Raw genomic sequence first — 56870 nt, forward strand, 5'->3', positions numbered from 1 at the left:
TACGCGACCATGACGGCGATCCGTAAGCACTACGACCGCGTCGCCGAGGAGATCGCGGCCCCCGAGGGCCCGAGCGACGACAGCGTCCGGCCCTCCCGGGTGCACTCCGTCGTGCTGATCTCCAAGATCCACCGCCCCACCCTGCGCGCCATGGCCTACGCCAAGCTGATGCGCTCGGACACCCTGGAGGCGCTCACCGTCAACGTCGACCCGGCGGAGACCAAGGCGCTGCGCGAGGAGTGGGAGCGGCGCGGCATCGACGTACCGCTGAAGGTCCTCGACTCGCCGTACCGCGAGATCACGCGGCCGATCATCGAGTACGTCAAGGGCCTGCGCAAGGAGTCCCCGCGCGACGCCGTCTCCGTGATCATCCCCGAGTACGTGGTCGGCCACTGGTACGAGCACCTGCTGCACAACCAGAGCGCCCTGCGGCTCAAGGGACGCCTGCTGTTCACGCCGGGCGTCATGGTGACCTCGGTGCCCTACCAGCTCCAGTCCTCCGAGGCGGCCAAGCTGCGCGCCCGCAGGCGCCAGGAGTGGAACGCGCCCGGCGCGGTCCGGCGCGGCCCGGCGGTGGAACGGCCGAAGGAGTCCGCGGCCAAGGACTGAGGCACGGGTCCCGGGCCCCGGACGCGAGCGCGGGACCGGGGCGCGTGAGCGAGGCCGTAGACTGGTGGGCTGTTGTCAGGCCCGCCGGTCCGCGGCCTCTTCCGTTGCCGCGGTCCCTCCCGATCTGGAGTCACCCCACCATGCAGGCAGAACCGACCAAGTCTCTGGTGGGCGAGGAGTACGAGGTCGAGATCGGCCCCGTCGCCCACGGCGGCCACTGCATCGCCCGCACCGCCGAGGGCCAGGTGCTCTTCGTCCGGCACACCCTGCCCGGCGAACGGGTGGTGGCCCGGGTGACCGAGGGCGAGGAGGGTGCACGCTTCCTGCGCGCCGACGCCGTACAGATCCTCGAGGCGTCCAAGGACCGCATCGAGGCCCCCTGCCCCTACGCCGGCCCTGGCCGCTGCGGCGGCTGCGACTGGCAGCACGCCAAGCCCGGCGCCCAGCGCCGCCTCAAGGGCGAGGTGATCGCCGAGCAGCTCAAGCGGCTCGCGGGCCTCACCCCCGAGGAAGCGGGCTGGGACGGCACGGTGCTGCCCGCCGAGGGGGACAAGCTGCCCGCCGGCGAGGTGCCGCAGTGGCGCACCCGCGTGCAGTACGCCGTGGACGCCGACGGCAACGCCGGACTGCGCCGCCACCGCTCGCACGAGGTCGAGCCGATCGACCACTGCATGATCGCCGCGCCCGGCGTCAGCGAGCTGGGCATCGAGGACCGGGACTGGGCCGGCATGGCCGCCGTCGACGCGATCGCCGCCACCGGCTCCCAGGACCGCATGGTCATCCTGGAGCCCCGCCCCGGCGCGCGGCTGCCGCTCGTCGAGCTCGACCGGCCCGTCTCCGTGATGCGGGTCGACGAGAAGGACGGCGGCATCCACCGCGTCCACGGCCGCGCGTTCGTCCGCGAGCGCGCCGACGACCGCACCTACCGCGTCGGCAGCGGCGGCTTCTGGCAGGTCCACCCGAAGGCGGCCGACACCCTGGTCAAGGCCGTGATGCAGGGCCTGCTGCCGCGCAAGGGCGAGATGGCCCTCGACCTCTACTGCGGCGTCGGCCTCTTCGCCGGCGCCCTGGCCGACCGCCTCGGCGAGAAGGGCGCGGTCCTCGGCATCGAGTCCGGCAAGCGCGCGGTGGAGGACGCCCGGCACAACCTGGCCGACTTCCCCCGGGTCCGGATCGAGCAGGGCAAGGTCGAGTCGGTCCTCCCGCGCACCGGCATCACCGAGGTCGACCTGATCGTCCTGGACCCGCCTCGCGCCGGAGCCGGCCGCAAGACGGTGGAACACCTGGCGTCCCTGGGCGCCCGCCGCATCGCCTACGTCGCCTGCGACCCGGCCGCCCTCGCCCGCGACCTGGGGTACTTCCGCGACGGCGGCTACCGGGTGCGGACGCTGCGGGCGTTCGACCTGTTCCCGATGACGCATCACGTGGAGTGCGTGGCGATTCTGGAGCCGGTCGCGAAGGGCTCCTGACCTGGGGCTTGGTGCGTGCGCATTATGTGCAGTGTGGGCGTTACGGGCGATATCTTGACGCTGAAATGACGCTTGTGACGCTCATTTGACGCTCGTTCTGATGGAGTGTCAGGTGATGAGTAGTGCGTCGGTCCATCAGGATGCCGAAGGGCGGAGGGCTCCTTCTGCCAGAGCCCGCGGCTCTCAGGTGTGCCCCCGGCCCAAGCTCACTTCTCGGTGTTTCGAAAGTGCTCGCTCAGGAACTGAGGCTCTTGCGGCGGGCACGGAACGTGTACGTGGTGCCGTTCGCGTCCGTGTGGTAACCCCAGCCGCCAGTGACCGCCAGGTCCCAACCGTGTTGCTCTCTCATTTGCGCGGCGAAGGTGCGACGGTCCTTGACGGAACATCCGCAGGCGAGGCGTAGGTCAATGCTCACGTACTGGCTGCGGGGATTCTGCTCACCGTCCGCCAGGCTCCAGTGGACGTCGTGGACGTGGTCGGCAAGGCCGGTTCGCTCCTCGTCGTGGACGATGCCGTGTGCCCGCGCGAACTCGTCCAGGTCATCGATGGCGAAGAGGTCGCTTCGCCACTGTCCGGGCCAGACCGCGAAGAGGCGGGATGCTCCAGCGACTGCGCGTTGATGGGCGTCGGGTCCCGCGCCCTGGGTGACTCGGCCGTCCTCGTGGACTTCGATGTAGCACGTGGTGTCCAGCGTGTACGGGAAGTCCTTCCCAGCGGCGGCAGCGCTTCTCGGTTCCATGGCCCCCATCCCGCGGTGATCGTGAGGCCACGTTACGGCAGGGCGCGGGGCGGCGCTGCGGCCTTCCGGAGTTTTGCCAGCGGGCCGCCGTACGCCGCGGCGGCCTGGCGCGAATTAGGGCACGCGAAGGGCGCAGAGGTCCGAAAAGGTTTAGATGAGCAACGAACTCCAGGCTGCTGACGTCGAGTTCCACGCTGTGACGGGTGACGAGAATCGAACCCGTGCTCTCAGCTTTGGAAGCGACGGCGGTTGGGCGGGGGCTATGTCTCTGACCTGGGCAGACGTCATCTCTCCGGGGTGGTCGGGCGGTCTGTTCGCGCCGCTGTTGACCGTGGTTTTCCGCTCTTAAGGGCACGCTGAGGGCACGGCGTCCTGGATCGGCGGAACATTCCGTGAGCGCGATGGCCGAAGTGCCGGGATTGGCTCGCTCCGCTGCCTGGACCAGAAGCCCCGTCGCGAGTGCACACGCCGTCTTGGCGGGGAGCCCTTCAGCGGCTGGACGATAACCTTCACCGACCCCAACTCTGCGCTGCCATCGTCGACAGCCTGACCTTCAACGGCGCGATCATCCAGACCGGCACCAAGTCCTACCGCTTCGCCCGTTGAGGAGCCGCCTGGCTGTAGCTGCCGTGGCTGCTGCGGCCGATTGCTGACCTCTTGACCAAGGGTGCACCGAAGACCGTCTGCCCAAGTCCGTGGGCGTTCGCACCGCGCAACAGCTCCGGCATCATTACCGCGCTTATCCCAACAGCCATGCTTAGCCAGGAAATTACTAGGTACCTCACCCGATTGGGTGAATGCTGTCGAGGTGAATGGGCGCAGCTGGACACTCCGGTGGCAGAGTCCACCACGCACGTCGGTGGTCTATCGCTGGCGTCCGCCTCATGCCGCCGTCGGCGGAGCAGGAAACCAGTCGAGAGATCCCCAGGCCCACGGTGCCGTTCGGGTTGATCCTTCTGCGGGCGTCGGCAACTGGACCGTACGAAGCGGAACACGCCGAACAACCAGGGTTGTCGGTTTGCGTCCCGCTGCCGCGAGGCTTCGCCTCGGGTGCGTGTCACGCGCCCGGCGGACGGATGCGTGCTGTCACCCAGCTGCGGCTGTGAGAAGGACTACTCCATGGCAACCAAGCGGCCTGACGGCATCTACCCCTACATCGGCACCGATACATGGGGAGAGCGACTCGCGGACGCCGTCGAGAACACCTGTGAGCAGGCGGGCGTGATCCCGCCCCCGCGTTCCGCGATCACCGAGGGCATCGCTACTGCCCTCGGCGACACCGAGATCAAGAAGATCGTTGTCACCTCTCGTGGCAAGAAGGTCCTCACCCCCTCCGCTTGGCGCGAGGTCAACTCGGGTGACGACAAGGTCCTGTTGCTCATCTGCGACGTCCACGGTGCAGCCGTGGTCCCCTGGGACCTCAACGACCGCACTGTCAGTTCCTGGGCTCCGCCCAGCCCGGAAGCCACCCAGCGCGTCGTTGAACTCGTGGCGGCTGAAGCCGACTTGGAGAACGCGGAGAAGGCCAAGAAGCTCGCCGAGAAGGAGTGTGACGCCCGGCGACGCGCACCCGGTGATGATCCGCACGCCGCTGCGGCCCTCGCCGCGGCGCAGGAGAAGTACGTGCATGCCAGCAAGCGGGTGCGGGAGGCTGAGCGCACGAAAGCCGCCTTGCTTTCCGCACTTGGCCAGCGCCGGCCGCGTCCGGTAGTTCACGCGGCAGAGGAAGACGGCGAGCCCAAGACCGCCCTCGTCCTGGCCGAGCAGCAGTACGAGGTGGCAGTTCATGTTCACCGCTACGCCGTGGAGAACCTGCGGCGCTCCGGCAAGACCCGCGGCTACGACCTCGCCGAGTCCCTGGTCACCGCCGGTCAGCTGACGCGTGGCATGAGCGTTCTCCAGCAGTGGCAAGTTACCAACCCTGATGGCAGTACCTCCCGGCTGTGGCGGATGGTCGCAGTGACTGCCAATAACCGCGCCCTGGCCCGACTCGATGTATTCGGTCTGCGCTCAGAGCACCTGGTGACCGGGATGCCCCAGTCCGCTGTGCCGCTTTCCAAGGGGCCGAACGACCCCACCGTGCTGCTGCTCAGCCAGCGGGAGATCCTTAACCGCGTCTCGCATGGCTTCAACGAGGACAGTGCCGCAGATGCGACGGAGCCGGACCACAAGGCGCTGCGCGCAATGAAGATCGCCACCGTGCCGGCCGAGATTGTCATCGGCTGCAGCAAGCCTGCCGCGCTGGAGCACGTGCTGCGGGCGTTGAACGTCAACGACCACCTGCGCGGTATCCAGCCGTACGACGAGGATGCGCGCCTGATCGCCTTGTTTGCCACGCTCGTGGACACCTATGCCAAGGAGGGCAAGCTGGGACCGATCCTTGCGGACGCCTTCCCCACCGCCCAGGGGGCTGATCTGCTGGACCTGGGCGGCGTGCGCGACGCCCTCACCGCAAACGGTTCCCTCGACCCGCTGGCTCCCCTGCTGCCTGCCGACGAGAAGGTCTCGCCGGTCACCTTGCGGGACATCGCCATCCGTGCCATCACCACCCTCGTCTTCCCGGACGTACCCCCCGCCGGTCCGGAGACCGGCAAACGTCAGGTTCGGGACACCGGACCCTACTGGCCCATCGTGAAGGCCGCCCTGCAGGAAGCCCCGTGGAGCCAGATCCGGGCCAAGACCGCAGAGGCCCGTACCAGGCTCTGGTCCGCTGCTATCGCACAGATGTTTCTGCATCGCGCCAACATTCTCTCCGCGCTCGGCCTGTTCGGCGTGCCCGAAGTCAAGGACGGCTCCGGGCAGGATCCGAGGCCGCTAAAGGAACTGCTTCTCGGCGCCGAGGCTGGAGATGCCACCGCGTGGGCGGCACTGGTGCGGCGGATGGCACCCGCACTGATCCACACTCCCGAACCGCTGATCACCCCCGGTCAGGGCAGTGAGGCGGGAGCGGGGCGCAAGGGCGTCCGTCGTACCCCGACGAATGCCCTTGCGGCCCTGACGCTCGCTTACACCGAGAATGCGCCAGGCGTCAGCAGGGAGCTTCTGCTCGCGTTCGCCCGGTCCGTGCTGCAGCACCCAGACGCGACCCAGGCGCCCGAAGCGCCCGGCGGCGGACGGCTTGTCTGCTACGGCGAGAGCCTCTGGAGTGAGGAGGACCAGACCCCGATCGTGCCCGGGATGGTGCTCGCTCCTGACATCAATGGTGAAGCCACCTCTTTCGTCGCCGACAAGGCGTGGTTCGATCACCTCTTCCCGGCGGAACTGGGCCGTGCCTCACGGACTGGTGCCTCTGGTAGCAACGCCGGCGACGGGGGGAGCGACTCTGAGAGCACCAACCAGTCGGATGGCGCCACGACCATCCATGGGCAGGTACCACCATCCGACCCGCGAGACCGGCTGGCCGAACTCCGACGGGAGCTGCCGGCCCGGATCGAGCTGGCCGAAGGCATCTACCAGCGTGCCGTCGAGGCGGCCAACGCTCTCCTGGTCGACTTCGATGAAGCGAGCCGCCTGCGCTCCCAGTTGGGCGAGGAGCCATTGCCTGCCGACCAAAGGATCCAGTGGATGGAACGCCTGGCGTCCGCCCGTAAGACGGCTCAGGACAGTGCGACGGTGCTGAGCCAGGTGGAGGCCCTCATCCTGCAGGTGTAGGGGCTGCTCGATCCTGGAACAGACCGACTTGAAGTGGTGCTCGACTGACGGCCGTGCACCAACCACTGGGGTTGGTGCACGGAACCCAAGGCGTCACCGTCCATCGTGGTCCGCCCAGATCCAGCCAGGGCAACTGAGACCCAAACAGAGACCACGGCACGACGATGGCCCCGCCCGAAATCCGGTTGGGGCCTTCGTTTGCCCAGGTGGGCTGCGGCGGAGGATACGAGATTCGAACTCGTGAGGGGTTGCCCCTACACGCTTTCCAAAGGTTCGTACGGGGGTCCGGCGGCGGCCGTAGGGGTTCTGACCTGCGGCGGAGCGTTCAGGATGGCCCCGCCCGGACAGGGCCGAACGAGGCCGAATGAGACCAGAACTGAGACCAGCCGCTGGCTGGCTCTGCGGTTCGAACTCGCCGAGCCGTCTCGTTGGCTCGCCCTTCGGCGCGCTGAGGTAGAAGCCGCCTGCTACTCCACAGTCTCTTCGAGCGGCCTTGCCTTATTGCCAGGCCGGCATGCTTCGGGCCGCCTCGAACGCCCTTTGTACGTAAGGTAGATGGTGTTTACTGCCTGTCAGGTGGGCTGGTCACGGGCGTGAGGATGAGCGGATGGCAGCAGCGGAGCAAGTCGGGAGCGGAGAGGCCGCCTTCTCGAAAGCGTCTGATGTCAAAAACGACCTCTCCGGGCAGGTGGCTGGCCCGGCCATCCAAGCCGGGGCGATCCATGGCGATGTGAACATCACCATGACGGGCCTACCTTCGGTGGCCGAGGCTCCCGACCAGGCTCTTGCCGAGGAACTGCGCAAGTCGTCACAGATCTGGCGAGCCCGGTTCTCCAGTGTCGACTTGGTCAACTTGCCACGGATGGCGATGCTCGCGCAGAGCAACGCGGTGGCAGCCGCGGCAAGAAAAGCCGGACTCGACAGTACGAGGCCGTTTCGTGGCCAGGGGATGGCACCAGGGGAGTTTGTCCGGATCGTTCGCCCCTTATTCGAGACATGGGACGCGGAGGCGGTGGCGCTCTGTGAACACACGGCAGACAAGGTGCATCGTGGCCTTCTGGTCTCTTTCGAAAGCGCCATGCGCTGCAGCAATCCGCCCGAGGTTCCGCTGAGAGAGCCGACTGGAGTCCTGACCAAAGATCCCCACCTCGTCTTCTCCGTCGGGGCAAGGAAGGTGGTCATCACCTTTGACCCGCGTTGGCTGACGACGTCGACCGCTACTACAACGCTCCATGACGCTGCTCAGGAGGCGCTGGTCTTCTCGGGTATCGGAACGGTCGCGTCGGTATCGGAAGGAGGTCAGATTCGCATCTCCGCGCTTGTTTTCGGGCAGCCGGAGACCATGCTGCAGGCTCAGTTTGAGTATGTAAAGAAATCCGTTATTCCGGAGCCGCCCGGTTTGGCGGCGGCGGACTTTCGTAACGAACTGTCTAGTTTGGAAATATCGGAGCCCTCCAGGAGGCAATTTCGGGAAAGAGGAACTGTGGGCCGAAAGAACATCGCTCTGCTATTTGATGAAGACAAGGTGCTGCCCGGGCAGATCGACCAGGATGTGCTGACCCAGGTTTCTCGGGTTGTCCCCGAGTATCGACGCGATCTGGGTGTAGCCATCGCGAGTCTGTTCTTCAACGATAGAGGTGTCGCGGTTGTTGATCTCGCTGCCCATTTCCTTGCTCGGGAGCCCGCACTCTGGAAGTCCCTCACGGTGCCCGGACTTACTGCTCTGATCAAGACCTGCAACCTCGCGGTGGCTACCGTTTCTGGGGTCAGTGACGAGCAGGCGGAGGATCTGCATGCAGCGATGCATGAAACGGTTGACAGTTATCTCGGATGCGTCGAGGTGGATAGGAGCTTGCCCCTGCATGAGCGGCTTCTTCCGGCACATGATGACTACCATGTCGCCGGTGCTGAATTGCGGCTTGTTTATAGCGCTGCAAGGCGGGCTCTCGACGAGGCTAACGGTGAAGACCTCGAAGCGCCGTTGGATGAATGGCGGCAGAGAGGGCTGTTTCGCACTGTGAAATGGGAAAAAGACTTGGAGCAGTCTGCGGTCGAGGAAAAGGAAGCGGCGATGATTATCGAAGCCTGGCTGAACTCGCAGACTGAATGATCCCACCGAGCTGATCGAGTAGAAACACCCTGTGGTGGCGACGACGTGCCGCTGCGACCTTGGTGAACCCCTATCGATCAGTCCTGGTGCGCGTCATGTTGAAGGTGAGGTTTGAGAAATCCCGGCCTTGGAGCACGGGGCCGTTCTGGGTACCGCCGCTGATGCTGTTTTGTACGTCGCCTCTCAAGGAGATGGCCTGTGCCTGCTGCCACCACTCATTGAGTAGCCCACGGAACTCTCCATCCAGGGCCGCTCGCACGCCGAGACACGTGGCCAGCGCCTGCGCGTGCATGGGGTTGGCAGGATCTCTCTCCAGTGCGGCGGCTTCCAGTTCGCCGGAGCTGACCTGGAGTGTCCCGTCGTCTTGTGTTCCCTGTGCCGAGGCTCCCCCAAACGGGCGTCGCACCAGCGCGGTGAGTCCTTGCCACACCTGGCGCCCGGCTTCGCTGCCGAGACTGCCGGCGAGCGCAGCGAGGGCCGCTGCGGTGATCGGGTCCATGCTGGAACTCCCTTCGGTGATGGATCCCACCTTAGGCGTGCCTTACAGCCTCCCGAAGGTGTTCTCAGCGAATCGCTGATCGTGGAGATCACGCCGCCCACGATGAGCCGGCCCCGTGCCCTTACCTCTACGACGTTCCGCTGCTCACATTCGGCTGACCGGCAAGAGCCGACGGAGCCAGGGGTGGGCGGGCGCGATCGCTATGATCGCGTCCGGCAGCCAGGCGAGTGCCGCAGCGTCGAGGACCAAGACTCCTACCGTGAGCGCTTTGGCGGTGCCAAGACCACCTGACCGAGCTTGCCGCCCCCGTGCCGGATGCTACGGAGGACCTACGACCTTGCCGACTGCCCGGCCGATGCGTTCACGGATTTCGTTTGCCGGCACGTACGCGAGGGCCTGATCCAAGCACTCGGCAGTGGCAGCGAACTGGATCGCCTGCTGGCGCAGGTGGGCGTCGAGGAAGGGTACGACGCCGCCTGTGGCGCTGCGCCGTGCTTTCCGTACGTACATCACGGTGAGGGAGAAGGCCCAGCAGGCATGAAGGAAGCCGTATACGGGACGAGGAGTTCCCCGCCAGGGGGAGAAGAAGGTGACGTCGGCGGGGAGGCTCACGTCGTACGCGGCCAGTGCGTCGTTGAGCCAGTTGTGGGCGGCCTCGTGGATCAGGTCACGGGCCAGGACCTCGGGGTGGGCGGTGTAGTCGGTGAAGACGGTGCCCGGGAGACGGGTGAGGGCCCAACTGTGGAGGGTCTCGTCGAGTCGTCGACGGTTGAGCAGGCAGATGACGGGGGCGTGCTGGGTGAGCAGGGTCCCGAAGCCGTGCTCGGTCGCGGAGGCGATCGCGGCACGAACGAGGCCAAGGGCCTCGGGTGGGGCAGGGTTGGTGTCGGGACCGATGAGGTAGTACGCGGTTTCGGAGATCTCCGAGCGGAGCAGGTCCGCGGAACACGGGCTGAGCACGATGTGCGGGCCGGCCGACAGGTGGGTCAGGTCTCGCACCGTCGTACGGCGGTACCAGGCGAGGCGGTCCGCGTCCCGGGCGCGCGCCGCGTGTTCGGCGCCTTCGAGCAGGTGGTGGGCCACGGCGTAGTCGAGGGGGGAAGAGTCGAGGTGGTTGCCGAGAACGGAGGCGATGCGGCTGGTCTGTAGGCGCTGGTGGTCGGCGATGCCACCGAGGGCGACCGGGGCTTCCGGGGAGAGAGCGCTCATCTGGGCTCCGGGGGTGGAACGGGGCCGGACCGGGACGGGCCCGGCCCCGTGGCGGGTCAGGACTCGGTGGTGGGCTCAGCGGCGTCGGGCTGCACCGTGGTGGCCAGCCAGGTTTCGGTGGCCGCGTTGGAGGTGTGCGCTGTGGTGCGCACGGAGTCGCTGTCGCGCAGGGAGGCGACTGCCTCCAGGAACTCGTCGAACGTCTTGTCTTCTGCCACTGTTCGCTCTCTCCTCTGGTCGGGACCGTGGGTCGGGGGGAGGGACGCTGCGGGGCGGGCCGCGGGGGCCGGTCATGGCGGCGAAGCCTCCTACTCGGAGACGAAGAGCGTGAGGAACTTGCGAACGCGGCCGGCGCGGACAGGTTCGGTGCCGTGGACGAGCTGGCTGCCGAAGACCACGAGCGTGCCGGGAGCGGGTGCGACGCTCCATCGGGTGCGGGGCATGGCGTGGAACCAGGGGGAGGACATATCCGTGCCGTCGCGTGCGAAGCGCATTCCCTGGGCGTAACCCGATCCAATCGGCGCCTCGGCGGCGGTCCAGACGGCGTCGCTGCCCGTGGTTTCCACGTAGAACGCGCCGCCGGTGTCGTGGATGTCCGTGAGCGTGACCGTCGCGGCGGCGATCTGGCGGGGACGGGCGAGGGGATCGGGGGCGATGCCGTCGGCATGTGCGGTGATGTACTGGTCGGCGCCGTATTCGAGGTAGATCCACGGTCGGTGGCCGGTGACCGACGGCAGCGTGCGCGTGATCGTGGCCATGTGGAGCTTCAGGGCCTGGTCGAGGAGGGCGGTCGCCTCGTACGGGATCTCGGTCATCTCGATCCGGCCGGCCGGCTCGTAGACGTCCTGCGCCTCGGCGGGGGAGTGACCGGGGATCTCGTGAATGGTGGTGCGGCGGGCCGTGCCGTACCGGTCGCGCACGAGGGAGCCGAGTGTGTCGTCCATGACGAGGCTGAGTCGCTCGATCTCGTCCGGCTTGAGGAAGCCCTCCACAGTACGGATGGACAGAGTCTCGGCGATGTGGATCATTGCCCGCCTCCGCACGCGCAGAAGGTGGAGGGCGGGGCAGAGGCGGCTTCGGCCAGGGCCACCGTGAGTACGTGCACCGCTTGGGCGAGGTCCTCGAAGTACTCGGCCAACGTGGTGCCGGCAGCGGGCACGAGATAGAGGTCGAGCGTCGGATACACCCGGCCGGTGGTGCGGCACGTGAGTTCGCTGCGACCGAGGACCAGCGAACACGCCCCTGGCAGGGAGGACTCGGCTCGGCTGGCGGCATGGCACAGGCGCGCCGCTGTACGCGCGTACTCGGCGCGGTCGCGCGGCAGGATGCCGACCGAAAGGAACCGGGGCTCGGCTCCGTGGAGGTCGGCGTAGGCGTGGCCCTGGCAGCTGTCATAGGTGACGGTGTTCCAGCCTGAGGTGAGCGCGTCGACGACTGGGCGGATGCCGGGCTCGATGCCCTCGTACCACTGGGGATGGTGAGGGTCGAGATCGTCTGCCTCGTGCACGCCAGGGAGGCCGACCGTGTTGATGTTCCCGTTGGCACTGACCTGGAGACGCGCGGGCGAGCGGGGAGCGGTGGGGTCGTCCCAGCGAGCCAGGAAGGCAGAGACGTGGTGCATGTTGTTGGGGCGGACGGGACGCCAGCGCAACCGGGAGCATGCGGCACCGGGCGGAAGGTCTGGCTGGGCGAGGAGGGCGGCGACGCCGTCGATCAGGCGTATGCGGTGGTCGCAGTACGCGTCTTCGTCGCCCGCGGCGGCGAAGCGGACCCGGACCGCCGGGCAGCCCGCGCCGCAGGTGTCGCGGTAGTCGCAGGTCGTGCACTTCGTCACCAGGGAGCGTGCCTGCTGGAGCAAAGCAGAGCCGCCCTGGGCGCTGGCCACGTCCGCCTCGGTGTGGACGTCGCCGAGAGAGGTGAGGCCGGCCTGCGGCCAGGGCAGCTCGTCACAGCTTCCCAGGCGGCCATCGGGATAGAGGGTGAGGACATGGTCGCACTTCAAATCGGAGAAGTGACAGGAACGGGTCCCCAGACCCTTCAGACGGCGGATGACGGACACGACGGGCTCCAGCTTGACGCGGCGGAACACGCCGTCAACGACCCAGTGGTGGGCGGCCTCCAACACGAAGTCGGCGTATTGACGAGGCGTGACGGCCCAGGCCGGGCCGGTGGGGCCGATGGCCCTTCGCTGGAGTGCCCGACTGGTCGGCGCACGAGATCCGACGACTGCGGTCGTCCGGGTGACCGCCGCGTCGAAGCACGGCACAAGGCTGACCGTCGTCACGGCGGGAAAGGATGCGAGGTGCTCCATGACCTCGGAGGCCCGGCCGAGGACGTACGGGGTGACGGCGCAGATGACGCCAACGCGGCGTTCCCGACGGCCGAGGAGCTTCAGGGCTTCGACCACTCGCGGGTAGGTGGGGCGGCCGTCGTAGCCCACTCGCCACGAGTTCCCCAGCGCGTCCCCGTCGAGGGAGATGCCGATCTCCAGTTCCGGGTAGTGCCGCTCGAACAGGTCCAGCCAGGAGTCGTCGAGTTGGAGGCCGTTGGTCTGGAGGCTCACGCGGATGACGTTCGGCTGTGTGGCGAGCGCGTCCAGGATCTCCGCGATCCGTTCCCGGCCGGCGGTCAGGGGCTCCCCGCCGTGGAGTTCGACGCTGAGCGGACGCCCGGAGAAGATCGAACCGAGGCGGTGGACCTGTGCCGCGCTGATCCGGGCGCCGCCCGGTGACTCCTTGCGCTTCTCGAAGCAGTACAGGCAGTCGATGTCGCAGGTCTCCCCGCGGAGCTTGAGGATGACGGAGACGGCCGTGTCCGGCCCCGTGCTCGACAGCGGGGCGTAAAGACTCTCCAGGTCGATGGGGGCGGTGCGGGTGACGGGCATCAGAGGACTCCTGAGGAGGAGAGGCGCGGTCTACGCGCCATCGGTGGAGACCGTGGACAGCCACCCGAGAAGCTGTCCGCCGGTGATGGGGAAGTGGACGTCGCCGCGGCGAAGGAACCACCCGTCGGCGTACCGCTGCGGTAGCCAGCCGGAGTCAGGGGCAACCAGGTTGGGAGGCTTCTGCAGCGGGTCGTCGACGGGCCAGCAGCCCAGGAGCGCTCTGGCCACTCGTCGCTGAACGGGGCGGAACCACTCCCACGTCGACGTGTGGGCCGGCTCGATCGGCGGACCGAACGGAGCGCAGGCAAGCAGCGGCAGCCACTTGTCGCCCAGGACCGGATGACCAGCCGCCGCGCACTCAAGCGCGGTGAGGCAGGTCTCCAGCTTCCGGCACACGACTTGGGCGGGTTCGGCCAGACCGTCTTCGACGAGACCGGTCAGGTCTTCGGCGAGACTCGCAGCGACCTCCGCCTGGTCGGCGACCGCCCAGCGTCGGTAGCCCTGGCGCTCCCCGGCATCGAGCACCGGGGCCCAGCGTCCGGAGCCGTACGAGAGAGCGGTGCGCAGACACATGAGGTCGTGCATCGAGGCGCGTACTCGGCGGAACGATCCGAGGTCGTCGCGGCGGACGTCGAAGGAGCGGAGCAGGTGACGGAGTTCCTCCGTCCGCTGCGGCGCCGCCGCCTGGAGGTCGACACGGACGCCGTCCACGATGCGCGACTCCCACGCCGGAAGGTCGCCGTCCACGATGCCGCGCAGGTCGATATCGCTGGCCGCGTGGGCGAAGCCGCAGGCGAGCGCTCCCTCCAGCCAGACCTCACGAGCCAGGCCGGAGACGAGTAGCTCCCGGGCGACTCCGTCAGCGATCTCCCGGCGCAGCTGTGCTGATGGGTTCACCGGCGGCCTCCTTCGATGAGGATCTCGTCGTTGGCGGTGATCTCCCTGAGGAGATCGACGGCCCATCGGTCAAGTGCGCCGCGCACATCGGACCGCTGGGCGCCGATGTGGGGCGAGGCCAGGAGGTTGAGCGGCACCGTGGAGCCGGTGAGGAGCGGCAGGTGCTCCCGCTCGACCGGGTCGAGTGCGAGGCCCGAGAGTCCGCCGTCCGCCAACGCCCGCAGACAGGCGGCGACATCGAGGGTCTCCAGCCGCCCGGCGCAGATCAGCAGGGGCTGCTGCGGAGCGACGCGTGCCAGGAATTCCTCGCCGATGAACTGCCGGGTCGTGGCACGCAGTGGCAGGGCGACCACATGCAACTGCGACTGCTCCATGAGCGCCGCCTGCGACACCTCCCGCAGGCCGGGGGGATTCGACGGCCATGCGGCGTAGGCCGTGCGTGCTACATGTGGGGCGAGGGCCCGGCCGGCGGCCAGCCCCACCGGACCCGCGCCCCAGACACCCGCGGCCAGGGGGCCGAGTGAGACACCCATGCACGCCTCTTTCTCGTGGCAGCCGAGCATGAGCGCGTGCTGCCCCAGAGGGATTCGCCGGGCCAGGCCGAGAGCAGCGGCGAGGACCCACTCGCCCACGGCGGCCGCCCCGGCCTCGGCGTTGCGGTGCAGCGTGATCCCACGGCGTCGGAGTGCGCTCACGTCGATGTGGTCGATGCCGGAGCCGGTCCGTACGACGTGCCGCAGGCCAGGAAGTGCGTCGAGCTCCCGCTGTCCGAGTCGGACACCGGAACGCAGGACGACCACGGCCGCGTCGGCTGGCAGCGGCCGGTTCAGGTCCAGCAAATAGTGCACGGGGACGGCTGGCAGCGCGCGGCGGATCGCACCCGCATCCGCCGCTCCACGTACCACGAGGACTGCGCTCATCCGAGGGACCCCGGCTTCTCGTACCGGCCGAAGGCCAGATCACCCTCGCCCACGACGACGGTCACCGGCGACGGCGCGCCGAAGTACGCGTCGCAGGCGCGCTTCACCCCGGGGAGCCCGTCCCAGGCTCGTGGATTGACCGCCGTGTCCGCGTAGTCGTCGACGAGCAACACACCCGTCGGCACCAGGCGGGTGACGCAGTGCGTGAGTCCCCTGAGGGTCGAGTCGTAGAAGTCGCCGTCCAGGTAGGCGAACGCGATCTCGTCGGGCAGCTCCTTGGGAAGGGTCTCGTCGAACCACCCCGGATGGATGGCCGGCCCGGGCCTGCCCCAGGCCGCGTGCGTGGCGCGCACGTCGTCCGGGAACGACCGGAGCTCGCCCGCCGCCAGGTGGTCCGAGTCCTGGGCGCCGGGCGCGGGCATGCCCTGGAAGGAGTCGTAGACGTGAATCTCGCGGTCGTGGTCGCCCAGCGAGTCGAGCACGCTACGGATCCAGAGGGCCATCGCACCTCTGTAGCAGCCGAGTTCCACCACGGCTCCCGGCAGACCGCGTGCGGTCATGTCGGCGAGCTCGCCGGCGATCACGCTGAGTCGGTCGGCACAGACCGTCCCGGAGTGCTCCCGCAGCAGCCACTCCCGCAGATCCTTCAACGTCGGATCCATGAGGGTCACCACCTGTCCACGAAGGGGTCGGCGAGCTCCCCGTTCAACGCCGCCGACAGCGGGCGGTTGATCCGGGGCAGCAGGTACACGTCGCCCAGACGTTCCAGCGGAACCCACTCGAAGCCCACCTGGATGGGGTCCGACGGTTCCGGCATGCGCGGCTCGGCGTCGTCCACCTGCTCGGCGAGGAAGTTGAACTGAACCTTCTGTACGTCCCCGAACTCGCCCTGCCACGACTCGGGGACGTACTCGACGACGCACAGGAGACGCCGGGCCACGACCTGCAGGCCGGTCTCCTGCGCGACCTTGCGGTTCACGGCCTGGCGCAGGTCCTCGCCGACCTGCGCCTTGCCGCCGGGGAGGTTGTAGTGGAACCCGGCCTCGTCGTCGTATGACAGGAGCAGGACGGCACCGTCGCGCACGATCGCCGCCTTCACGGAGACGCTGATCCGAGGCAGTTCGGGCGTCAGAGGCACGAGAGCGCCTCCGGTTCGCCGACGCGCATCAGGTCGCCGACCTCCGCGAGGGACCCCGCGAGGGTGGAGCGGAAGCTCCCTCCGCGCCGGAACTGACGGGCGGCGGTGCGCATACCCGCGAGGGCGGCACGGCTGAGCTGGTTCGCGTAGATGCAGAGGCGGAAGCCGGCCTCGCCGAGCTCGGCGGCGCTCAGGTCGGGGAACGCCGTGGGCACGCTGACCAGCGGTACGCCGTGGTTCCACGCGCGTCCGATGGCCCGCGCCTGGTCACCGGTGGCGTCCTTGGAGTGGATGAGGATCGCATCCGCTCCGGCGTCGGCGTACGCCTCGGCGCGGGCGATCGCCGTGGTCATGTCCTCGCCGGCGATCAGGGCCTCGGTGCGGGCCACGACCACGAGGCCGTCACCGGCGGTCTTCCGTATGCGCCCCACCTGCTCGCACAGCAGGTCCCGGTCGGCGAGGCTCTGGGCACGGTGGGCCGCGAAGCTGTTGCACTTGGGGTATGCGCTGTCCTCGACACACACTGCCGCGGCTCCGGCGCGCATCAGGTCGTACGCGAACCGCTCCGCCGTGCGCCCCGAGCCGCCCGCGTTGTCGATGTCGACGATGACAGGCAGTTCGGTGACGCGGCCGAGGGAGGCGACCACGTCGGACAGGTCCCGGGGGCCCAGGACGTTGGCGTCCGGTAGCCCGGAGGCCGCGGACACCTCCAGACCGCTCACCCACAGGGCGTCGAAGCCCGCCTCCGCCGCGACGTGCGCGGCGAGCGCGTTCACCGCACCGATCGCCAGGAGAGGGTGCTTCCGCTCGCTGTCGTCGAGGGCCTCGCGCAGACGCCTCGCCTTCGTGCCGTCAGTCACGGGTCTCTCCTCCTTCCGTGTGGGCGGCGATGGGCGGTACCAGCTGTCGATCGCGCAGTACGTCCCAGGCGGCGAGCAGCACCTCGGACCGGGGGCGGCGGGCATCCAGACGGACCACGTCGCCGAGGAGCGGGAACTGGTCGGGCTTCGTGACCACGGCCTCATAGGTCTCACGAACCCGGCTCTGGACGTCGTGCACGTCCCAGTCGGCTCGGACGGCGTCTCCCTGTCGGGCCTGCGCCCGGCTCATCGAGGCGTCGGTCTCCAGGTCCAGGACGAGCGTGAGATCGGGGGCCACGGTGAGGTGCGCGGCCAGCGTCTCGTACGTCTCCGACGCCCTCATGCCGTGCTTCACGGCGAAGAAGGCCAGCTCGCTGAGCAGCCAGCGATCCGTGATCACGGGCCGGGCCGGTCGCTGAGGGAGCACAAGGCGATCCAGCGTGGCCCGCTTGTCCGACGCGATCGCGGACAGGTAGGCGTCACGGTTTCCGGCGTTCGGCTGGTACTTGCCGGTGACGATGGCGGCGGCCTGGTCGGCGGCGAGGAAGCTGGTGGTAAGCACGCACAGCGGGGTGACGCCGTAGAGCCCCTCCCAGAGCCGGAACAGGCCCTTGCGTAGCGTCGTCTTGCCGGTGCCGTCGAGCCCCTCGATGACGATGAATGGATAGCGGTGGTTCATTCGACCTGCCCCGCCCCGGTGCCGCCGGCGTACTTGGTGAAACGGCCCCGCCAGCGGGCCGTGGTGGATACCAGGTCCACCAGCCGCAGCTCCGCCAACTCGTCGATGAGGCGGGGCAGCTCGGGCTCGGCGCAGATGCCGGCCTCGATGGCCCGGCAGTACGTGGCGCGGAGGGCCTGGTCGTCGGCGGAGTCGCGCAGCGCCGTCTCCAGCACCCGCGTGGCCATGCCGTGGGCCACGACGCTCACGGCGGTGCCCAGGGCCTGCTCATGGAGCGGGCCCGGGTGCGGCTCCAGCGTGATGTGGTGAACCCCGCGGTGGCGGATAACCGTGAAGAAGCCCACCCACCACGCGGCGGCGTCGCTGACGGCGGTCACGGCGTCGGACCAGGCTGCCCCGGACTGCTCCGCGAGGAGGTTCTGGGCAGCGGTGTCGGCGGCGTGGTGAAGTGCCCCGCGCTGGTTCCGCGGCTCCGCTCCGTGCCTCTGGGGCAGCTCCCACCAGAAGCCGAGCCCGGCGTCATCCAGCAGTGCCATCGCGGACTCGTCGCTTGCCAGCAGCGGAGACGGGCGTTGGGCCAGCACGGAGACATCGGCGCCCGGCACATCCGGCAGCGCCTTCTCCTCGGCGACGGCAGCCCGCCATTCGTCGAGATGGAGATGGAGCCGCTGGGTCAGCAGCCCGTCCGCCAGCGTCTGCCAGGCATGGGCGAGCGGCGGCGAACCGGGGGGCCGGGGTGGCAGGGTCAAGGAGGTCACAGGTCGGATCCTCACGTCCGGGGAGTCGCGGCACGCGGCTCCGGTCGGCGGTGCTCCACCACGATGGCCGCCACGAAGGCCCACGCCTATGACTGTTTATGAGCCCCATCAGCGGAACGTGCCCGGGTGATCACAGAGCGAGGGAGAATGCCGACCATGGTCGACAGCGGACAGCGGCGGTGTACGCGCTGCGGTGCCCTTCTCAGCCGCTTCAATGCCGGTACACGATGCGCCTCGTGCCAGGGCGGGCCGGCCGCCCGACGGGCCGACCCGGGCTTCTGGCGTGATCCGACGGTCCGGCGAGCCGTGGCCGCATGGGAACTCGGCACCGTCGTCAAGCTGTTCAGGAAGCACACGGGCCTCTCCCAGGCCGGCGTAGCGCGGATGGTCAGCATCGACCAGGCCGAGGTCAGCAGACTGGAACGAGGGCTCAAACAGATTCGCGACCGACGGCAGTTCGTCCAGTGGACCGATGCGCTCGGAGTCCCGGAGGAGCTGCTCGGGCTCCTGCCCACGGCCGATCCGCACATCCCGGACTCCACGGGCCGACCGGGAACGGCGGGTACCGGAGCCCGTGGGTACGCGACGCTGCCCGAAGGACCGGGCCAGCTTCTGTTACCCGCCGGCCGGTCCGTCCCGACGACGGCGCTTCCCGTGCTGACGCTTCCCGCAGCCTCCTTCCTCGGGGACAACTTGAGACTCGACTCCCGCCCGGAGCTGGATGCCTGGCGCACCATGCCGATGCGCGCGCTCGTCGTTGCGAACCGCACGGTGGACGGGGCGGTACGGCAGTTCATCACCGATGCCCGATCGAGCGGCGTAAGTGCCACGGCATCCGACCCGGTCGACATACCGGCCGCGTACGAACTGGACGACCTGACCTACGGCATCCTGTGGGCCGTGTCGGGATTCGAGGCGGCGCTGCTCGGCGACGATCAGCCCCTGCACACCTCGCTGGCGTCGCTCACCGTTTCCGCAGGCGCGCCAATCGCCGCCGACCTGACCGAAGTCTCCCGGATGCTCATCGGCTCGGAGACCGCAGCTCGGTACATCCTGGGCAACCGTGACCACCTGGGCGACGCACCCGTCTTCTGGACCAGGGAACAGCGTGGTGAAGAGGCCGCCACATGGCTGTTCTTCCGGCACAAATACCGCTACCTCGAATACCTCGAACGAACGGCCCCCCGACGTCCGAGCGGCACCAGCGGCCGGGGGTTCTGCGTCCCCGAGACGGCGATCGCCTCCTCGTCGGCGTATGAGCGCGTTCTGCTGTTCCTCGCCATCGCGCTCATGGAGTCCTTCGGTATCCGTACCTGGGTGACCGACGACGGAGGCTTCGCACACACTGACGGCTTCGCCCTCTCTCCCGGGCGCCGGGCTGTCATTGCCTCTTGGGTACGGACCGCGGGAGCGTCCCGCCTTGCGGTCACCGCGCGGCCGGGAGCCCTGCGGACTTTCGCCGATGTGACTGGCCACGTCAGCCACAATTCGGCCACAGCGGCTGAGCAGGCCGGACAGCGCCTCGCAGCGACGGCGGAGTACCTCGGCCTCGACGCCGCCTGGCTCGGTCGTCGGTGCGCCCAGCTGTCGGCCGTCGGCACGGAGCGGTTCGCCCGGCCGCGCAGCCGGCTGCTCGGCCTCGAAGGGCTGGAGGCTGCCTGCCGGTTCGTGGCCGAGCAGCTAGTGATCATCCCGCGTACCCGGACGGCGCCGACCCGATAGCCTGCGTGAACCACTCGTGAGGCCGTGCTCGGCGGCGTCTGGACAGGGGAGCAGGGGATATGACGGAGTCGGTCAGGAACGTGGCGGTCTTTTCCCTCGGCGGCACGATCGCCATGACCACGGATCCCACCACCGGAGGTGTCGTACCCGCGCTTTCGGCCCACGAACTCCTCGCCGCAGTACCTGCTCTGGCCACGAGCGGCATCGGCCTCAAGGTGCTGGACTTCCGGCGTCTGCCCGGCGCCTCCCTGACCTTCGAGGACCTCACCGCACTGTCGGCCGCGATCACGGCGGAGCTGGAGGCCGGTGGCGTGGACGGCGTCGTCATCACCCAGGGCACCGACACCATCGAGGAGACTGCTTTCCTCCTCGACCTTTACCACGGCCATGAGCAGCCAGTCGTCGTCACCGGCGCGATGCGAAACCCCACCCTGCCCGGCGCCGACGGCCCGGCCAACATCCATGCCGCCGTCCTAGCCGCCGCCGCCCCCGGCCTGCGGGGCGCCGGCTGCCTCGTCGTACTCGGCGACGAGATCCACTCGGCCCGGACCGTCCGCAAGTCCCACACCACCAGCCCCGCCGCCTTCACCTCACCAGCAAGCGGCCCGATCGCGCGGGTCGAGGAGAACCGGGTGCGGATGATGGGTGGCCTGCCGTCCCGCGGACCGCTCGTCAGCGCGCCCGACTGTGAGGCTCGCGTCGGGCTCTACACCGTCACCCTCGGCGACGACGGCACCCTGCTCGACCTGTGGGACGGCAACTGCGACGGACTCGTGGTCGCGGCCTTCGGCGTCGGCCACGTCCCGGAGCGCCTCGTCGAAGGGCTCACCAAGCTCGCGTCCTGCATCCCCGTGGTCCTCGCCTCCCGCATCGGCAACGGATCCGTCCTGTCCGACACGTACGGCTTCCCCGGCTCCGAGAAGGACCTCCTCGGGCGAGGACTCATTGGCGCCGGAGACCTCAGCCCGTACCATGCGCGGCTCCTCCTCCACGCCCTGCTTGCCCAGGGCGCCGACGGGGCGACGGTCCGCGAGACCTTCACCACCGCCTCCGCCCGCTGATCCCATCCCGTCAGGAGACACCCGCACATGCGCGCTCACGAGCTGACCGTTGGCCGTACCTTCGGCGTCACCTTCGACCACGGGGAGGACTTCTTCGAGGCGCTGTCCACCTTCTGCCGGGACAACGACGTACGGCAGGGCTACATCCCCTCGTTCATCGGGGCCTTCGCGGAGGCCGAGATCGTGGGTGCCTGCGAGAAGCTCGCCGACCCGGACGCACCGGTCTGGGCGAAGACGTACGTCACCAACGTCGAGGCGTTCGGCGCGGGCACATTCGCCCACGACCCGGCCACCGGCGGGATACTTCCGCACATCCACGTCTCCGCCGGCTTGAAGGCCCAGTCGGCCGACGGCAGGACGAGCCATCTCCTCAGCGCCACGGTCCAGTTCCTCAGCGAGCTGCTGATCGTGGAGGTCGCGGCGCCCACTATGACCCGGCCCCGGAACCCCGACCTCTACGACGTTCCGCTGCTCACGTTCGGCTGACCGGAAGGAGTCGGCGAATCCAGGGGTGGCCGGGCGCGATCACCTTGATCGCGTCCGCCAGCCAGGCACGTGCCGGAGCATCGAGCAGCGGCAGTACCGCTTCGAAGTCGGTCTCGTCCTTGTCCCGGGTCGCCTTGGCCTTGTAGAAGAGCTGCACCTCGGGCGCGAGGTATGGGATGCCCGCCTCGCTTGTCCACCCGAGCTTGTCGATCGGGAGCCGGATCTGCGGGGTGCGCCGCGAGACCCACTGGGTTCCCTCGGCCTCGTCCAGCATGAGCTGCACCGACCAGGGCGCCTTGGACGTGCGGCGGCACCAGATGTCGTGGAGCGGCGGTCGAAGGACCTCTCCAGGACGCCACGGTCGCAACTCCCCCTGGCCAGGCGGATCCGCCACGTGCAGGTCCCAGTCGGCCAGCAGTTCATGTACGAGGGCCTGGTCACGCCGGAGGACGAGGACGTCGAGATCGCCGTGTGCGCGCAGCTCGCGGCCGACCGCGAGTTCGATCGCGTAGCCACCGGCGATCCACCACGGGAAGTCAGCCTTGGCGAAGACCATGGCCACATCCTCGGGGCGATCCGGCACCCAGCGTCCCAACACGTCAGCACTCACCCGCCCATACTCCCAGTGACCAGACGGACGGAAGCGCAGGCCGACGGCGGGTCGGCGGTCTCGCTGGAGTGCCTTGTCGCTCGCTGGCCCTCGCGCTCATAAACGCCCATGAGCATCAGGGGCACCGGCGGCCATCGTTGAGTGCGTGACTCGCGACCGGTCTCATGGCTGGTGCCTGAGCCACGATCCTCCCGGGGTCGCGCGCCCGAAGCTGGGGTGCTTCCTGCGGCCGTACGCCTCTCAGCGGCGTGCCTGACGCGCTTCCGCGACCACGTCGCAGCTCCGGGAGACGGCCACCGACGTCACCCACAGGAGGTCCGCCGCCCGATGATCAGCGCGCCGTCCGCCGCTCTCGGCCTCGTGTACCGCTGGACCGACCACACCATCAACCCGACCGGCGAAGCCCGCGCGGTTCTGCGACGTGTCCTCAAGGATCTGGGCCTGTCAGGAGACCTCGTCAGCGACGGAGTCCTGGCCGTCTCCGAGCTCGTGGCGAACGCGCACGAGCACGCGCGCGGCCCGTACGAGGTACACCTTCGCTCTGTTGCCGGAAGATACATCTGCGAGATCCACGACGGGAATCCTCTTCTCCCTCCGGACCTCTACCTGGCTGCCGTGTCCTCGCCGGAAGCCACCGCGTCGGAGGTAGTGAGCGGGCTGCTCACTGAGCGCGGACGGGGCCTGCACATCGTGAACGAGCTGACCCAGGGACAGTGGGGGTTCCAGGTCACGAACTGCGGGACCAAGGCGGCCTGGGTGGTGCTGACCGAGGCTTCGGCTGCGATGGCTAACCGAGGCGGTCAGACCTGACGAACATGCCGATGCGGCAGATGCTCCCGCAAGGTCGTCGAGAAGGTCGGTGATCGCGTATCGACGTACCGTCGCACCGCTCGTACGCGTGCGTCATTCAGCGCTGGCGGCGGCCCGACATGCGCAGAGTCCGCGAACCGAAGTACTTGCCTGCTCCCGCGCCACGTCCCGGCGGCAAGCGGCAGACTGACAGCGCCTACCTCCGGCGCCGTCAGCGGCCTCGGACCTGTTTGGCCACCCCAGTGGTGTTGTACCGGTATCGGGCCATCTCTTCGGTCACTCCGTAGTGCTCGGCGATCTGCGTCGGCCCCCACTGGCGGCGGACTGCGCCGAGCAGCAGGGGGCGGGGAAGCATGAGTGTTCCGCCAAAGGCAGTGGCTTGTTCTTCCTCGTCGGGGCGGCAGGTCCTGAAGGGCATGCCATTGACTTCGCGGATCTCGGTCAGGTCATGCTTCAGGACGAGGTGGGAGAGCTCGTGGGCCACGTCGCTGGCCCTGCGACCCGCTGTTCGGAGCGGGTTGGTGACGACGATGTTCCTGCCGGAGACCTGGAAGGTCGCGGCGGAGAAGGCGTACGCCTGGACCCGTTCGAGTTCTTCGAGGCGGGTGCGGCTGACGAGCTTCTCGGCGCTGACGATCTTGACCTTGAGGTGGTCGGCGAGGTCGTCGACGTTCAGGGCATCGGTGTCGCCGAGGTCGAGTTCGCGGCGCAGTCGGAGGGCTTCTCGTTCGGCGTTGGCCTTGAAGCCTCGGGGGAGGGTCACAGTTCGCCTGCTTCGACGAGTCGTTCGAGTTCGGTGTTCATGTCGGTGAGCAGGTCGGCGAGCCGCTGGGGGACACCGGGGCGCAACACCGAGGCAGCCCGGAGGTGGCAGGCAAGGGCGGGTACGCCGGGGACCGCCTCCTTCGCGAGGGCGTCGTAGAGGTCGCGCAGAACAGAGCTGATCTTGTTCGCCGCGTCGTCGGTGAGCCGAGGGTCTGCGTGGAGGTGGGTGATGGCCTGGTCGAGGGGCGACATCTGGCGGGTGGCGGTCGGGGTGAAGAAGCGGCTCGGGGAGACGCCGAGCCAGGCGCAGAGGCGGGTGAAGGTGGCGAGGTCGGGCTGGGCGCCAGCTTCGACCCGGGTGAGGGTGCTGAAGCTGACGCCCGCTTCGACGGCGGCCTGCCGGAGAGACTCTCCCGGCGGTGACCCGCTGCCCGAGCAGTGGCAGCTCACTCCCGTAGCGGCCGCACCCGGCGACGACCCCGTGTACGTGATCCGCACCGCGGTCGGCGGCAAGGTGCTCGACAACCCCGCCGCCGCGGACCACGGCGTGCGCCAGGCGAACGCCGCCGCGGGCAGGAGGAACCAGCAGTGGCGCGTCGTCCCCGTCGAGGGCGAAGCGAGCCTCTGCTTCATCGAGGCCGTCACCGACGAGACGGTTCTCGACCTTGCCGACCCCGGCGAGGACGGCACACGGGTGATCCTGCGCGCGTACGACGAGAACGCGGCAAGCCAGCGTTGGCGGTTCGTCACCGCCGCACCCGAGCGCACCAGCGACCTCGTGCTGTCCTGGACACCCCTGGGTCACTGGAACGGCCGCCGGTCCTGGCGCCTGTCCCGGTCGGCCGCGGTGCGCCCGGCACCCGGCGCGGCGCCTTCCTTCAGCGACCTGTTGCTGGTCCTCGAACGCTTCGGCAGCGACCAGAACGCCGGCGGGTGGGGGAGCGCCGGGGCCGGCCGCCCGCCCAACGGGCAACCGGGTGGATGGGCCGGAGCAGGTGCGCGCTTCCTCGCCGACACCACGGGGTCGGGCCGGGCGGACGTCGTGGGGCTCAAACCCGCGAAGGGGGCTGTGACCGCGTCCAGCAGAGGCGACGGCACGTTCGACGACGAGGAACGAGTCCTGCACCGGCCCCCGTCCTCCCCGCATCCGGCTGACCTGTGGGCCGTCACCGACATGACGGGCGACGGCAAGCCCGATGCCGTCACACTGTGCGCCGACGGCGTCCGCGTGTCCCCCCCGGGACGGCGGCGGGGCGTTCACGCCGGCGGGCGGCACCCCGGCCGTCAAGGGGTTCGGCCACGACCAGAAGGCCGGCGGATGGCTCGTCGACAAGCACCCCCGTTTCCTCGTGGACACCACCGGCGACGGCAGACGCGACATCGTCGGCTGCCACGACGACGGCGTCTGGATCTCGCTCCAGGACGAGGAAGGGAAGTTCGCGCCGCTCCCCGACGAACCGGCCCTCCGGGCGTTCGGCCACGACGAGAAGGCGGGCGGGTGGCTCGTCGACGAGCATCCCCGGTTCCTCGTCGACACCACCGGCGACGGACGCACCGACATCGTCGGATGTCATGACGACGGTGTCTGGATCTCGCTCCAGGACGAGGGCGGCACCTTCGCCGAACCGCTCTACGTCCTCGACGACTTCGGGACGGACCAGGGGTGGAAGTCGGTCGAGGAGCACCCCCGGTTCCTCGTCCGCACCATCGGTGGCGGGAAGATGGACATCATCGGGTTCGGCCCCCAGGGCGTCGTCGTCTCACGGGGACGCGTTGACGGCACGTTCGAGCCCTCGCAACTCGTCCTGAACGACTTCGGGCACGCCCAGGGCTGGACGGGCGGCAGGCACCTCCGGTTCCTCGCCGATGTCACCGGCGACGGCAACCCGGACATCGTCGGTTTCGGCGACGAAGGGGTCTGGGTGTCGCACAACCGCGGTGACGGCCGGTTCGACCAGGCCCAGCTCGTGTGCCGCGGTTTCGGGTACAACGACGACGCAGGCGCCTGGCGCGTCGACCGCCATCCCCGCTTCCTCGCCGACATCACCGGCGACGGACGCGTCGACGTCGTCGGCTTCGGCGGCCCGGGCGTGTACGTGGCCCGCAACCTCTTCCGCCGCTTCAGAACCCGATAGGCACCCGAAAGGCTGTGCGGCCGGACGACCGAGAGGCCAGGGCTTCGCCACCCGAGTGCGCGGCGGATGCGGACGGGCCCGCGTGCCTCGGTCTCGGTGACGGGACGGCCGGACTCGGTCACCAGGCGGGGGGCGCGTCGATCACGGCGTGGGAGCGGAGTGAGGGCATGGGGTCGTCGTCCTTCGCGTGAGGAGTCGGAGGAAGGTGGGGGGCGGATTGACGCGCATCGCGTCCTGCTGACGCCCCGCACTCAGGGAAGTCATTCATGCGCTCCGCGAATCAATGGGTGCCGGAAGCTATTTCTCCCGCCCGGTCGCCCCGGGCTACGTTGCGGGCGCCGTCGTTCACGGCGGTTCCCTTCCAACTACCCGACGGGGATACGCCATGAGAATTCCGGGTCCCCCACGCGCACGCCTGGTGGCACCTGTACTTCGTCCGGTCCGGTTGTGGCGCCCTCCTTCTCGAGGGGGCGGGCGAGACGGACGGGCCGGCCGGACCGGGGGACCTCCTTCCCGGCGGCACGCGGGCTGGGTGCTGGCCTCGCTGCTCGGCGGCATGTTCCTCGGGAACGTGGACATCGCCGTGGTGAACGTGGCCATCCCCTCGATCCGCGACCACCTGCACGCCTCCGGCGGCGAGCTGGAGCTCATCGTCTCCGGGTACACCCTCGCGTACGCGATGCTGCTGATCACCGGAGCCCGCCTGGGTGAGATCCGCGGCCGCCGCCGGACGTACCTGGCCGGCCTCGCGGTGTTCACCCTCTCCTCCCTGGGCTGCGGCCTCGCGCCGGACGGCGTCACGCTGGTGGCGGCGCGCGTAATCCAGGGCGGGGGCGCGGCGCTGATGGTCTCGCAGGTGCTGACGGGCATCCAGGTCACCTTCGACGGGGAGGCGCGGCGCCGCGCGCTGGGCGCGTACACCGCCGTCCTGGGGGTGAGTTCGGTCATCGGGCAGGCCCTCGGCGGCGTCCTCGTCTCGGCGGACGTCCTGGGGACGGGGTGGCGGCCGATCTTCCTCGTCAACGTGCCGATCGGGATCGTCCTGCTCGTCGCCTCCTGCGTGTTCCTGCCTGCCGACGAGGACCGCGGCGCCAGGAAGCTGGACCTGCGGGGCGTGGGACTCCTGTCCGCGGCGCTGTTCCTGCTGGTGGCTCCCCTGGTGCTGGGGCAGGACGCGGGCTGGCCGTGGTGGGCCCGGGCGTCGCTCGCCGCTTCGCTGCCGGCCTTCGCGCTGTTCGCGAAGGCCGAGCGGGACGTTGCGCGGGGCGGCGGCGAACCGCTCATGAACGTGGCGCTGCTCGCCCGCCGTCAGGTGGCCCTGGCTCTGGTCTCCCAGGCGGTCACCCGCGCGGGCTACTTCGCCCTGCTCTTCGTCCTCGCGCTCCACCTCCAGCAGGGCCTGGGCGAAAGCGCGGTGTACGCGGGACTCCTGCCCATCGCATGGGTGGCCACCTTCGCCCTGGCCGGCCCGGCCCTGGGGCGGGCGGGCGCACGCACGCGCCGCCTGGCGGCACCGGTGGGCGCCCTGCTGATGGCGGTGGCCTTCGCCGGGGTGGCGGCCGGCCTGCAGAGCACCGGGTGGCTCGTGCTGCTCCTGGGTATCGGCGGGATCGGCTACGGCGCGGCCTTCAGCGGGACGCTGGCGCACCTGACGGAGTCCGTCGAGGCGGCGTACGCGTCCGACGTGAGCGGCCTGTTCAACACCACGCTCCAGGTCGGCGGAACGATGGGCGTGGCGGTCTTCGGCACCGTCTACCTCGCCCTGACCGACCACACCGGCACGGCACACGCGGCGTTCGGCACGACGAACGCGTGGCTCGCCGCCGTGTCGGTGGCCGCCGCGGCGCTGATGTCGCTGGCGGGGCGGCCGGCCGGCCGGGTCCCGTACGTCACCGAAGGCGCGGGGCTCCTCGGCCGCTCCGCATATGGTGTCGATCATGGGAGTCGAGTTACACCATCTGCGGGGCTTCCTCGCGGTCGCGGAAGAACGGCACTTCACCCGTGCGGCGAAGCGGATGGACGTGTCCCAGCCGACGCTCAGTCGCAGTATGCGGCGCCTCGAAGCCCTGCTCGGCAGACGCCTGCTCGAACGGACGACGCGGCAGGTGACGCTCACCCCGGACGGTGAGGCGCTCTACGCCCAGTTGAGTGTCCTCATACCGAGGCTGGAGGCGGCGCTGTGGCCCGGACCGGCGGACGACGCGTTCCGCGTGGGCTTCGCCTGGGGCTTCCCGTCCCCCTGGCCTCAGGTGGTGATCGCGCGCTTCGAGGCGGAGACGGGCATGACGGTGAGCGTGCGACGCCATGACGCGAAGCTCGCGGGGGTGGACCGGGGGCAGGCCGACGTGGCGGTGCTGCGCGGGCGGGTCTCGGTGCCGTCGGACATGCGGTCGGTGACGTTGTTGCACGAGCGCAGGATCGTGGCCGTATCGACCCGTTCGGAGCTCGCCGGGCGCGAGGAGATCAGCTGGACCGAGATCACGGACCACCGACTCGTGCTGAACGAGGTGAGCGGGACGACGAACCTCGACGAATGGCCTGCGGACCGACGGCCCGAAGTAGCGGTGACGTGCCGCAACTTCGACGAATGGCTGGAGGCGGTGGCCGCGAACAAGGGGCTCGGGGTCGTACCGGAGTTCGTGGGCCGCCAGCACATCCACGCGTTCGTCTCGTTCCTGGAGATCCCGGACGCCCCGAGGGTGCCCCTGCAGTTGGTGTACCCGCGGCACGGAGGGCATCCGAAGGTGGCACGGTTCGTGGAGATGGCTCAGGAAGCGGTGAGGGGCGAGGCATAGGGCCGGCTCAGGCCCGGGTGCCGCGCAGCGCCGGGCGCGGCTCACCCCGCCCCCTCCCTGGGGAGGTCGAGGTGGAGTTCGTAGCCGCCGTCGGGGGTGGGGCCCGCGGTGACCGTGCCGCCGAGGAGTTCGGCTCGTTGGCGCAGGCCCAGCAGGCCGTGGTGGGCGCCGGGGAGGGGGAGCGGGGGGCGGGTGGGTGCCGTGTTGGTGACGGTGACCTCGACCCGGCCGTTCACGTGGTGGAGGCGGACCGTGGCCGTGGCGCCCGGCGCGTGTTTGCGGACGTTGGTCAGGGCCTCCTGGACCGTCCGGTAGACGGCGCGCTGGACGGGCGGGGACAACCCCTCGGGGAGGTCCGTCTTCAGCTCCGCCTCCATGCCGCTGCCGTCGACCAGCCGTTGCAGGTCGGCCAGGGACGGCTGCGGGGTGAGCTCCGTGGGGCGGCTGCCGGAGGCGCGCAGCACGCTCACCATGTGCCGCAGCTCGTCCAGGGTCTGCACGCTGAGCCGCCGGATCGCGGCCGCGCCCCTCTTCGCCTCGGGATCCTGGCTGCTCACCTGGAGCGCTCCGGCCTGCACGGCGATCAGGCTGACCTGGTGGGAGACCACGTCGTGCATCTCCCGCGCCAGTTGCGCCCGCTCCCGCGCCAGCACGCCCTGCGCGGTCAGCAGCCGCTCGTGCTCCCGGGCCTCGGTGATCTCGGTGAGCCGGAGCGACAGCTCCCGGCGGGCCTGGACCAGCTGGCCCAGGAAGACCGGGGCGGCCGCCGTGGCCACGGCGTAGATGAGGTGGACGACGTTGTGGGTGCCGGACAGCTCGTTGGCCCGCAGCGTCGACCACGGCCAGGGCAGGAAGTCGATGATCGCGTACGTCAGGGCACAGCAGGCCAGCAGGACCCGGTGCCGGCTGAGCGAGGCGAGCGTGTACAGCGCCGCCAGCGTGGCGAACACCGCGTCGGAGACCATCGCGGTGGGGACCGTCAGCAGGAACGTCGTCAGCGGCAGGCGGCGGCGCAGCAGCAGGGCGAAGGAGCCGAGCAGCGCGCAGCTCACGGCGGGCTGCTGCCCCAGGTCGACGTTGGCCCACGTGTCCGCCAGGGCGACCAGCACCAGGAGCACGTCCAGCAGTACGGCCGGCACACCGCGGCGCGTCAGCCCGTTGCGGGTCGCCCCCCGGCGCGTCATCCGGCGGCCTCGTCCCGCTCCGGGGTGCGCTCCGGATTGCGCTCCGGGCCCAGCAGGCCCGCCCGCTCGGCGACCAGCGCGGCCTGTACCCGGCTGCTGACCTCCAGCTTGCCGAACACGGCGCTGACATGGCCCTTCACCGTGCCGGCGCTCAGGTGCATCCGCTCGCCGATGTCGGCGTTGGCCAGACCGTCCGCCATCAGCACGAGGACCTCGCGCTCCCGTTCGGTGAGCCGGGCCGCGAGCCGGGCGGCGGGCTCGCGCTCGCCCTTGTCGAGATAGCCGTCCACCACCGTGCGGGTCACCTTGGACGACAGCACCGTCCCGCCCTCGGCCAGCGCCCTGACCAGGTACGGAAGCTGCTCCGGGTCGGTGTCCTTGAGCAGGAAGCCCGCGGCGCCCGAGCGCAGGGCGGCAGCCACGTACTCGTCGGCGTCGAACGTGGTGAGCATGGCCACGATCGGCGGGTCCGTCATGCGGCGCAGCTCCGCCAGTACGGTGAGGCCGTCCACGTCCGGCATCCGGATGTCCAGCAGGACGACGTCGGGGCGCGACTCGCGCACCGACCGCACGGCCTGGCCGCCGTCGACGGCCGCCACGACCTCGATGTCCTCGGCCGTGGCGAGGATGTGGGTGAAGCCCGTGCGGACCAGGGCTTCGTCGTCGACCACCAGGACCCGGATCACGTGCGCTCCGCTCGTCGCCCACCCCCCGTTCGGATGCGTTCGTCCGGATGCGTACCACCGTGGGCCGCACACACAGCGCGGCGGCGGTGATTCCCGCCGATTGGCGGCGCGGCACCGGCCGGTCGTCGGGCCGGCTCCGGCCGACCGGCGGGGTGCCTTCGGAAGGACGGCGGGTGAGCCGTGGCGGCCGCCCGGCGGAACCTGGAGACATGACCCAGAAGACGTGGTCGGCCATGTCCGCCCGTGCGCCGCGCGAGCGTGCGGCCGGGCCGTCACCGGTTGAGCGTGCGGACGAGCGGCTGGCGGGGCCACCGCCGGTTGAGCGTGCGGACGAGCGGCTGGCGGGGCCACCGCCGGCTGAGCGTGCGGCCGAGCGGGCGGCGGTTGCACCTCGTCCGGCGGGGCGGGCGGCGGGTGCACCGGGCGAGCGTGAGGCTGAGCGGGTGGCGGGTGCATCGCGTGAGCGTGAGGCCGAGCGGGTGACGGGCGCACCCTGTGCGGCTGAGCGGGCGGCGGGTCCTTCGCATGCGCGTGAGGCTGAGCGGGCGGCGGGTGCACCGCGTGAGCGTGCGGCGGGTCCTTCGCGTGCGCGTGAGGTTCAGCGGACGGCGGGTGCGCCGCGAGAGGCCCAGCCCGCGGCGAGCCCTGCCCCCGGGCGTTCCGGTGACGCGGCCTCGACGGGGCGGCTGATCGGTGTCGACCTCGCCCGCGGTCTCGCCGTGCTCGGCATGTTCTCCGCGCACGTCGGGCCCGACGTCACCGTGGGCGGCCCGGTGGGGTTCGTGCTGGAGACGGCCCGCGGTCGTTCCTCCGCCCTCTTCGCGCTGCTCGCCGGCTTCTCGCTGGTCATCATCACCGGCCGCCCGCACCCCCGGACCGGGCGTCCCGGCCGGCAGGCGGTGGCCCGGGTCGCGATCCGCGCCGGCGTCCTCGTGGTGCTGGGCTACGCCCTGACCGCACTGGACACCCCGGTGAACGTGATCCTCGGCTACTACGGCCTGATCTTCATCGCCGTGGTCCCGCTGTACCGGCTGCGGGCCGGACCGCTCGCCCTCGTCGCGGCCGCCGGCGCGCTCGTCCTGCCCCAGCTCCTCTACGTGCTCCGGCAGGCGATCGAGGGCGGCGACTGGGCGGACACCGTCGCCGCCTGGGACCCGCTGGCCAGGCTCAGCGGCTCCGGCGGCTTCACGCAACTGCTGGTCACCGGCGACTACCCGGCGCTCACCTGGATGCCGTTCGTGGTCGCGGGCATGGCGATCGCCAAGCTCGACCTCACCCGGCCCGGCGTCCGGCCCCGGCTGGCCGTCACCGGCGGGGCGCTCGCCGTGCTCGGCTACGGCGGCTCCTGGCTGGCCCTGCACCTGGTCCCGGGCGCGCTCGCCTCGGTCGGGGCCGCCGCCGACGGCGGCTCGCCGGGGTCGGCGTGGTGGTCGGACACCGTCGGCACACCCGAGGGCCACACCCCGCTCGCCTGGCTGCTCGTGGCCGCGCCGCACAGCCAGACGACTCTCTCCGTCATCGGCAACACCGGCGTCGCGGTGGCCCTGCTCGCCGCCTGCCTCGCGGTCGTGGAGAGGCTGCCGCGCCTCACGCGCGCGGCCACTCCGGTCGTGGCGGTCGGGCAGATGGCGCTGACCGCGTACGTCCTGCACATCGTCGCGCTCTGGTTCTTCGACGAGGTCTGGTACGTCCCGGCGGTCGACAGCGACGCCATGAACGCCCTGCCGGTGCTCGTGGGCTTCGCCGTGGCCGCCACACTGCTGGCGACCCTGTGGACCCGCCGCTTCCGGCGCGGCCCCCTCGAACACGCCCTCCACGTCGTCACCGGGGTCGCGCGGTACGTCGAGTGAGGGGACGAGGGTGCGCACCCGGGTTCCGTCGTCCTACGGCTCCCCGTGGCCCCCGTCCCCGCGGGGCAGCAGCGCACGTAGTGCCAGGTCCGTCAGTTCGGCCTCCACCCTGTCACGGTCGGGGACGACCGCCGCCCGGAAGGAGCGGCCCGCCAGGAGGGAGACGAGCCACCAGGCGGCGGTGCGTGCGTCGACGTCCCGCCGGATGTCGCCGGCCGACCGGCCGCGCTCCAGCAGGCCGGCGAGCATGTCGGCGAGGTGCTGGTGGACCTGGCGCAGGGCCTCGCCGAGGTCCGGGTCGTGGGCCAGGGCCGTGGCGTCCGCGAAGAGGAACCCGTGCGCGCCGGGCCGGTGGAAGCGGTCCAGGTGCGCGGGGTCGAGGAAGGACGTCAGCACCTCGGGGACCGGACGGCCCGTGTCGGCGGCCTGGTGCAGGAGCGCGGACACCGACTCCACGGCGTGGTCCAGCGTCGCCCGGTACAGCGCGGCCTTCGAGCCGAAGTTCTGGAAGACGACCGGCTCGCTGACCCCGACCCGCTTGGCGATCTCGGAGACCTTCCCGCGCTGGTAGCCGGTCTCCGAGAACACCTCGGTGGCCGCGGCCAGGATCGACGCCCGGCGTTCGGCGGCGGGCAGACGGGTGCGGGTACGGGCGCGGGGGCCGGGCTCGGTCACGTCGGTCATCGTAAGCCCCTTGCCACCTTTCTTAGTCAGGACTAAGTTGAAACCGTACTTAGTCCTGACTAAGTTATGGAGGAGATCCATGCCCCTCGGAAGCCTCATGCAGGGCGGACCGCACCCGGACACGCCCGGCGTGACCATCGCGAGTCCGCGCACCTACGAACTCTTCGGCGCCGTCTTCTTCGCCGGCCGCCGCGACCGCGCCTTCACCCGGCTCGCCGGACTCAGCGGCGCCGGACGCGGCGACCGCGTCCTCGACGTCGGCTGCGGCACCGGCTACCTGACCCGGCGCATGGCGGCCCAGGTCGGCCCGGACGGCGCGGTCACCGGCGTGGACCCCTCGCCGCCGGTCCTGGCCCACGCCCGCGGCCGGAAGCGGCGCCCCGGCAGCGCGCCCTGCACCTACCGCGAGGGGATCGCCGAGGCGCTCGACCTGCCCGACGCGTCCTTCGACACGGTCGTCACCAGCCTGATGCTCCATCACCTCCCCGAGGGCCTGCGGCTCCCGGCCCTGCGCGAGATGCGGCGCGTGCTGCGCCCCGGCGGGCGGCTGCTGGTCGCGGAGTTCCGGCCGCCGAACAGTCACCTCGGCCGCCTCCTGGTGCACGGCGGAACCGCCCACGCCATGGCGCACAACCGGGTGGACGTCCTGGACGGCCTCGTCGCCGACGCCGGCCTCGAGGTGAGCGGCCACGGTGACGTCCGGCCCTGGCTGTACTACGTACAGGCGCGGCGCGCGGAGGAGTGACAAGGGGGGAGGGGAGGGCGGGGTGGGACGGGTGCGGAACCGGCGGCGTGTGGGCGCGGCCGCGTGTGCGGAGCTCGCCACGCGGTGCCGCCGGGCGGGCGGTGCACCCGCCGGACCGGTCGGGCGGACCGGTCGGAGTCCGATCGCTGTCCCCACCGCCGCTAACCACGGCGGGGACCGCCGGTCAGGCGCTCCCTCACCGCCGGCCGGGGCCGGCCCGCGCCGCCCGCCGGCTCGGCGTCCGCGGTCGTCCCTGCCGCCGGGAGGGGCGCGGATCCTGGTCTGCGGTACGGCATCCCAGCCGTCCCACCCCGCGCCCGCACCGCAAGCCCGCCACCGTCACGCTGTCGCGCGGCTGACATGCCCGGGCCCGGGCGCCCGGCCCCGGCCCGGCGCCGACGTGTCCCCGGGGCCCCGGGGCCCCGGTCAGAGGTCGAACTCGTGCGGGGGCAGGTCGAGGGTGAAGCACGCCTCGCGCACGACGGCCTGCTCGGTCTTGTCGAAGTCGCCGTCCGCGCCGCCGATGACGATGCCGATCTGGATGACCGCACGCGCCTCGGCGGGCTTCTTCTTCGCCTTGGCGATCTCCTGCAGCACGCTGACCTTGCCGAAGGCGAAGTCGGCGGTCAGCTTGTTCAGGTTGTCCTCGAAGCGCCGGCGCAGGTCGTCGGCGGGGAAGTTCTGCAGGACCTCGTTGGAGGCGATCAACTGGGCCACCCGCTGCCGTTCGGACGGGTCGACGGTGCCGTCGGCGGCCGCCACCAGCGCGCACATCGCCATGCTCGCGTCCCGGAACGCACCGCTCTTGAGATCGTTCTTCTTCGCCACGAGCTGGGTCTGCATCGTCGAGGCGGATTCCTTGATGCGGTCCCACAGGGCCATGAGAACTCCAGAAGGTCGAGTCGCGATGTCGTCAGCACCGTGGAAACTGACGACACGACCGAATAGTTCCGGCCGACCGGCCGAGGTCAGCCCTCGGCCCGGTCCCCGGCCCCGCCGGTGCCCGCGAACGCCCGCAGGATCTCCTCCGCCGCCAGCGTCGCCGTCAGCGAGCCGTCCTTCACCCGCTGTTCGAGCCCCGGGGCGGCCTCGCGCACCGCGGGATGCGTGCGCAGGCGGTCCAGGAGTTCGTCCCGGACCATCGACCAGGTCCAGTCGACCTGCTGGTCCCGGCGCTTGGCGGCGAGCCGGCCCGTGGAGTCCAGCAGGGAGCGGTGCTGCTCCAGGCGGTCCCACACCACGTCGAGGCCCGACGACTCCCGGGCGCTGCAACTGAGCACGGGAGGCGTCCAGAACGTGTCCTTGCCGTGCATCAGGCGCAGCGCACCCGACAGTTCGCGGGCCGCGGCCTTCGCGTCGCGTTCGTGCGGGCCGTCCGCCTTGTTGACCGCGATGACGTCGGCCAGCTCCAGCACACCCTTCTTGATGCCCTGCAACTGGTCGCCGGTGCGGGCCAGGGTGAGCAGCAGGAAGGAGTCGACCATGTTCGCCACGGCCGTCTCCGACTGGCCCACGCCGACGGTCTCCACCAGGATCACGTCGTAGCCCGCCGCCTCCATGACCACCATCGACTCCCGGGTGGCCTTCGCGACGCCGCCCAGCGTGCCCGCGCTGGGGGAGGGCCGGACGAAGGCCGCCGGGTCCACCGCCAGCCGCTCCATCCGCGTCTTGTCGCCGAGGATCGAGCCCCCGGTGCGGGTCGAGGAGGGGTCCACCGCGAGGACGGCCACCCGGTGGCCCTGGGAGGTCAGCAGGGTGCCGAACGCGTCGATGAACGTCGACTTGCCGACACCCGGCACCCCGCTCACGCCGATCCGCCGCGCCCGGCCGCTGTGCGGCAGCAGCTGTGTGAGCAACTGCTGGGCCAGCGCCCGGTGCTGGGGACGGGTGGACTCGACGAGCGTGATGGCCCGGGCCACCAGGGCCCGCCTGCCGTCGAGCACACCCTTCACATACGTGTCGAGATCGATCGCTGCCATCGGGCCTACAGGTCGTGGCCGAGGTCGGCCGACAGCCGCTTCACCAGGTCGTACGCGGCGTCCGGGATCACGGTGCCGGGCAGGAACACGGCCGCCGCGCCCATCTCCAGCAGGACCGGCACGTCCTGCGGCGGGATGACACCGCCGACCACGATCGTGATGTCCTCCCGGCCCTCCTCGGCCAGCTTCTCGCGCAACGCGGGCACGAGGGTGAGGTGACCGGCGGCCAGCGACGACACGCCGACCACGTGCACGTCCGCCTCGACCGCCTGGCGGGCGACCTCCTCCGGCGTCTGGAACAGCGGGCCGACGTCGACGTCGAAGCCGAGGTCGGCGAAGCCGGTGGCGATCACCTTCTGGCCCCGGTCGTGCCCGTCCTGGCCCATCTTGGCGACCAGGATGCGCGGGCGCCGGCCCTCGGCCTCCTCGAAGGCGTCCACCAGGGCGCGGGTGCGGTCCACGGACGGGGACTCCCCTGTTTCGTTGCGGTACACACCGGAGATCGTACGGATCTGGCTCGCGTGCCGGCCGTACACCTTCTCCAGGGCGTCGGAGATCTCACCGACGGTCGCCTTGGCCCTGGCCGCGCGCACGGCGAGCTCCAGCAGGTTGCCCTCGCCGTCCGCGGCCCGGGTGAGCGCGTCGAGCGCGTCCCGGCAGGCGGTCTCGTCCCGCTCCGCGCGCAGCCGCCGCAGCTTCTCGATCTGCTGGGCGCGCACCGAGGAGTTGTCGACCTTGAGGACCTCGATCTGCTCGTCGGTGTCGACGCGGTACTTGTTGACGCCGATCACCGGCTGGCGGCCGGAGTCGATCCGGGCCTGGGTGCGCGCGGCGGCCTCCTCCACGCGCAGCTTGGGGATGCCGGCGTCGATGGCCTGGGCCATGCCGCCCGCCTGCTCGACCTCCTGGATGTGCGCCCACGCCTTGCGGGCGAGGTCGTACGTCAGCCGCTCCACGTACGCGCTGCCGCCCCACGGGTCGATGACCCGGGTGGTGCCCGACTCCTGCTGGATGAGGAGCTGGGTGTTGCGGGCGATGCGGGCCGAGAAGTCGGTGGGCAGCGCCAGCGCCTCGTCGAGGGCGTTGGTGTGCAGCGACTGGGTGTGCCCCTGGGTCGCCGCCATCGCCTCGACGCACGTGCGCGTGACGTTGTTGAACACGTCCTGCGCGGTCAGCGACCAGCCCGAGGTCTGCGAATGCGTGCGCAGCGACAGGGACTTGGTGTTCTTCGGTTCGAACTGCGCGACCAGCTTGGCCCACAGCAGCCGGGCCGCGCGCAGCTTGGCGACCTCCATGAAGAAGTTCATGCCGATCGCCCAGAAGAACGACAGCCGGGGCGCGAACGCGTCCACGTCCAGACCGGCCTCGCGGCCCGCCCGGATGTACTCCACGCCGTCGGCGAGGGTGTACGCCAGCTCCAGGTCGGCCGTCGCACCGGCCTCCTGGATGTGGTACCCGGAGATGGAGATGGAGTTGTAGCGGGGCATCCGCTGCGAGGTGTACGCGAAGATGTCGGAGATGATCCGCATCGACGGCTTCGGCGGGTAGATGTAGGTGTTGCGGACCATGAACTCCTTCAGAATGTCGTTCTGAATGGTCCCGGCCAGCTTCTCGGGCGGTACGCCCTGCTCCTCGGCCGCCACGATGTACAGCGCCAGGATCGGCAGCACCGCGCCGTTCATCGTCATCGACACGGTCATCCTGTCCAGCGGGATGCCGTCGAACAGCTGGCGCATGTCGAGAATCGAGTCGATGGCCACGCCCGCCATGCCGACGTCACCGGTCACGCGCGGGTGGTCGCTGTCGTAGCCCCGGTGCGTGGGCAGGTCGAAGGCGACCGACAGGCCCTTCTGGCCGGCCGCCAGGTTGCGCCGGTAGAAGGCGTTGGACTCCTCGGCGGTGGAGAAGCCCGCGTACTGGCGGATCGTCCAGGGCTGGTTGACGTACATCGTCGGGTAGGGGCCGCGCAGGTACGGCGCCATGCCCGGGTAGGTGCCCAGGAAGTCCAGGCCCTCCAGGTCGCGGCCGGTGTACAGCGGCTTGACCCCGATGCCCTCCGGGGTCTCCCACAGCGGGGCCGCGCCGCCGGACGCCCGCTCGGCGGCCGCCCGCCACTCCTCGGCGCTGCCGTCGGCGGCCGGCGTCCCCAGCTCGATGCCGGCGAAGTCGGGGATTCCCATCAGGACACTCCCATGCGGTCGAGGGTCGCGGACAGGACGTCGACGGCGTCGCAGCCCGCGAAGACGTACGAGTCGACGCCCGCGTACGCGGCCGGGCGGCCCGCGAGGAACACGTGCCGGGCGCCGGCGGCGCGCAGCGACTCGGCGGCCCGCGCGGCCTGTTCGGCGTACAGGTCGTCGCTGGAGCACAGCACGGCCTCGGTGGCGCCGCTGTCCTCGAAGGTGCCCGCGGTGACCGGTTCGATGCCGCCGGCCTGGAAGAGGTTGGCGGCGAAGGTCGAGCGGGCGGTGTACGCGGCGGCCGGGCCGAGGGTGGCCAGGTAGATCCTGGGGCGTGCGCCGGTCGCCGCGAGGTGGGCGTCGGAGCGGGCGCGCAGGGCCTCGTACGCCTCGTCGCGGCGCACCCGGGGCAGCCCGCCGGACGGCGGCTCGGGCGCGGGTTCGCGCACCACCGGCTTCTCGGACAGCAGCGGGAACTCGCTGACACCGGTGATGGGTTCGCGCCGCTTGGCGAGCTTCCTGGAGCGCTCCGCCCAGGTCGTCGCCAGGTCGGTGCGCAGGCGGCCGGAGCGCAGGACGGCGGCCTGGCCGCCGTCGCGCTCGACGGACCGGAAGTACTCCCAGCCGGCGTGGGCGAGTTCGTCGGTCAGCCGCTCGACGTACCAGGAGCCGCCCGCCGGGTCGATGACCCGGGCCAGGTGGGACTCCTCCACCAGGATCGTGGAGGTGTTGCGGGCGATGCGCCGGGCGAAGGCGTCCGGCAGGCCGAGCGCGTGGTCGAAGGGCAGCACGGTGACGGAGTCGGCGCCGCCCACTCCGGCGGCCAGCGTGGCGACCGTCGTGCGGAGCATGTTCACCCACGGGTCGCGGCGCGCCATCATCACCGGCGAGGTCACCACGTGCTGGACCTGGGCGCCGGCGCCCGGCGCGCCGGACACCTCGGCGACCCGGCCCCACAGCCGGCGCGCGGCGCGCAGCTTGGCGATGGTCAGGAACTGGTCGGCGGTGGCCGCGTAGCGGAACTCCAGCTGGGCGCAGGCCGCCTCGACGGTGAGGCCGGCCCCGGTCAGCTCGCGCAGGTAGGCGACGCCGGTGGCGAGGGAGGCGCCCAGTTCCTGGGCCGCCGAGCCGCCGGCCTCGTGGTACGGCAGCGCGTCCACGGTCAGCGCGCGCAGGCCCGGGTACCGCTCGGCGCAGCGCGCGGCGAGGGCGGCGGCGGGCGCCAGGTCCTGCGGGGTGCCGGTGCGGGCCTGGTGCCCGAGCGGGTCGGCGCCCAGGTTGCCGCGCACCGTCTTCGGGTCGACGCCCCTGTCCTCGTACAGCCGCAGCAGTGCGGCCGCGGCGGCCTCGGTGTCGGCGCCGGCGTCCAGGACCACCGGGGCCAGGTCGAGGTAGACGCCGTCGAGGGCGCGCGGCAGGTCGGCCACCGGGATGCCGCCCTCGCCGAGCACCAGCCAGAGCGAGGTGACGCCGTTCTCCAGGTCCCCGAGGACCGCTCCGTCGGTGAGCGCCGCGTGCCGCTGCCGTACGTCCCAGCCGCCGGCGGTGTTGCCCTCGGGGCGGCCGCCGCGCTGGTACGGGGCGAAGCCGGGCAGGCCGGGGTCGGGCGCGCCGTCGCGCGCCGTGTACAGGGGCCGGGTGCGCAGCCCGTCCTCGAGCGTCGTGGACAGAGCGTCCTCAGCTGCCTCGCCCGAGACTTCCTTGCCCGACTTGCGCAGCACACCCTCGACCAGGCGTTGCCACTGCTCGTGTGTCGCGTCAGGGAACTCGGCGGCCAGTGAGAGCCCGTCGTCAGGCAGGACCGTCATGGCTCGGATGCTAGGGCAGTGCGCTCAATCGAGTGCAGGGCGCGCCTTGTGACGTTTCCCTCCTTGCGGCTGTGACCTGCACCTCGTCCCGCTTCAACGGGGCTGTTTCCTACGGTTCGTACGGGTTCTCGGCGAGGCCGGGGATGAGCGCGCCGAGCGCCTCGCGCTGCTCGGGCCCGACGAACCGGGCGAGCGCCTGGGTGACCGTCTCGGCCAGGGTGCCGGACACCTCCCGCAGCCGCCGCCTGGCCTTCTCGGTGAGCGCGACCTCGACGCCCCGCTTGTCGCCGCAGACGGACTCGCGGGTGACCAGGCCGGCCCGCTGCAGGCACGCGATCTGGTAGGTGAGCCGGGTCTTGGGGCGCCCCAGCAGTTCGGCGATCCGGGTCATGCGCAGGCCGCCGCGCGGCTGCTCGGCGAGCAGGCACAGGATGAGGAACTCGTCGTGCGAGACGTCGAGGGACTCCTTCACGGCGCACCGCAGCCGCTGCTCCACCGCACCCGTCGCCGCCAGCAGCAGCATCCAGGCCCGCAGTTCGCCCGGGAGCAGTCCGCCGCCGCCCGCCGGGGGACAGGCGGGCTGGTCGGCGGGGGTCTCGTCGCGGGCGGCCATGGTGTCGAGTCTATCTGTTGTCCAAATTTGGATATTGGGCTAGCGTGCAGTCATCCAAATTTGAACTAGCGATTCGGAGGGCGGCCATGACCGTCGCCGTGGAAACAGGCATCTGGCGGATCGACCCGGCGGCGTCCGCCGTGAGCCTGCGGCACAAGACCTTCTGGGGCCTGGTCACCGTCAAGGGCGCCTTCGCCGCCGTCACCGGGCAGGGCGAGGTCAGGCCCGACGGCTCGGCCACCGGCACCGTGACGCTGGACGTGGCCTCCCTCGACACCGGCAACGCCAAGCGCGACGCGCACCTGCGCTCGGCCGACCTGCTGGGCGCGGACGACCACCCCGAGATCACCTTCGCCGTCCGCTCCGCCGAGCGCCTCGACGGCGACGACGTGCGGGTCACCGGTCAGCTCACCGTGCGGGGCGTCAGCAGGCCGCTGACCCTCACCGCGCGCCTGACCTCGGTCACGGCCGAGGCGCTCGCCCTGGAGACCGAGTTCACCGTGGACCGCGACCGGTTCGGCGTGACCTGGAACCAGCTGGGCATGATGCGCGGCCTGACCACGGTCACCGCCGCGCTGCGCTTCGCCCGCGCGGCCGCCTGAGGGATCAGCCCCCGCGGTCCGCTGACGGATCAGCCCCTGCGGCCCAGCTCGGCCGGGTCGAGGTCGCGGGTGGAGAGCGTCTGCGGACCCGCCGTGAAGGCGCGCAGCCGGACGTGGGCGCCGGGCCGCGCGGGCAGCGGGAACCCCCCGGCCGGCGCCCGCAGTTCGACGGTCGCCGTGGTGTGCCCGGGGAGGGTGGCCGGGCCGCGCGCCAGCGACCAGTACCGGCTCATGCCCTGGCCCGTGGTCAGCATGTAGTGCGGGGTGAGCGGAGTGTCCCCGGTGTTGGTCACCCGCACGGTCACCGCCGACAGCGAGCGCGCCGTGGCCCGCCGCGCCGCCGTGACGTCCATCCGCAACGGCGGCCCGCCCGTGACCGCGAACACCGCGCTCACCAGGGCGGGCAGCACCAGCAGCACCACCGCGCCCACCAGCGCGGGCCGGCGGCGCGGGCCGCGCAGCGGGCGGGGGCGCGGCTGCCAGGCACGCGCGAACTCCGGCAGCGGCGCGGTGACCGCCGCGGCGAGCCACAGCGGGGTCATCATCAGGTAGTAGCCGTCCTGGGAGCGGGTCGCCAGGTAGAAGGCGCACCAGGGCAGCACGGTCGCCGCCGGGCCCAGCCGCCGTACGAACAGCACGAACAGCGCCAGCAGGGCCGCGGCCAGCAGCATGCTCGCGTGGCCGTACCAGTCGAGCCGGTCGCTGCCGTGCGTGAAGTACAGCGAGACGTCCACCAGGCCCTGCCCGTGCAGGATCGCGCCCTGGGTGAGGGGCAGGGCGATCCCGCCCAGCCAGGGGCCGGGCTCGCTCAGGAGGAAGTACATGTTGATCAGCAGCCAGGCCGCCGCGGCGACACCCAGGATCCGCAGCACCACCAGCCGCGCCGGGCGCGCGCCGAGTTCGCCCCGGCGCACGGCGTAGATCCCGGCCAGCAGGAACGGGGCCACGAACCAGGGAAGCTGCTGGGTGGCGCACGCGGCCCCCAGGCAGACGGCCCGCACGATCCCGGGCGTGCCCAGCCGGCCGCCGGCGCCGATGCGCGGCCAGCCGACCACCACGGGGATCAGCAGCACCATCGCCAGGATCGCCGGATAGCCCTGCCGCGCGTACAGCGGCAGGAACCCGAACCCCAGGCAGAGCATGGTCGCCGCCGAACGCCACGGCACCGGCAGCAGCCGCCACAGCAGCACGGCGCCGGCGATCAGCGCGAGCGTCGCCGTAGCGGTCGCCGGGAGGCCGCCGTGGCCCAGCCACAGCAGGGGCAGGGTCAGCAGCGGTGCCAGCGGGGGATAGCCGTAGGTGAGGTCGTAACCGCCGGTCGTCGTCGCCGTGAGCGCGACGCCCTTGCCGTGGAACAGCCAGGGCCAGGGCTGGCCGTACACCGGGTGCCCGGCGGCCATCTCCCGGGCGGCCTGGGTGGTCAGCACCGCCTCGTCGCCCCCGGCGTGGTTCAGCGCCCAGGTGCACAGGGTGAGCGCGACCGCGGTGAGCAGCACCACGAGGTCGAGGCGGGCCAGGGAGCGCGCCCGGCGGACGGTCAGCGCGAGCACGCCGCTGACCAGGATCGAGGCGTAGCAGACGGAGATGACACCGGCGAGGACGAGACGGTGGGTGGCCGCCTGGGTCCACACCGTGCGGGTGCCGATGAAGAGGCTCGCGTCGGCCAGCAGGGTCAGGACGCGATGCCATTGCGCGGGGCCGCGGACGTCGTCCGCGCGGGCTCCGGGTGCGGCGGACACCGCCGACAGTGTCCGCCGGCCGGGTGTCACCTGTGTGGGTTCTGCCAAGTGCACGTGACCGGACGCTAGTGGCGGCCGGTGAGCGGGGCGCGACGACAGGTGAAGAGTCGGGTGTGAGGGCGGTAAGAAGCGGGCGTATGTGTACATGTGGCGTGCGCGAGGGGTGCGGTGCCCGGCGCGGCGGGTCGCGCAGTGTGTCGCAGTTGGGCCGAACGGGTGACTTGGCGTAAGAATTGGCCGGTGCAGGCATGGAGTGCGAGTCAGGTCAGGGGGAGCCGGTGAGCCGTTACGACGTCACCGATGAACAGTGGGAAGGGCTCGCCCAGGTCGTGCCGCTGAGAGGCCGGGACGCCTGGCCGTCGGCGGTGGACCACCGCTCGCTGCCGGACGCGGAGACCGAGACCCGGCGCCGGTTCGTCGTGCTGCGGGTCAACGTCTTCGCGGACGCGCGTGACGTGGCCGAGACCCTGATGGCCGGGGCGCCGGTGCTGCTGGACCTGTCCGGCGCGGAGGGCGACGTCGCCAAGCGCGTCCTCGACTTCAGCACCGGGGTCGTCTTCGGCCTCGGCAGCGGGATGCACCGGGTGGACCGCAACGTGTTCCTGCTGACGCCGCCGGGCACGGAGGTCAGCGGGCTGATGGAGAGCGCGGGCGTCTCCGGCGGCTGAGCTGGGCGCGTCCCTGAGCCGTGGCCGCGCCGTCCCGGGCCGGCTTTCGCGCGGCGACACGGCGGGCGGTCCCCCGTTCGTAGGAAGGTGCGGCGGGCAAAACGGTTCACCGGACCGGCGGAGGCATACCGTCCGCATATGGCCGTGTCCTCCGCGCCCGCCGAACCGTCCGCGACCGCCGGGCCGTCCGCCGCGCCGTCAGAGTCCGGCGAACCGTCCGCGTCCGCCGGTCCTTCCGCGTCCGCCGGTCCCGTCGACGTCCGTGCCCGGATCACCGAGCTGCGGCTGTCCGCGTTCGCCGGGCACCAGCGGGCCGCGTTCCCGTTCGGGGCGGTCACCCTGTTCGCCGGGCGCAGCGGGACGGGCAAGTCGACCGCGCTCGCCGCCTACGAGGCGCTGGCACGGCTCGGCGGGGGAGCGCCCCTCGCCGAGGTGTTCCCGGAGCCCGGCGCCTGCGTCCCCGAGCGGGCGCGCCCCGACGGCCAGGGGCGGCGGGGCTTCCGCATCGGCTGCACGGCGGACGGCGCCGAGGGACCGGTCCGGCTCGACGTCGCCGTACAGGCCGAGCCGGAGCTGCGGATCGTCGGCGAGCGGCTGACGGCCGGCGGGGTCGTCCTGCTGGAGACCGCCCTGCGCGACCCCGGCCGCCGGACGGTCCAGGCCGCCTGGCACACCGCCGGCTCCGCCCCGGTCACCCGGGCTCCGCTGCCGGACGACCGGCTGGGCACCGCCCTGCTGCCGCTGCGGGTGGCCGGCAAGACCGACGGGCAGCGCCGGGTGCTCGCCGCCGCCGAGCAGATGGTCGTCGCCCTGCGCTCCGTCTTCCCCTGCGACCCGCGCCCCGAGCACATGCGCACCCCCGTACCCACCGGCACCGGCCGCCTCATGCGCGGCTGCGACAACCTCGCCGACGTCGTCTGGCGCACCCGGTTCGAGTGCGGCCGCCGGCACGCCCTGCTGGTGGAGGCGCTGCGGGCCGGTTGCGCGGGCCCGGTGGCCGACCTGCTCGCCGAACCGCTGGCCGACGGCACCGTCCGGGCCCTGCTCGACCGGGGCGGCGGCCCGCGCACCGAACTGGCCCGGCTCGGCGACGGCGAACTGCGGTACGTCGCTCTCGCGCTGGTGCTGCTGACCGGGCCCGGGGTGCTGGAGGTGGACACACCGGGCGAGGTGCCCGACGCCCTGCGGACCCTCACCGTGCTCGCCGACGGCTTCGACCGCGGCCTCGACCCGGACCAGCGCCGCGCGCTGCTGCGGACGGCGGCCCGGATGGGCGAGCGCGGCCACATCCGCTGCGTGGGCGCGGTGAGCGACGCCTCCTGGGCGGTGGGGACCGAGGGCGTCACAGTGGTACACCTGAGGCCGTGACGGAACACCCCGACCTGGCCGGACTCCAGCGCAGGCTCGCCGAGTTCGCCGCCGCGCGCGACTGGCAGCCCTACCACACGCCCAAGAACCTCGTGTCCGCGCTGAGCGTGGAGGCCTCCGAACTCGTCGAGATCTTCCAGTGGTTGACGCCGGAGGAGTCGGCCCGCGTGATGGCCGACCCCGGCACCGCGCACCGCGTCACCGACGAGGTCGCCGACGTGCTCGCCTACCTCCTCCAGTTCTGCGAGGTGCTCGGCATCGACCCGCTGGCCGCCCTGGCCGCCAAGATCGACCGCAACGAACACCGCTTCCCCCTCCCGGGCGACGGGGACGCACCCTGACCCGACTCGGACGGAAACGCCCGGACCCTTCCATTCCGTTATCACTCTCCGCAGTCGAAATCGCGCCCGAATCCGAATTGTTGTCCACAGATTTCGGGCTTCCTCTGGCTTTTCGTCTCACCGCACCTCACTCTGGGTAATGAACAAGGGAGTTCAAGCGGACGTGCGGGGACGCACGGCGGACGGGACGGGGGCAGCGCATGGAAGCACTGCGGCTCATTGCGACGAGCAGGCGGGCCCTGGTGGGCGGCGCCGACATCCCCGAGCGGATGGCGGAGGTGTGGCAGGCACAGGCCCTGGCCCAGGCGATCGGCAGCCGCCTCGCGGTGTCCGGGCCGCCCGAGCTGCGGGGCGAGGCGCTGGGCCTGACCGAGCTGGCGGGCCGGGGCTGCGGCGTGCTGGACCCTCCCGAGCTCGACCCGGGCGACCTGCGCGCCGCCCAGCTCACCGAGCTGGACGACGCCCGGCAGACGCTGCTGTGCCTCGGCGGCCTGCTCGTCGAGGTCGGCATCGCGCTGGTCGGCATGGCCAGCGCGGCGGCCGACGAGACGACGTACTGGCAGTGCATGGAGGCCATCGACGCGGCGGACGAGTCCCGCGACCGCGTCCTGGAGATGCTGCGCAAGCTCGCGGCACGCGAGGAGGTGTTACCCGAGCCCACGGAGGACAGCCCGACCGGCGTGTGACCCGCGGCCGGCGTGCGCCGTCTTCCGGGCCGGGCGGATCCCCGGCCGGGTGCCGCCGCGCCCGGCGGCGTCGGTGAGCTCCCCGCCGCGGGCGGCGTGCAGGATGGGTGTATGGACCTGCGAATTTTCACCGAGCCCCAGCAGGGGGCCTCGTACGACACCCTGCTCACCGTGGCGAAGGCCACCGAGGACCTCGGGTTCGACGCCTTCTTCCGCTCCGACCACTACCTGCGGATGGGCGACGCGGACGGGTTGCCCGGGCCCACGGACGCCTGGATCACCCTGGCCGGACTGGCCCGCGAGACCCGGCGCATCCGTCTCGGCACCCTGATGACGGCCGGCACCTTCCGGCTGCCGGGCGTGCTCGCCATCCAGGTGGCCCAGGTCGACCAGATGTCCGGCGGCCGCGTCGAACTGGGCCTGGGTGCGGGCTGGTTCGAGGAGGAGCACAAGGCGTACGGCATCCCCTTCCCCAAGGAGAAGTTCGCCCGTCTGGAGGAGCAGCTGGAGATCGTCACCGGGCTCTGGGCGACCAGGACCGGCGAGACCTTCGACTTCCACGGGCGCTACTACGACCTCACCGAGTCGCCCGCGCTGCCCAAGCCCGCCCAGTCGAGGATCCCGGTGCTCATCGGCGGTCACGGCGCGACCCGCACCCCGCGGCTCGCGGCCCGGTACGCGGACGAGTTCAACATGCCCTTCGCCTCCGTCGAGGACAGCGAGCGGCAGTTCGGCCGGGTGCGCGCGGCCGCCGAGGAGGCGGGCCGCCGGGCGGACGACCTGACGTACTCCAACGCGCTCGTGGTGTGCGTGGGCCGGGACGACCGGGAGGTGGCCCGGCGCGCGGCCGCGATCGGGCGTGAGGTGGACGAGCTGAAGGCCAACGGCCTGGCCGGTTCCCCGGCCGAGGTCGTCGACCGGATCGGCCGCTACGCCGCGATCGGCTCCCGGCGGATCTACCTCCAGATCCTCGACCTCGACGACCTCGACCACCTGGAGCTGATCGCCGGGCAGGTCCAGTCGCAGCTCCGGTAGCACCGCCGCCCCGGAGGGGCCGGCCGGGTGTGTGCCCGGCCGGCCCCTTCGGGGCCCTTCCGTGTCCGCGGCCCGGCTGTCCGGCTTCCCGCGTCAGCGGATGTGCGCGAAGCCGTAGTCCAGGATCTTCTCCGCGTCCTTGAACCGCTCGTCCACCGACGTGTCGGCGAGCACCGTCCCCACCACGGTCTTTCCGCCCCGGGTCGCCGCGAACACCAGGCAGAACTTCGCCTCCGGGCCCGAGCCGGTCTTCACGCCGATCGCGCCCCGGTAGGAGCCGAGCAGCGTGTTGGTGTTCTTCCACGGGTCCATCGTGTGCGTGCCCCCGCCCGGCCGGTACGACGTCATGGCGTCGTACGTCCTGGTGCCGACGACCTTCTTGAACGTCGTGTTCTTCAGGGCGACGGCGGCCAGCTTGGCCAGATCCCGCGGCGAGGCGTGGTTGTCGCCGTTGGACACCCCGTCGAAGGAGTCGAAGTAGGTGTTGTTCAGCCCGAGTTCGTGCGCCTTGCGGTTCATCCGGGAGATGAACGAAGCCGTGCGCTGCTGGGTGGTCGAACCGGCCCCGTAGGTGTCCGCGAGGGCGTAAGCCGCGTCGCAGCCCGACGGCAGCAGCAGCCCGTACAGCAGGTCGCGCACCTTCATCGAGTCACCGAGGATCAGCTTCGCGCTGGAGTAGCGCTGGCCGCCCGTCGTGGGGTCGATGACGTAGTCCGTGTACTCCTTCTTGATCTTCACCTTCTTGTCGAGGTTCAGGTGCGGCTGCGACAGCACCACGAGTGCCGTCATGATCTTCGTGGTGGAGCCGGTCCGCAGCGGCCCGTCCGCCGCCTTGCCGAAGAGCTGCTTCGACGTGGCCGCGTTCATGGCGTACGCGCCCTGGGCGGACACCGTCGGCGCCGCGGCCGCGGCCGCGGTCGTGTGCTCGGCGGCGGCCTTCGAGGCCGGAGCGGCCGCCTGGGCCGGGGCGGCCGCGAGGACGCCCGTGCTCAGGACGGCACCGGCCACCACCGCGACGGCGCCTCGCGCCGCGACGCTCCTGCCGGCTCCCGTTCGGCCTGCTCGGTCGGCTCGGTCCATGGTCATGGTTCCCCCTTCTGTCAGTGGTCAGTTGACAGTGGGTCAGTCCATCAGGTCCGGCGGCGTCGGGCCATGGCGAGGATCACAGGAACCGGGGTGCTGTGCGTGCCCTGTGGCCGGTCTGTGCCGGAACTGTGGGCTCCGTCACGGCGCTCACGCTCCGGGCCTGGTCGGATGACCGGGTGCGCAAAGTGCTGCCTCTCCTCCTCACCGGCCTTCTGGCCGCGTCCGCCTGCCAGTTCACCGGTCAGGACGACGCCGGCGACCGGGCCCACCGTCTCAACACCCTGACGGCCTTCCCGTTGAACGCCTACATCCCCGACCCGTCGTCGGACGGCGGAAAGGCTGTGGGCAAGGCGCAGTGGATCCTCGCCAAGCGGTGCATGGTCCGCCTCGGCTTCCCCGGCTTCGCGACGCTCGCCACCGCGGCCGTCGAGTCGACGTACCCGGTCCAGCGGGGCGTCCCCGAGAGCCACGGGCCGCTGGGCGACGACCGGCCCTATGGCGTCGACGACCCCGACACGGCGGCCGAGGACGGCTATCGCGGCCGGCCCGACGACGGCTCCACCCAGCCCATGGAGTGGTCCCCCGACCAGTACCGCGCCCTCACCGGCGCCTCCGGCTCCGGCGCCGGCCGCCGCGTCCACGGACAGGCCGTCCCCGACGGCGGCTGCCTCGGGCAGGCCGGCCGGAAGATCCACGGCCCCGCGCACAAGGCGGCGAGGATCGGCGGCCTGACGCTCACCGGCTTCTACTCGGTCCCCATGGAGCTCTGGTACACCTCCCGGCAGAAGGCGCGCAAGGACCCGGCCTGGAAGAAGGCCGACCACGCCTGGTCCGCCTGCATGAAGAAGCAGGGGTTCCACTACCCGGCCCCGGACAAGGCGTCCCTGGACACCGCCTGGTTCGGGACCGAGGAGGCGTCGAAGAAGGAGAAGCGGACGGCGGCCGCCGACGCCCGGTGCAAGCTCGACACCGACTACATCGGCACCGTCCACGCCCTGGAGGTCCGCGCGCAGAAGGCGGCCATCCGCGGGCACCGGAAGGAACTGGCCGACACGCGTGCCGCCGACCGGAAGGCCGTCGAGCGCGCCCGGGCCATCGTCGCCAAGGACGAGAAGGACTCCTGAGACCGGGCGGCGGAGCCGGCCACCGGAGGGAAAACCGGTGGTCGCGGGGCGCGCGGGCGGGGGAGACTCGGCCTTGTGTTCCTGACGATATCGACGCGCGGCACCGCCGCCCACCCGGCCACCGACCTCGGGTTCCTGCTGCACAAGCACCCCGACAAGGCGCAGACGTTCTCCACCTCCTACGGCACCGCCCACGTCCTCTACCCAGAGGCGGACGCGGAGCGGTGCACGGCCGCGCTGCTGCTGGAGGTCGACACGGTCGCGCTGGTCCGCCGGGGCAAGGGCAAGGGCCGCGGCGGAGCACCCGACGCGGCACTCGCGCAGTACGTCAACGACCGCCCGTACGCGGCCTCCTCGCTGCTCGCCGTCGCCCTGAGCGCCGTGTTCTCCAGCGCCCTGCGCGGAGTGTGCAACGCCCGCCCCGAGCGGGCCGCCGCGCCCCTGCCGCTGCGCATCGAGGTGCCCGCCCTGCCCGCCCGCGGCGGCCCCGCCCTCGTGGGACGGCTCTTCGAACCGCTCGGCTGGGCGGTGACCGCCGAACCGGTCGCCCTGGACACCGAGTTCCCCCAGTGGGGCGACTCGCGGTACGTCCGGCTCGTCCTGGAGTCGGAGACGCTCACCCTCGCCGAGGCGCTGCGCCACCTGTACGTCCTGCTGCCGGTGCTCGACGACGCCAAGCACTACTGGGTCGCTCCCGACGAGGTCGACAAGCTGCTGCGGGCCGGCGAGGGCTGGCTGCCCACGCACCCCGAGCAGAAGCTCATCACCAGCCGGTACCTCTCCCGGCGCTGGTCCCTGACCCGGCAGGCGATGGAGCGGCTGGAGCTGGTGCGCCTCGCCGAGGCCGACGACAGCGAGGTCGAGTCGATCGACAACGCCGTCGAGGAGGAGACGGAGGCGGAGGAGAGGCCGGCACCGCTCGCCGTACTGCGCCGGGAGGCGATCCTCGCCGCCCTGCGCGCGTCCGGCGCCGCCCGCGTCCTCGACCTCGGCTGCGGCCAGGGCCAGCTCGTGCAGGAACTGCTCAGGGACGTCCGGTTCACGGAGGTCGTCGGCGTCGACGTCTCCGTGCGGGCCCTGACCATCGCCTCGCGGCGGCTGAAGCTCGACCGGATGGGGGAGCGCCAGGCGTCCCGGGTCCAGCTCCTGCAGGGCTCCCTGGCCTATACCGACAAGCGGCTCAAGGGCTACGACGCGGCCGTGCTCAGCGAGGTGATCGAGCACCTCGACCTGCCGAGGCTGCCCGCCCTGGAGTACGCCGTGTTCGGGCACGCCCGCCCGCGCACGGTCCTCGTCACCACCCCCAACGTCGAGTACAACGTCCGCTGGGAGACCCTGCCCGCCGGACACGTCCGGCACGGCGACCACCGGTTCGAGTGGACCCGCGAGGAGTTCCGCGCCTGGGCCGGCACCGTCGCCGAACGCCACGGCTACGAGGTCGCGTTCACCCCCGTCGGCCCGGACGACCCCGAGGTGGGACCGCCCACCCAGATGGCCGTCTTCCACCGCCACGACGACACCCGGAAGGAGCTGAAGGCAGCATGACCGAGAACAGCACGGCCGAGAGCGGCACGACCGAGAACGGCTCGACCGGAACCCGCGCGGGGCGCGTCCTCCCCGTCACCGACCTGTCCCTGGTCGTCCTCGTCGGCGCCTCCGGCTCCGGCAAGTCGACCTTCGCCCGCAAGCACTTCAGGCCCACCGAGGTGATCTCCTCCGACTTCTGCCGCGGCCTGGTCGCCGACGACGAGAACGACCAGAGCGCCTCCGGGGACGCCTTCGACGTGCTGCACTACATCGCCGGCAAGCGGCTGGCCGCCGGCCGCCGTACCGTCGTCGACGCCACCAGCGTGCAGCAGGACAGCAGGCGGCAGCTCGTCGAACTGGCCAGGACGTACGACGTGCTGCCCATCGCCATCGTGCTCGACGTCCCCGAGGAGGTGTGCGCCGAGCGCAACGCCGCCCGCACCGACCGCGCCGACATGCCCCGCCGGGTCGTCCAGCGGCACATCCGCGAGCTGCGCCGCTCGCTGCGCCACCTGGAGCGCGAGGGCTTCCGCAAGGTGCACGTGCTGCGCGGGACCGAGGAGATCGAGGCCGCCGCCGTCGTCACCGAGAAGCGGTTCAACGACCTGACCCACCTCACCGGCCCGTTCGACATCATCGGCGACGTCCACGGCTGCTCGGCCGAACTCGAGTCGCTGCTCACCGCACTGGGCTACGACGACGGCGTGCACCCCGACGGCCGCACCGCCGTGTTCGTGGGCGACCTGGTCGACCGCGGTCCGGACACCCCCGGCGTGCTCCGCCGGGTGATGTCGATGGTGAAGGACGGCCACGCGCTGTGCGTGCCCGGCAACCACGAGAACAAGTACGGGCGGTTCCTCAAGGGCCGCAAGGTCCAGCACACCCACGGGCTCGCCGAGACCGTCGAGCAGATGGAGGGCGAGAGCGAGGAGTTCAGGGCCGAGGTGCGCCGCTTCCTGGACGGCCTGGTCAGCCACTACGTCCTCGACGGCGGAAAGCTCGTCGTCTGCCACGCGGGCCTGCCCGAGAAGTACCACGGCCGCACCTCGGGACGGGTCCGCTCGCACGCCCTGTACGGCGAGACCACCGGAGAGACCGACGAGTTCGGGCTGCCGGTGCGCTACCCGTGGGCGGAGGACTACCGGGGCCGCGCGGCCGTGGTCTACGGGCACACCCCGGTCCCGGAGGCCACCTGGCTCAACAACACCATCTGCCTGGACACCGGCGCGGTCTTCGGCGGCAAGCTGACCGCGCTGCGCTGGCCGGAGCGCGAGCTGGTCGACGTACCCGCCGAGCGGGTCTGGTACGAGCCGGCGCGGCCGCTGCGCACCGAGGCGCCCGGCGGGCAGGACGGGCGGCCGCTGGACCTCGCGGACGTGTACGGCCGCAGGGCCGTGGAGACCCGGCACGCCGGCCGGGTCGCGGTCCGCGAGGAGAACGCGGCGGCGGCCCTGGAGGTCATGAGCCGCTTCGCCGTCGACCCGCGCCTGCTGCCGTACCTGCCGCCGACCATGGCGCCGACGGCGACCAGTCGCGTCGACGGCTACCTGGAGCACCCGGTGGAGGCGTTCGCGCAGTACGCGGCGGACGGGGTGCCGCGGGTCGTGTGCGAGGAGAAGCACATGGGCTCGCGGGCCGTGGTCCTGGTGTGCCGGGACGCGGACGCGGCTCGCGCGCGGTTCGGCGTCGACGGCCCCGGCGGGGCGCTCTACACCCGTACCGGGCGGCCGTTCTTCGACGACGGGAAGGTGACCGAGGAGATCCTCGGCCGACTGCGCTCGGCCGTCGGCGACGCGGGCCTGTGGGAGGAGCTCAGCACCGACTGGCTGCTGCTGGACGCCGAGCTGATGCCCTGGTCGCTGAAGGCGTCCGGGCTGCTGCGCAGCCAGTACGCGGCCGTCGGCGCGGCCTCGGGCGCGGTGTTCCCGGGCGCGCTCGCCGCGCTGGAGGCCGCCGCCGCGCGCGGCACCGACGTGGGCGGCCTGCTGGAGCGCCAGCGCGGCCGGGCCGCCGACGCGGCCGCGTTCACCGACGCCTACCGGCGCTACTGCTGGACGACCGACGGTCTGGAGGGAGTCCGCCTGGCGCCCTTCCAGCTCCTGGCCGTCCAGGGCCGCAGCCTCGCCGCGCTCCCGCACGACGAGCAACTGGCGCTGCTCGACCGGCTGGTGGAGCACGACGGCACCGGGCTGCTGCAGACCACGCGGCGGCTGTACGTCGACACGGGCGACCCCGAGTCGGTGCGGGCCGGCGTCGACTGGTGGCTGGAGATGACCGGCCGGGGCGGTGAGGGCATGGTCGTCAAGCCGCTCGGCGCGCTGGTGCGCGACGAGAAGGGGCGGCTGGTGCAGCCCGGCATCAAGTGCCGGGGCCGCGAGTACCTGCGGATCATCTACGGCCCCGAGTACACCCGGCCGGACAACCTGGCCCGGCTGCGGCAGCGGTTCCTGAACCACAAGCGGTCGCTGGCGATCCGCGAGTACGCCCTCGGCCTCGAGGCCCTGGACCGGCTGGCGGGCGGGGAGCCGCTGTGGCGGGTGCACGAGGCGGTTTTCGGGGTGCTCGCCCTGGAGTCGGAGCCGGTGGACCCGCGTCTGTGACCGTGCGGACACGGAACGCCCTTGTGTCGTACACACTTTCGTCCATAGGGTGGACGGCCGTGCGACACAAGGGTGTTCGAACGTGCGGAGGGGGAGCGGTGGAGACCGTGGAGACGCGGAGCGAGCGGCCGCAGGGGGCGGGGGGCATGGAGATCAAGAAGGTCGTGGTCCGCGAGGACCGCAGCACCGGCCGCCGGCCGGCGATCCTGGAGAAGCGGCCGACCCGCTGAGCATGCGCGTTCACCTGGTCACGATGCCCTGGCAACCACTGGACCTCCCTTCACTGCAACTCGGCCTGCTCAACCGGCTGGTGCGGCGGGCCCGCCCGGACGCCGAGGTGACCGAGTTCCACGGCTCGCTGCGCTGGGCGGAGTACCTGCTGGAGCACTCCGGGGGGCGGCTGCGGCCGGGCGACTGTGTGGCGGTCGGCTCCGACGCGATCTTCCACGGCCTCGGCGACTGGGTCTTCTCCGGCGTCCTGTACGACGACCCCGGCTGGGGCCTGCAGCGGCTGCGCGACTACGGGGTCCGGCGGGACGTCCCGGTCGGCACGGCCGTCGACATGCGGCCGTACGCCGCCGGGTTCGTCGATCTGTGCGCGAGCGCGATCCTGGCGGACGAGCCGGACGTCGTCGGGTTCACCAGCACGTTCATGCAGAACGTGGCCTCCCTCGCGCTCGCCCGTGAACTCAAGCGCCGCAAGCCCGCGTTGAGCGTGGTGTTCGGGGGCAGCAACTGCGACGGGCCGATGGGCCACGCCCTGCACCGCAACCATCCCTTCGTGGACCACGTGGTGCGCGGCGAGGCCGAGTACGCCTTCCCGGCCCTGCTGGAGCACCTGGCCGAGGGCACCGCGCCGGTGGACGTGCCCGGCCTGTGCTGGTGGGACGGAGCCGTGTCGCGGGCCAACACCGAGACCCGGCGGACCGTGGCGCCCGCCGACATCCCCTCGCCCGACTACGACCAGTGGCAGACCGCCCTGGACGCGTCCCCGGTCCGGGAGTTCATCCACCCGAAGCTGGTGGTCGAGGGCGCCCGCGGCTGCTGGTGGGGGGAGAAGCACCACTGCACCTTCTGCGGGCTGAACGGGTCCGCCATGGCCTTCCGCGCCAAGCCGGGCGAGCGGCTGTGGGCGGAGCTGGACCGGCTGGTCCGCCGCCACCGCATCCTCGACGTGGTCACCGTCGACAACATCATCGACATGGCCTACTTCCGTGACTTCCTGCCCCGGGCCGCGGACAGCGGCTGGGACCTCAGGCTGCACTACGAGGTCAAGTCCAACCTCACCCCGGGGCAGCTGAGGCTGCTCGGCGAGTCGGGCACCGTGCACATCCAGCCCGGCATCGAGAGCCTGCGCAGCCGGGTGCTCGACCTGATGGACAAGGGCGTCACCGGCGCCCGCAACGTGCGCACCCTGCGCGAGTGCGAGAACCACGCGCTGACCTGCTCCTGGAACCTGCTGTACGGCTTCCCCGGCGAGACGGCGGACGACTACGCGCCGGTCGTCGAACAGCTCCCCGCGCTGGTCCACCTCCAGCCGCCGAGCGGCGCGCACCGCATCCAGCTGGAGCGGTTCAGCCCGCACTTCACCGACCCCGGCCTCGGCTTCGGCAAGCGCCGCCCGGCCGAGATGTACCAGCACGTGTACGACCTGCCCGAGGGCGAACTCGCCGACCTGGTCTACCTCTTCGACACCGACGACGCGGGCCTCGCGGGCCCGGCGGAGCGCCGGCTGCGGGAGGCCGTCGCCGCGTGGCGGGCCGGACACACCCACTCCCGGCTGCTGTTCGCGGCGGACGGCGCGGACCTGCTGGTGCGCGACCGGCGGCACGGCTGGCCGCCGGCCACCCACCGCTTCACCGGCTGGCGGGCCGAAGCGCTGCGCCGCCTGGAGGACGGCCGTACGGTGCCCGCGCTGCACCGGCTGCTGACGGGGGACGGCCACGACGTGCCGTCCGGCGCCCTCGACGGCTGGGTCAGGCACGCCCTCTCCCTGGGCCTGCTGTTCCGGGACGGCGGCACCTACGTCTCGCTCCCCACCTGGGGCGAGCCGGTCCGGCTGCCGGAGGGCGCCGCCGGCACCGCCCCGCAGGACCCCGCCCACGGGATCCTCTACCACCGGCGCGGGCCCGGCTTCGTCAGCGTCATCGACCGCAGGGAACCCGGCACCACGGTCCGGCTCACCCTCGACCACCCCGACCTGCTCGCCACGTTCGACCTGCTGGCCACCCCCACCCCGCTGACCGCCCTGGACCCCGTCCAGCGCACAGCGGTCGACCTCCTCACCACCGAACGCCTCGTCCGCGTCGACGACGGAGTGGCCACCACCCTGCCCCCACGCATCGACCGCTGGCCGGTGCCGTGCACGGCGATCTGAGGGGACGGGCGCGCTGTGGTGTGCCGGGAAGGCGAGGCGCCGTCCCGCCCACGGTCGCGCCGGCCGTGAGGGCACGACCGTCCCGCCCCTTCACCCCACCAACCGCAGACGCCGCTCGCAGATGCCGACCCGTACCGTCTGCCCCCAGGTGAGCTGGAGGGCGTCCGTTTCGATGCCGTCGCCGAAGGCGATCAGGTGGTCGGACTCCACGGTGAGCGACAGGGAGGCCGAGGCGCGGAGCCGGCCGGCCACCAGGGTGGTGCCCGTGACCGGTGAGGGCCAGGCCTCGCGGACGAACCACAGCAGGCCGTCCTCGGTGGGGGAGGGCATCGGCAGCGCGCCGCCCCGCTCCTGCCAGACCGAGCGCAGCCAGCCGGTGGCACCGGTGCCGGTGCCGACCAGCACCCCGGAGGAGGCCTGGGCCTCGACAGCACCCCCGTCGCCGTCGAGGCCCAGGCGGTAGCGGGCGGTCTGGTGGCCCGGCGTGCCGAGGTAGATCTCGTTGAGCGCCACCAGCCGCTGGGTGTCGTCGGCGACGGCCTCGACCATGGTGAGGTCGTCCACCACGGACCCCGCGGTCCCGGCCGCCGGCAGCAGCTTGGCCGCGTCCGCCGGGCGGTGCCGCACCAGCACTCCCGGATTGCGCCCGGGGTCGGTGTCGATGCCGACGACCGGCTGGCCCGTCAGGTACTTGGCGGCGTTCGCCACCAGCCCGTCCTGGCCGACCACGACCACCACGTCCTCCGGGGCGAACAGGAACCGGTCCAGGTCGGCGCGCTCCACCCGGGCCTGGCGCCAGGTCAGCGGCACCGCGGCGGCCACCTCGGCCAGGGCGCCCCGGGCCCTGCGGTGGCGTTCGGCGACCTCCTCGATGTCCCGGCCCCGGGAGGCGAGGAAGAAGGCGGCCTGGCCGTGCGTGCCGTGCCGGGCCACCAGCTCCTCGTACTCGGTGGTGCGGTGGACCAAGACGGCCCGCCGGGCCAGGCTCACCGGGCGCCCTCGGCGTCGCCGCCGAGCTTCGCCAGCAGCCCGGTCAGCACGTCGGGGGAGACGGTCACGCTGTCGATCCGCGGCAGGTTCTCGGCGAGCCGGGTCGCGGTGAGCGCCCGCAGGGTCGTCGTCCCGTCGACCCCGGCCTCGGTGTGCACCCGCAGCCAGGCCGCCTGTGCCTGCGCCCGCGCC

Annotated in this window: 50 protein-coding genes and 3 pseudogenes (2 of these 53 cut by a window edge); 25 read left to right on the forward strand and 28 right to left on the reverse strand. The window is 71.5% G+C overall.

Annotation, left to right across the window (positions count from 1 at the left end; genetic code table 11):
• On the forward strand, positions 1–609 hold the 3' end of the coding sequence (locus B446_RS27625) for an APC family permease (protein ID WP_043479200.1). 1440 nt of this gene lie to the left of the window's left edge; the window shows 609 of its 2049 coding nt (coding positions 1441–2049); the start codon falls outside the window, past its left edge; its stop codon occupies positions 607–609.
• A 140-nt stretch (positions 610–749) separates the two neighbouring features.
• Entirely contained in the window at positions 750–2078 is a 1329-nt protein-coding gene (locus B446_RS27630; RefSeq protein WP_020942719.1) for a class I SAM-dependent RNA methyltransferase, read from the forward strand.
• A 235-nt stretch (positions 2079–2313) separates the two neighbouring features.
• Here the strand turns inward: B446_RS27630 and B446_RS27635 are convergent, their stop codons facing one another.
• On the reverse strand, positions 2314–2817 hold the full coding sequence (locus tag B446_RS27635) for a hypothetical protein (protein ID WP_234967562.1): 504 nt from the start codon (positions 2815–2817) through the stop codon (positions 2314–2316).
• Positions 2818–3298: 481 nt separating this feature from the next.
• On the opposite strand from B446_RS27635, the pseudogene B446_RS39960 reads away from it, so the two are divergent.
• The 3 genes and pseudogenes from B446_RS39960 to B446_RS27645 form a co-directional block, all read left to right on the forward strand.
• Positions 3299–3423: pseudogene (locus B446_RS39960) on the forward strand (AAA family ATPase); the annotation flags it as partial.
• Positions 3424–3936: 513 nt separating this feature from the next.
• Positions 3937–6468 (forward strand): hypothetical protein, encoded by a 2532-nt coding sequence (locus B446_RS27640; RefSeq protein WP_020942722.1) that lies wholly within the window; start codon positions 3937–3939, stop codon positions 6466–6468.
• 607 nt (positions 6469–7075) lie between these two features.
• On the forward strand, positions 7076–8578 hold the full coding sequence (locus tag B446_RS27645; protein WP_020942723.1) for a hypothetical protein: 1503 nt from the start codon (positions 7076–7078) through the stop codon (positions 8576–8578).
• 70 nt (positions 8579–8648) lie between these two features.
• Here B446_RS27645 and B446_RS27650 read toward each other — a convergent pair whose 3' ends face one another.
• The 12 genes from B446_RS27650 to B446_RS39965 all read right to left on the reverse strand — a co-directional run bounded on the left by B446_RS27650 (position 8649) and on the right by B446_RS39965 (position 18422).
• A complete protein-coding gene (locus B446_RS27650; protein WP_020942724.1) occupies positions 8649–9077 on the reverse strand; it encodes a hypothetical protein in 429 nt (142 codons plus the stop codon).
• Positions 9078–9395: 318 nt separating this feature from the next.
• Positions 9396–10286, reverse strand: a complete 891-nt coding sequence (locus B446_RS27655; protein WP_020942725.1) for an aKG-HExxH-type peptide beta-hydroxylase — start codon at positions 10284–10286, stop codon at positions 9396–9398.
• A gap of 56 nt (positions 10287–10342) precedes the next feature.
• Complete coding sequence (locus B446_RS39295; protein WP_158506780.1) at positions 10343–10504, reverse strand: hypothetical protein; 162 nt, start codon at positions 10502–10504, stop codon at positions 10343–10345.
• Between the two features lie 90 nt (positions 10505–10594).
• The gene (locus B446_RS27660; protein ID WP_020942726.1) at positions 10595–11314 is read right to left on the reverse strand and encodes a 2OG-Fe(II) oxygenase; all 720 of its coding nucleotides are present in this window, start codon (positions 11312–11314) and stop codon (positions 10595–10597) included.
• A complete protein-coding gene (locus B446_RS27665) occupies positions 11311–13170 on the reverse strand; it encodes a radical SAM/SPASM domain-containing protein (RefSeq protein ID WP_020942727.1) in 1860 nt (619 codons plus the stop codon). The genes B446_RS27660 and B446_RS27665 overlap by 4 nt, the downstream gene beginning before the upstream one ends.
• Before the next feature lie 30 nt (positions 13171–13200).
• Positions 13201–14067: a hypothetical protein gene (locus tag B446_RS39300; protein WP_020942728.1), complete on the reverse strand. Its 867-nt coding sequence runs from the start codon at positions 14065–14067 to the stop codon at positions 13201–13203.
• A complete protein-coding gene (locus B446_RS27675; RefSeq protein WP_020942729.1) occupies positions 14064–14906 on the reverse strand; it encodes an NAD(P)-dependent oxidoreductase in 843 nt (280 codons plus the stop codon). The genes B446_RS39300 and B446_RS27675 overlap by 4 nt, the downstream gene beginning before the upstream one ends.
• A 77-nt stretch (positions 14907–14983) precedes the next feature.
• Positions 14984–15649, reverse strand: a complete 666-nt coding sequence (locus tag B446_RS27680; protein WP_043479211.1) for a TylF/MycF/NovP-related O-methyltransferase — start codon at positions 15647–15649, stop codon at positions 14984–14986.
• A gap of 5 nt (positions 15650–15654) precedes the next feature.
• Positions 15655–16125, reverse strand: a complete 471-nt coding sequence (locus tag B446_RS27685; RefSeq protein ID WP_020942731.1) for an NUDIX domain-containing protein — start codon at positions 16123–16125, stop codon at positions 15655–15657.
• Entirely contained in the window at positions 16116–16985 is an 870-nt protein-coding gene (locus B446_RS27690) for an isocitrate lyase/phosphoenolpyruvate mutase family protein (protein WP_020942732.1), read from the reverse strand. Before B446_RS27690 ends, B446_RS27685 begins: the two co-directional genes overlap by 10 nt.
• Positions 16978–17664, reverse strand: coding sequence for a dTMP kinase (locus tag B446_RS27695; protein WP_020942733.1), 687 nt, complete (start codon positions 17662–17664; stop codon positions 16978–16980). Before B446_RS27695 ends, B446_RS27690 begins: the two co-directional genes overlap by 8 nt.
• Positions 17661–18422 carry a hypothetical protein gene (locus B446_RS39965; protein ID WP_020942734.1) on the reverse strand — a complete coding sequence of 254 codons (762 nt, stop codon included), beginning with the start codon at positions 18420–18422 and terminating at the stop codon, positions 17661–17663. Before B446_RS39965 ends, B446_RS27695 begins: the two co-directional genes overlap by 4 nt.
• Positions 18423–18578: 156 nt before the next feature.
• Between B446_RS39965 and B446_RS36190 the strand changes: the two genes are divergently transcribed.
• From B446_RS36190 to B446_RS27715, 3 genes are read left to right on the forward strand one after another with little or no spacing between them, the layout of a single operon-like run.
• Complete coding sequence (locus tag B446_RS36190) at positions 18579–20144, forward strand: helix-turn-helix domain-containing protein (protein WP_420010341.1); 1566 nt, start codon at positions 18579–18581, stop codon at positions 20142–20144.
• A 59-nt stretch (positions 20145–20203) separates the two neighbouring features.
• Complete coding sequence (locus tag B446_RS27710; RefSeq protein ID WP_020942736.1) at positions 20204–21205, forward strand: asparaginase; 1002 nt, start codon at positions 20204–20206, stop codon at positions 21203–21205.
• A 27-nt stretch (positions 21206–21232) separates the two neighbouring features.
• The gene (locus B446_RS27715; RefSeq protein WP_020942737.1) at positions 21233–21691 is read left to right on the forward strand and encodes a PPC domain-containing DNA-binding protein; all 459 of its coding nucleotides are present in this window, start codon (positions 21233–21235) and stop codon (positions 21689–21691) included.
• On the opposite strand, the gene B446_RS27720 is transcribed toward B446_RS27715, so the two are convergent.
• Complete coding sequence (locus B446_RS27720; protein ID WP_020942738.1) at positions 21678–22247, reverse strand: nucleotidyltransferase domain-containing protein; 570 nt, start codon at positions 22245–22247, stop codon at positions 21678–21680. The genes B446_RS27715 and B446_RS27720 overlap by 14 nt on opposite strands.
• A gap of 381 nt (positions 22248–22628) precedes the next feature.
• Between B446_RS27720 and B446_RS27725 the strand changes: the two genes are divergently transcribed.
• Positions 22629–23111, forward strand: a complete 483-nt coding sequence (locus B446_RS27725; protein ID WP_020942739.1) for an ATP-binding protein — start codon at positions 22629–22631, stop codon at positions 23109–23111.
• 211 nt (positions 23112–23322) lie between these two features.
• On the opposite strand, the gene B446_RS27730 is transcribed toward B446_RS27725, so the two are convergent.
• Together B446_RS27730 and B446_RS40990 are read right to left on the reverse strand one after the other, a co-directional pair.
• Positions 23323–23874: an ImmA/IrrE family metallo-endopeptidase gene (locus B446_RS27730; RefSeq protein WP_020942740.1), complete on the reverse strand. Its 552-nt coding sequence runs from the start codon at positions 23872–23874 to the stop codon at positions 23323–23325.
• Positions 23871–24326 (reverse strand): helix-turn-helix transcriptional regulator, encoded by a 456-nt coding sequence (locus B446_RS40990; RefSeq protein WP_328285326.1) that lies wholly within the window; start codon positions 24324–24326, stop codon positions 23871–23873. Before B446_RS40990 ends, B446_RS27730 begins: the two co-directional genes overlap by 4 nt.
• Between B446_RS40990 and B446_RS27740 the strand changes: the two are divergent.
• The 3 genes and pseudogenes from B446_RS27740 to B446_RS40445 all read left to right on the forward strand — a co-directional run.
• A pseudogene (locus tag B446_RS27740) lies at positions 24235–26011 on the forward strand (FG-GAP-like repeat-containing protein). The gene B446_RS40990 and the pseudogene B446_RS27740 overlap by 92 nt on opposite strands.
• A gap of 532 nt (positions 26012–26543) precedes the next feature.
• Positions 26544–28139, forward strand: a complete 1596-nt coding sequence (locus tag B446_RS37475; RefSeq protein ID WP_020942743.1) for an MFS transporter — start codon at positions 26544–26546, stop codon at positions 28137–28139.
• Positions 28021–28806 (forward strand): annotated as a pseudogene (locus B446_RS40445) (LysR family transcriptional regulator); the annotation flags it as partial. The gene B446_RS37475 and the pseudogene B446_RS40445, both read left to right, overlap by 119 nt.
• Positions 28807–28847: 41 nt before the next feature.
• Here the strand turns inward: B446_RS40445 and B446_RS27755 are convergent.
• Both B446_RS27755 and B446_RS27760 read right to left on the reverse strand, forming a co-directional pair.
• On the reverse strand, positions 28848–29990 hold the full coding sequence (locus tag B446_RS27755) for a sensor histidine kinase (protein ID WP_020942745.1): 1143 nt from the start codon (positions 29988–29990) through the stop codon (positions 28848–28850).
• Positions 29987–30676, reverse strand: coding sequence for a response regulator (locus B446_RS27760; RefSeq protein WP_020942746.1), 690 nt, complete (start codon positions 30674–30676; stop codon positions 29987–29989). The genes B446_RS27755 and B446_RS27760 overlap by 4 nt, the downstream gene beginning before the upstream one ends.
• A gap of 728 nt (positions 30677–31404) precedes the next feature.
• On the opposite strand from B446_RS27760, the gene B446_RS27765 reads away from it, so the two are divergent.
• Entirely contained in the window at positions 31405–32526 is a 1122-nt protein-coding gene (locus B446_RS27765; protein WP_043479224.1) for a DUF418 domain-containing protein, read from the forward strand.
• Positions 32527–32559: 33 nt separating this feature from the next.
• On the opposite strand, the gene B446_RS27770 is transcribed toward B446_RS27765, so the two are convergent.
• Entirely contained in the window at positions 32560–33210 is a 651-nt protein-coding gene (locus B446_RS27770; protein WP_020942748.1) for a TetR/AcrR family transcriptional regulator, read from the reverse strand.
• Between the two features lie 79 nt (positions 33211–33289).
• Here B446_RS27770 and B446_RS27775 point away from each other — a divergent pair, with 79 nt between their 5' ends.
• Positions 33290–33955 (forward strand): class I SAM-dependent methyltransferase, encoded by a 666-nt coding sequence (locus B446_RS27775; protein ID WP_020942749.1) that lies wholly within the window; start codon positions 33290–33292, stop codon positions 33953–33955.
• 426 nt (positions 33956–34381) lie between these two features.
• Here the strand turns inward: B446_RS27775 and B446_RS27780 are convergent, their stop codons facing one another.
• The 5 genes from B446_RS27780 to B446_RS27800 form a co-directional block, all read right to left on the reverse strand.
• Positions 34382–34837, reverse strand: coding sequence for a tellurite resistance TerB family protein (locus B446_RS27780; RefSeq protein WP_020942750.1), 456 nt, complete (start codon positions 34835–34837; stop codon positions 34382–34384).
• 86 nt (positions 34838–34923) lie between these two features.
• On the reverse strand, positions 34924–35934 hold the full coding sequence (gene meaB, locus B446_RS27785; protein ID WP_020942751.1) for a methylmalonyl Co-A mutase-associated GTPase MeaB: 1011 nt from the start codon (positions 35932–35934) through the stop codon (positions 34924–34926).
• A gap of 5 nt (positions 35935–35939) precedes the next feature.
• Positions 35940–38114, reverse strand: a complete 2175-nt coding sequence (scpA, locus tag B446_RS27790; RefSeq protein WP_020942752.1) for a methylmalonyl-CoA mutase — start codon at positions 38112–38114, stop codon at positions 35940–35942.
• Complete coding sequence (locus B446_RS27795) at positions 38114–39922, reverse strand: methylmalonyl-CoA mutase family protein (RefSeq protein WP_020942753.1); 1809 nt, start codon at positions 39920–39922, stop codon at positions 38114–38116. Before B446_RS27795 ends, scpA begins: the two co-directional genes overlap by 1 nt.
• A gap of 109 nt (positions 39923–40031) precedes the next feature.
• Positions 40032–40535, reverse strand: a complete 504-nt coding sequence (locus tag B446_RS27800; RefSeq protein WP_020942754.1) for a MarR family winged helix-turn-helix transcriptional regulator — start codon at positions 40533–40535, stop codon at positions 40032–40034.
• An 86-nt stretch (positions 40536–40621) separates the two neighbouring features.
• On the opposite strand from B446_RS27800, the gene B446_RS27805 reads away from it, so the two are divergent.
• Positions 40622–41137 (forward strand): YceI family protein, encoded by a 516-nt coding sequence (locus B446_RS27805; RefSeq protein ID WP_020942755.1) that lies wholly within the window; start codon positions 40622–40624, stop codon positions 41135–41137.
• 29 nt (positions 41138–41166) lie between these two features.
• Here B446_RS27805 and B446_RS27810 read toward each other — a convergent pair whose 3' ends face one another.
• Positions 41167–42876 carry a membrane protein gene (locus tag B446_RS27810; RefSeq protein WP_043476552.1) on the reverse strand — a complete coding sequence of 570 codons (1710 nt, stop codon included), beginning with the start codon at positions 42874–42876 and terminating at the stop codon, positions 41167–41169.
• Between the two features lie 278 nt (positions 42877–43154).
• Here B446_RS27810 and B446_RS27815 point away from each other — a divergent pair, with 278 nt between their 5' ends.
• From B446_RS27815 to B446_RS27835, 5 genes are all read left to right on the forward strand, one after another.
• Positions 43155–43544 carry a cell division protein SepF gene (locus B446_RS27815; RefSeq protein WP_020942757.1) on the forward strand — a complete coding sequence of 130 codons (390 nt, stop codon included), beginning with the start codon at positions 43155–43157 and terminating at the stop codon, positions 43542–43544.
• A 138-nt stretch (positions 43545–43682) separates the two neighbouring features.
• The gene (locus B446_RS27820; protein WP_020942758.1) at positions 43683–44912 is read left to right on the forward strand and encodes a bldA-regulated nucleotide-binding protein; all 1230 of its coding nucleotides are present in this window, start codon (positions 43683–43685) and stop codon (positions 44910–44912) included.
• The gene (locus B446_RS27825; RefSeq protein ID WP_020942759.1) at positions 44909–45253 is read left to right on the forward strand and encodes a nucleotide pyrophosphohydrolase; all 345 of its coding nucleotides are present in this window, start codon (positions 44909–44911) and stop codon (positions 45251–45253) included. Before B446_RS27820 ends, B446_RS27825 begins: the two co-directional genes overlap by 4 nt.
• Before the next feature lie 200 nt (positions 45254–45453).
• Positions 45454–45939: a DUF6099 family protein gene (locus B446_RS27830; RefSeq protein WP_043476554.1), complete on the forward strand. Its 486-nt coding sequence runs from the start codon at positions 45454–45456 to the stop codon at positions 45937–45939.
• Between the two features lie 111 nt (positions 45940–46050).
• Positions 46051–46974, forward strand: a complete 924-nt coding sequence (locus B446_RS27835) for an LLM class F420-dependent oxidoreductase (protein WP_020942761.1) — start codon at positions 46051–46053, stop codon at positions 46972–46974.
• 93 nt (positions 46975–47067) lie between these two features.
• On the opposite strand, the gene B446_RS27840 is transcribed toward B446_RS27835, so the two are convergent.
• Positions 47068–48054: a D-alanyl-D-alanine carboxypeptidase family protein gene (locus B446_RS27840; protein WP_043479228.1), complete on the reverse strand. Its 987-nt coding sequence runs from the start codon at positions 48052–48054 to the stop codon at positions 47068–47070.
• A gap of 191 nt (positions 48055–48245) precedes the next feature.
• Between B446_RS27840 and B446_RS27845 the strand changes: the two genes are divergently transcribed.
• The 5 genes from B446_RS27845 to B446_RS27860 all read left to right on the forward strand — a co-directional run bounded on the left by B446_RS27845 (position 48246) and on the right by B446_RS27860 (position 55688).
• A complete protein-coding gene (locus B446_RS27845) occupies positions 48246–49184 on the forward strand; it encodes a hypothetical protein (RefSeq protein WP_234967564.1) in 939 nt (312 codons plus the stop codon).
• A 75-nt stretch (positions 49185–49259) separates the two neighbouring features.
• Positions 49260–50729 carry a 3' terminal RNA ribose 2'-O-methyltransferase Hen1 gene (locus B446_RS27850; RefSeq protein ID WP_020942764.1) on the forward strand — a complete coding sequence of 490 codons (1470 nt, stop codon included), beginning with the start codon at positions 49260–49262 and terminating at the stop codon, positions 50727–50729.
• The gene (locus B446_RS27855; RefSeq protein WP_020942765.1) at positions 50726–53311 is read left to right on the forward strand and encodes a polynucleotide kinase-phosphatase; all 2586 of its coding nucleotides are present in this window, start codon (positions 50726–50728) and stop codon (positions 53309–53311) included. Before B446_RS27850 ends, B446_RS27855 begins: the two co-directional genes overlap by 4 nt.
• A gap of 107 nt (positions 53312–53418) precedes the next feature.
• The gene (locus tag B446_RS40815; protein ID WP_268825412.1) at positions 53419–53541 is read left to right on the forward strand and encodes a hypothetical protein; all 123 of its coding nucleotides are present in this window, start codon (positions 53419–53421) and stop codon (positions 53539–53541) included.
• Between the two features lie 2 nt (positions 53542–53543).
• Positions 53544–55688 (forward strand): RiPP maturation radical SAM C-methyltransferase, encoded by a 2145-nt coding sequence (locus B446_RS27860; RefSeq protein WP_020942766.1) that lies wholly within the window; start codon positions 53544–53546, stop codon positions 55686–55688.
• A gap of 90 nt (positions 55689–55778) precedes the next feature.
• Here the strand turns inward: B446_RS27860 and B446_RS27865 are convergent, their stop codons facing one another.
• Together B446_RS27865 and B446_RS27870 are read right to left on the reverse strand one after the other, a co-directional pair.
• The gene (locus tag B446_RS27865; RefSeq protein WP_020942767.1) at positions 55779–56678 is read right to left on the reverse strand and encodes an NAD(+)/NADH kinase; all 900 of its coding nucleotides are present in this window, start codon (positions 56676–56678) and stop codon (positions 55779–55781) included.
• On the reverse strand, positions 56675–56870 hold the end of the coding sequence (locus B446_RS27870) for an SPFH domain-containing protein (protein WP_020942768.1). The gene runs 956 nt beyond the window's last position; 196 of the gene's 1152 nt are visible here — the last part of the coding sequence; its start codon lies off the right edge, out of view — the gene reads right to left on this strand; its stop codon occupies positions 56675–56677. Before B446_RS27870 ends, B446_RS27865 begins: the two co-directional genes overlap by 4 nt.

This window comes from Streptomyces collinus Tu 365 (assembly GCF_000444875.1).
Classification (GTDB): Bacteria; Actinomycetota; Actinomycetes; order Streptomycetales; family Streptomycetaceae; genus Streptomyces; species Streptomyces collinus_A.

Excerpts from the sequence above, each read along its gene's own strand:
- B446_RS27630 (WP_020942719.1), top strand. The coding sequence starts at position 750 with ATGCAGGCAGAACCGACCAAGTCTCTGGTGGGCGAGGAGTACGAGGTC.
- B446_RS27635 (WP_234967562.1), bottom strand. The coding sequence starts at position 2,817 with ATGGAACCGAGAAGCGCTGCCGCCGCTGGGAAGGACTTCCCGTACACG.
- B446_RS27640 (WP_020942722.1), top strand. The coding sequence starts at position 3,937 with ATGGCAACCAAGCGGCCTGACGGCATCTACCCCTACATCGGCACCGAT.
- B446_RS27645 (WP_020942723.1), top strand. The coding sequence starts at position 7,076 with ATGGCAGCAGCGGAGCAAGTCGGGAGCGGAGAGGCCGCCTTCTCGAAA.
- B446_RS27650 (WP_020942724.1), bottom strand. The coding sequence starts at position 9,077 with ATGGACCCGATCACCGCAGCGGCCCTCGCTGCGCTCGCCGGCAGTCTC.
- B446_RS27655 (WP_020942725.1), bottom strand. The coding sequence starts at position 10,286 with ATGAGCGCTCTCTCCCCGGAAGCCCCGGTCGCCCTCGGTGGCATCGCC.
- B446_RS27660 (WP_020942726.1), bottom strand. The coding sequence starts at position 11,314 with ATGATCCACATCGCCGAGACTCTGTCCATCCGTACTGTGGAGGGCTTC.
- B446_RS27665 (WP_020942727.1), bottom strand. The coding sequence starts at position 13,170 with ATGCCCGTCACCCGCACCGCCCCCATCGACCTGGAGAGTCTTTACGCC.
- B446_RS27680 (WP_043479211.1), bottom strand. The coding sequence starts at position 15,649 with ATGGATCCGACGTTGAAGGATCTGCGGGAGTGGCTGCTGCGGGAGCAC.
- B446_RS27695 (WP_020942733.1), bottom strand. The coding sequence starts at position 17,664 with ATGAACCACCGCTATCCATTCATCGTCATCGAGGGGCTCGACGGCACC.
- B446_RS36190 (WP_420010341.1), top strand. The coding sequence starts at position 18,579 with ATGGTCGACAGCGGACAGCGGCGGTGTACGCGCTGCGGTGCCCTTCTC.
- B446_RS27710 (WP_020942736.1), top strand. The coding sequence starts at position 20,204 with ATGACGGAGTCGGTCAGGAACGTGGCGGTCTTTTCCCTCGGCGGCACG.
- B446_RS27715 (WP_020942737.1), top strand. The coding sequence starts at position 21,233 with ATGCGCGCTCACGAGCTGACCGTTGGCCGTACCTTCGGCGTCACCTTC.
- B446_RS27720 (WP_020942738.1), bottom strand. The coding sequence starts at position 22,247 with ATGGTCTTCGCCAAGGCTGACTTCCCGTGGTGGATCGCCGGTGGCTAC.
- B446_RS27725 (WP_020942739.1), top strand. The coding sequence starts at position 22,629 with ATGATCAGCGCGCCGTCCGCCGCTCTCGGCCTCGTGTACCGCTGGACC.
- B446_RS27755 (WP_020942745.1), bottom strand. The coding sequence starts at position 29,990 with ATGACGCGCCGGGGGGCGACCCGCAACGGGCTGACGCGCCGCGGTGTG.
- B446_RS27765 (WP_043479224.1), top strand. The coding sequence starts at position 31,405 with ATGTTCTCCGCGCACGTCGGGCCCGACGTCACCGTGGGCGGCCCGGTG.
- B446_RS27770 (WP_020942748.1), bottom strand. The coding sequence starts at position 33,210 with ATGACCGACGTGACCGAGCCCGGCCCCCGCGCCCGTACCCGCACCCGT.
- B446_RS27775 (WP_020942749.1), top strand. The coding sequence starts at position 33,290 with ATGCCCCTCGGAAGCCTCATGCAGGGCGGACCGCACCCGGACACGCCC.
- B446_RS27780 (WP_020942750.1), bottom strand. The coding sequence starts at position 34,837 with ATGGCCCTGTGGGACCGCATCAAGGAATCCGCCTCGACGATGCAGACC.
- meaB (WP_020942751.1), bottom strand. The coding sequence starts at position 35,934 with ATGGCAGCGATCGATCTCGACACGTATGTGAAGGGTGTGCTCGACGGC.
- scpA (WP_020942752.1), bottom strand. The coding sequence starts at position 38,114 with ATGGGAATCCCCGACTTCGCCGGCATCGAGCTGGGGACGCCGGCCGCC.
- B446_RS27795 (WP_020942753.1), bottom strand. The coding sequence starts at position 39,922 with ATGACGGTCCTGCCTGACGACGGGCTCTCACTGGCCGCCGAGTTCCCT.
- B446_RS27800 (WP_020942754.1), bottom strand. The coding sequence starts at position 40,535 with ATGGCCGCCCGCGACGAGACCCCCGCCGACCAGCCCGCCTGTCCCCCG.
- B446_RS27805 (WP_020942755.1), top strand. The coding sequence starts at position 40,622 with ATGACCGTCGCCGTGGAAACAGGCATCTGGCGGATCGACCCGGCGGCG.
- B446_RS27820 (WP_020942758.1), top strand. The coding sequence starts at position 43,683 with ATGGCCGTGTCCTCCGCGCCCGCCGAACCGTCCGCGACCGCCGGGCCG.
- B446_RS27830 (WP_043476554.1), top strand. The coding sequence starts at position 45,454 with ATGGAAGCACTGCGGCTCATTGCGACGAGCAGGCGGGCCCTGGTGGGC.
- B446_RS27835 (WP_020942761.1), top strand. The coding sequence starts at position 46,051 with ATGGACCTGCGAATTTTCACCGAGCCCCAGCAGGGGGCCTCGTACGAC.
- B446_RS27840 (WP_043479228.1), bottom strand. The coding sequence starts at position 48,054 with ATGGACCGAGCCGACCGAGCAGGCCGAACGGGAGCCGGCAGGAGCGTC.
- B446_RS27855 (WP_020942765.1), top strand. The coding sequence starts at position 50,726 with ATGACCGAGAACAGCACGGCCGAGAGCGGCACGACCGAGAACGGCTCG.
- B446_RS27860 (WP_020942766.1), top strand. The coding sequence starts at position 53,544 with ATGCGCGTTCACCTGGTCACGATGCCCTGGCAACCACTGGACCTCCCT.